This window comes from Ignavibacteriota bacterium (assembly GCA_016713565.1).
Taxonomy (GTDB): Bacteria; Bacteroidota; Ignavibacteria; order Ignavibacteriales; family Melioribacteraceae.
The window spans coordinates 57,672-115,342 of the sequence record JADJOX010000007.1; the positions used below are offsets into that span (position 1 = coordinate 57,672).

A 57,671-nucleotide genomic window follows, 5' to 3' on the forward strand; every position below is an offset into this window, starting at 1 on the left:
CATTACCTCAAAAAAATATACCAATCTAACACCTCTTTTTAAGGTCATTCCAAAATTAATTAAAGGATTTTATTTCCGGGAATGACCTTTTATTCTAGCCAATAATAATGAGGCTGAGAATAAGGTTAATTCCAAGAATCACGATGATGCTAATTGGTAGGTTAATAAAAATATCGATATCAACGTTATTGTTTAACGCGATTGATTTACAGCTTGTAATATTTTTTTTCAAGTAACTCATAATATTAACAGTAATTATATCAGTAAATTTTTTTTTTGTCAAGTATAAAAAACTTTATATATTATTTATTTTTATAATTAGTCAGAATTTTTAAGGTAATATTCGTAGTTTTAAATAATTATTCATTTCTGTATTTGGAGGTTGAGTGACTGATATAAATAAATTAAACGGCTGGAGTTTTCCTAAGGAATTTTGGTTAGCTAATTTTATGGAACTTCTTGAAAGAGCCGCTTACTATGGTTTTTTTATTATTATAACATTATACTTGACAAATATTATTGGATTTACTGACATTGAAACCGGAATAATTGCCGGAATTTTCGGAGCTTTAATTTATTTTTTCCCTCCCTTTACAGGCGCAATTAGCGATAAAATTGGTTTTAAAAATGGATTGATACTGGCTTTTGTATTTTTAACTGTAGGATATTTTTTCTTAGGCATATTTCACTCAAAATTTCTTGTCGTTGTTTTTCTATTGATAGTTGTTGTAGGTGCATCATTTATTAAACCTTTAATAACCGGAACAGTAGCAAAAACCACAAATGCCGAAAACAAGGCAAGAGGTTTTTCTTTATTTTATTGGATTGTGAATATTGGCGCTTTCGGCGGCAAGACCGTTGTTCCTTCCATCAGACAAGGAATTGGCTTGGAATATGTAAACTTCTTTTCCGCGGGAATGTCTTTTATTGCATTATTATTCGCGATTTTTATTTTTAAAATAGATGAAAATAGAATTGAAAAATCTAAATCATTCTCTGAAATTTTAAAGTCGCTGAAGGCAATTTTAATGACTCCAAGATTAATATTATTAATTCTTATCGTTTCCGGTTTTTGGTTAATTCAACATCAGTTGTATGCAACAATGCCAAAATATGTTATCCGACTTTTAGGCGAACAAGCAAAACCCGAATGGCTGGCTAATGTTAATCCTTTAGTTGTTGTACTTTTTGTTGTATTTATAACTCAATTATTTAAAAAATATAAAGCAGTTTCTGTAATGCTAATTGGAATGATAATTATGCCGTTTTCGGCATTGGCAATGGCTTCAAGTCAGACATTGGAATCTATTACCGGAAATTCGATAAATATTCTCGGACTGTTTACAATGCATCCTTTAACTGTTATGATGATCATTGGTATAGGAATTCAAGGTATTGCAGAATGTTTTATATCTCCCAGATTTTTAGAATATTTTGCGCTTCAAGCACCCGAAGGCGAAGAAGGAACTTACATGGGTTTTAGTCATTTGCATTCTTTCTTTTCTTACTTAATTGGGTTTTTTCTTTCAGGATTTTTGTTGGATGCTTATTGTCCGGACCCTTCGACTTTACCAATTGGAATATCTGAAGCAGAAAAAATGGCAATTTATGCCAACGCTCATGTTTTGTGGTATTACTTTGTTGGAATTGCATCAATTGCCGCAATAGCTTTATTTATATTTAGATACGTAACAAATAAAATTGATTCATCTACCGAAAATGCGGCTGTTAATTAATTGGAAACTAATATTATTATTTTGTTTTTCGTAATATCTGCGATTCATATTTTTACAGATTATAAGTTTCCTAATGCTGTTTATTTTACGAAGCCACTGCCATTGCTGTTTATAATTTTTTATTGCCTGCTTTCAAAAGATCTGTTCCAATCAAATAAGTTATTTATTTTTTTAGGATTTATTTTTTCTTTAGCAGGCGATTTACTTTTAATAAATAAAAAGTATTTCTATTTCGGTTTAATATCTTTTTTAATAACACATTTATTTTTTATTACTTACTTGCTGCTACAGTTTCATCCGCATTTTAACATAATTATTTTTTTCATTATTGTTTTTGCCTTTATTATGTTCTACCGACAAATAATAAACAGAGTCCAAACAAAAAAGAATTATTTAATTCTTTATGGGATTATACTTTTTAGCTTACTTTGGCAATCACTTGAGCAAATAAATTTTTATAAAAACAGTTCATCTTTAATCTTTGCAAGTGGAATACTTTTATTTGTAATATCAGACATTCTTATAGCATTTAATAAATTCATAACAAAATTCCAATCAGCTCAATTTTTGATATTATCAACTTATTTTTTGGCCCAATTTTTAATTTTAATTTCAACATTTGAATAAAATTTAATTTATAGTCATAAAGTTTTTATACTAACTTCCGATAATAAGATAGTTTATTCTATTTATTAAGGGGGACAAATGAACTTAGAGGATTTAAATTCTCGAATCTCACAAATTATTAATCTATACAATTGCGCATTAGCCGACGGTAAATTTGCGGACAGTGAAAAAAAACTGCTTATTGAAATTGCAAAAAGATTTGAGATTGATTTAAATTCAATATACCGTATTATATTTTCAGAAAATGAATTTCATCTAGAACTTCCCAAAACACGCGAAGAAAAAATGCAGCATATAATTGATTTAGTTTTTATGATGATGATAGACTGCAAAATTACTAACAACGAAAAAGATTTTTGTAAAAGTATTGTTTTAAAACTTGGTTATTCGGTTAGAACAATTGATTATCTTATTTCAAAAATTCTCAAAGATATAAAAGTTAATGTCGATGGAGAAAATTTTGAATTCGACGAAAAAGTCTATGTATAGTTTAATGAAATAACAACGAATTAAACTAATTGACTATTAATTTTTTCGAGTAATTTAGAAGATTTGTTATAACCAAGCGAAAGTGATGTTTTTAGATCCAATCTTGCACCTTCAAAATCTTCTAATTTCAATTTAATTTCACCGCGTTTATAATACGCAACTGTATATTTATTATTATACTTTAATGCGTTATTTAAATCGTCAAGAGCGCCGGATAAATCATTATAAAGCTCCTTAATTTCAGCGCGCATAAAATAAGCAGTTGAATTTTGCGGATTCGCTTTCAGAACTTTATCATAATCAGAAATCGAGCCCTTATAATCATCGTACTTATTAGAATTAATAATGCTGTTAACATTTACATTTCTTGAGTTAATCAAATAATCTGTTTCAAGATTATTTTGTTCAATTACTTGATAAGCTCTCGTATCGCCGTGACTTGCTGCAATCTTCAAATCTTCAAGCGCTGCTTTTCTATTCTGAGTTTTCAGTTGAGCAATTCCTCGTTCATAATATGCTGAAGCATCATTCGGATTCAAGGCAATTTTTACTGTAAAATGTTTTATTCGTGCTTGGTAATCTCCGTATTTCACTTTTTCGGTTGCTAACGATTTTTTAACAATGTAAAAAATAATTGCAATAAAAGCGAAACCACTAAGAGAATATATCCAAATCTCCCCCATTTGGTAATTCCTTAAATTATAACATGTAATAATCGATTTGGATTTTTTTTTATTTAATTTGATTTAAATTTCAAGGCTTAATATTCAACAGAATTATTTGTCAATTCTTATTTAAAAATTTAATACGAATGAACCTGATTGTCTTATGCTCAACACTGAAACTGAATTTTTGCCGAATATTTTTTCTATTATCTTGATATAATCCTCAACATATTTATTTGGAATAAATACCTGAATTGTACCTGCGAAACCACCTCCATGAATACGACATGCGCCTTCATTTACATCCATTAAAAAATTTTCTGTAATTGCCAAGGCTAAGGAAAGAGGCTGTTCGTTTACATTTTTTGATGAATAAACATTTTGTAAATATTTATATGATGAATTTCCGGAGTTTTTAACAAGGTCAATAAATTTGCGGAAATCTTTTTTAATTAGAGCATTTACTTGTTCTTCAACTCTCAAATTTTCTTGTAAGAAATGAATCACCCTAAGAATTGCTCTATCGGAAAACTTTTGCCTAAGTTCGTAAATTGATTTTAGAACTTCCTCATAATTCAATTCAGCACATTTCACTTTTCCAAAATAATTTGCAATCTGCTTCATTTCAAATGGAATTGCGGCATACTCATCCGTTAAATTTTGGTGAGTTCCACCAGTATCAACAACCAGCAATTTGTAATCAAATTCTTCTAAATCAAATGCAATGTTTACTATTTTTGGATTTTCGTTATCTTTAAAATCAATTGTTACAATTCCGCCGGATGCACAGGCAACTTGATCCATCAATCCGCATGGTTTTCCAAAATATTCGTTTTCGGCAAACTGACCTATTTTTGAAATAACTTCGGGTGATATAGTATTATCATTATATAAAAAATTTATAACCGACCCAATGGCAACTTCAACCGAAGCTGAAGAGCTAAGTCCTGAACCTTGAATAACATCGCTGACCAAATATCCGCTAAATCCGCCAACCTTAAATCCATTTTTTTTAAAACCAGAAAGTATACCCCTTATAATTGATTTTGTGGTTCCTTTTTCTTCTTCTTTAATTTCCAGATCAGAGATATCAACAATAAATGTTTCATTGTATTTATCTGATTTCAGTTTAATATAATTTTCTTCTCCGGAAAACATAATTAACGTATCTAAATTTATACTTGCAGCAATCACTTTTCCGCCGTTGTGGTCTGTATGATTACCGCTTAGTTCTGTTCTGCCGGGTGTACTTAAAATCCAAGTTTTTTCAGAGACATTAAAATTCTCGTAATAATTCCGAATCAATGACGCATATCTTTTTTTCTGATTGTCAATCACATTTTCATCATTCCCGTAAATGGTTTTAAAGTTTTTTTCAATATCAGTAATAGTCAATTTTGTTTTCATATTTATTTGATTTTAATTTCTAATTAGTTTTTTTAAAATTTCGGCAGCCGTTTCCGCTGTGATATCTCTTTGCGGATTTGCGAGCATTTCATATCCAACCATAAATTTTTTTATAGTTGCCGACCTCAATAAAGGCGGAAAAAAATGCATGTGAAAATGCCATTCGGGATGAAGTTTTCCATCAGTGGGAGCTTGATGAATTCCTGCCGAATAGGGAAATGAAACATTGAAAATTTTATCATAAGCAGTTGATAAAATTTTAATCACTTCTGCATAATCTTTTATAGATTTTTGATCAAATTGTAAGATATTATTCAAAGGAAGTTTAGAGATTATCATTGATTCAAAAGGCCAAACCGCCCAAAATGGTATTAGAACAGTAAATCTTTCATTTTCAAAAATGATTCTCTCGTTTTTTTCATTTTCAAGTTTAAGATAATCACTTAAAATAGTTGAATTATGTGCGTCGAAATATTTCTGAAAATTTATTTGCTCTTTAAGCGGTTCCATTGGTATTGAATGCTGTGCCCAAATTTGACCGTGTGGATGTGGATTGCTTGCGCCCATTATTGCGCCTTTATTTTCAAAAATCTGAACATAGTTAATTTCTTTCATACTTCCGATTTTATCATATTCATTCTGCCAGGTTATAATTACGTTTTCAATTTCCTCGAGTGATAATTCAGTAAGGGTTAAATTATGTTTTGGAGAGAAACAAATTACTTTACATATGCCTTCTTCTGATTCAGCTTTTATTAAATTATTCTCATCGATTGAAAATTTTTCAACATTTAATTTTAACGAACTATAATCATTTACAAAAATATATGTGCTTTTATAGTCGGGATTTTTTTCTCCATTTGCTCTAATATTATTTGGACACAAATAACATTGCGGATCGTACTCAGGTTTTACTGTTTTGAATTCAACTTCATTCTGTCCCTGCCATGGTCTTTGTGTTCTGTTTGGTGAAACCAAAATCCATTCATTTGTTAAAGCGTTGAATCTTCTATGAGTATTATTCATATTTTTTATTCTTTTTCATTAATATTTTTATTTGGAGCAAAAAATTTAACAAATTTTTCGCCGTTCCAGAATTCAATTTTATTCATAATAATTTTTCTAAACTCAAAAGTATCAGTCAACGGATATTTTAGTTTTCCATTTTTGACCAGCCTGTCTCTATCAACGCTCGCATTATCTCCAATTAATATGTGTGTCGGGGTTAGATTTTTATTGAATTCTACTCCGTACCAAAATTTATTTTTGTAAATATCATTGCTGCCTTCGTTAATTGTAACTCTTATTTTATTCCCTTCAATAAGCGGTTCATGCGAAACCGCGTTATACTTATCAAAATATAATTTTCCTATATCGGTTAAGGGAAATAAAATGTAATTATTAAAGTCAGCTGTTTTCATATTTAAAAATTTATAATTCTCATTTGTAGGGAATGTACCTTCAAGTTTATTATGATCTATTGAAAACAAAAATGCTCTATGCATTCCGTTTGAAATTCCGCCGGCAATTATTTCTTTTATTCCATCATTATTAAAATCATTTAATACCGCACCAACTAATCCGCCCGGATGCCATAAAATTTTACCATTTGGTTTTCCTGTCAGCATATTTAATTTCATAATGCCGTTTGGATAATAATTGTTGTGTTGGAACCAAATTATAACAGTCCTTGTGCCGCCTTCATTAATTGTATCAATTATTCCGGTAATTCCATAACGTCCTGTAAATTTTTCATTTTTTGTTTCTATACTGTCATAATGAAAATATTCCCAGATTTTTTCACCTTTATAATTATACATGGTCAACGGCGCAAACATTTCTGAATTTGTCAGCAAGACTTCATTTGTCCCATCATCATCAATATCAAAAATGTTTCCAAAGCTTGATAAAAACTTTTCCGATTTGAAATATCTCCTTTCTATAATATATTTTATACTGGGCGATTTTTTTGTCCAAAGAATTTCACCACTAATATTTTTAACAATAAAGTGGTCTTTTTCAACATCAAGTTTGTATGGATTATTATCAATACTTATTAAGAAAAAAAACAATCTTGTTATAAAAATAAATATTATCGTCAGCAAAAGTATTTTACTTTTATATATTTTTTTCCAAATCCAAGTAATAAGGTTTTTTTTGTCAATTTTTATTATATCTCTTCTATTAATAATGTCATTGAGTTTTTTTACCGTTATAATTTCTAAATTTCGATTAGGAAATTGACTCTTGAGTTTAGTCCAAACTACCTCTGTAAATTTATATTCTTCGAACGGAATAATGAATTTTGAGGCTGTGGAGAAGAAAACAATTTGAGTTTTCGACTTTAATATTTCCTCCCCGACATTTAAAATATTTCCTTCATCATCCATAGATCCGGTAACAATAATATCATCATTAAACGATATAATTTCTCGTAAATCATAAAATCTGAATAACTCTTGAATAAAACCAATGGTTAGTGCAATACCTAACGAATTGCCTTCGTAGATTCCAAGTTTATTTACAAATTGAACCGTAATAAGGAAATTTTTATCGAAAACTTTATATTGTTCTTTCACAAAGTTCAACGCAAAAGTCCAAGATTTATCAAGTTGTTCTTTTAATTTTGATTCTATAACAGGTAAACTTGGTGTAATTATAAACTCAGTCTTTTCATTTTTTTTGTTTTGACTAATGGTAATATTTAATTGTTCAATAGTGCCAAACTCAATAGAATTTTCATTTGATTTTTCTACAACAGGAAATAACAATTTTCCCTTAAATTTTTTACCATTCAATGCCAATTTCAGATTTTCGAGATCACATTTTATTCTTTGATATTGATCAGTAAGCTGAAGAAGATAATTTTCTTCCTTAATAAATGGTTTTATTTTTTCAATATTGGAAAGTACGCTTTGGGATTTTTCAGGATGAATGCCAAAAACGCTAAACTGCTTTTATTTTCAAAATAAAAAGAATCCATTAGTGGTATGGTTTTATTTAAAATTTTGTTAAAATCTTTATTTATACTCTTTTATGCTTTATTTCTAATTTGTTTATGATTATTTTTGTTAAATTTTTCTATTTGTAAAATTGTGATAAATGAATTAAATAAGTTTATAAAAAAATATTTTATATTCGAAGTTATTATTTACTTTTTAGTAATTATTTATTTCTGCCACCCGATTATAAAATTTAAAAAATCTGAATTATCCCAGACCAATTCCAATGAGTATGTATATACAAACTCTTTGACTAATATTGCAATTTTATATGAAAAATTGAACAATATTATACAATCAAACGTACATGAAACTAACTTTGAAAATATAAAATATTATCAAATTTATTATATCAAGCAGAGTTTTTCTACAAGAATAAAATTTTTCAAGTATCTAACAGTTTCTGCGGATTCGAGAAAATTAAGTTATTCAACAATAAAAATCATTTCGCGCCCTCCTCCCTATTTTGCTTAATTTATTAATTAAACAAATATTTCTAAAAAATTTAAGTAAAATTTGCGAGGAAAAAATGCCTACTAATAATAATAAAAATGAAGAAAAGATTACGAAAAATGAGTTGGTTGTTGAATTATTAAAGTTAATTGGACCAATTGTTTTAATTGTTATAATTTATTATTTCTTTTTTGCATAAAAAAAAAGGTTATCGCGTTTTCAATTTTAGCATTGAAACGTGATAACCTTTATTGATTCAGATTAATAAATTACACTGAATTATTGTTTTTCTAACCACGCCATTGCGACTTGCGGATCACTAAAAACATTCACTTTTACTCCCATGCCTTGATATCTTTCAATAATTTTTTTCATATTCATTTGTCCAACAACTTTTTCAGGCAAAATAATTGCCCAGAATTTCCATCCGGCTTTGAATATTTTAGGTTCCCAATTTGTGTGCGCCCATTCTAAATCTTCAGGTTTTAAAGCCGAATTTCCTCTATCGTCGGAAAGCCATTTTGTACATTTCTGCTGAACGAAAACATCCGCGGCTTTAAGCATAAAATTTCTAAAATTATCACCAAACAAAAACTTTTTAATTACATGGTGTACAATTTTCTTTTCAGGATAATGTTTTAGAGTCGCAAATTCATTATCTAATATTGTTGTCATCATTCCCCCATTTAATTTTTTTAAGTTTTGCATATAATCGGATAATTAAATATTATGTTGAATTTTGCCAAAGTTTGAGTTATTATTTTAAAATTTTCGCATTCATTTTTACTAAATCTATTTTAGAGAATTCTGCAAATAATGTTATAATTATGTTAGTGATTTAAATTCATAAATCTTTTCGGGGATTAATGGCAACTACTGAAGAATTAAAAATGTTACGAGAAATGGTGATAGATTTTACCGATTCTGAAATTAGACCATTGGCGGCAAAAATTGATCAAAATGAAGAAATACCAAGAGAATTAATAAATAAAATTGCAGAAGTTGGATTGTTAGGAACGGCTTTTCCAGAAAAATACGGAGGCGGCGGTTTTGGTGAATACGGATTTTGTATTGCGCAGGAAGAAGTTACAAAAGCTTGCGGTTCTACCGCAACATTGATCGGCGCACATCAATCAATTGGGACAAACGCAATTTATATTGGCGGCTCAGAAGAATTAAAACAAAAATATATGTTCGATTTGACTTCCGGCAAAAAAATTGCGGCATTTGCACTTACAGAACCGGAAGCAGGTTCAGATGCTTTTAATCTTCAGACCAATGCTAAATTTGACGGAACAAAATGGATATTAAATGGTCAAAAAATATGGATTACAAACGCTGCGCTGGCGGATGTTTTTTCGGTTTTTGCGAGAACAGAAAAAGGTATAACCGGATTTGTAGTTGAAAAAAATTTCCCAGGAATTTCAATTGGACCAAATGAAAAAAAACTTGGAATAAAAGGAAGTGTAACGAATACAGTTACTTTTGAAAATGTGGAAATTCCCCAAGAAAATTTAATAGGTTCTGATGGAAGAGGTTTTGTAATTGCAATGAAAACATTGGACGCGGGAAGAATTGGAATCGGGGCAGCTAGTCTTGGTGCTGCAAAAGAAATGTTGAAGCTTTCGGTGGAATATGCAAACCAAAGAAAGCAATTCAATCAGCCGATTTCAAAGTTTCAAGGAATTCAATTTATGATTTCCGACATTACAACAAAAATATTTGCGATGGAAAGTATTTTATACAGAGTAGCGGAGAAATACGATAAAAAAGAAGACGTAATGCAGGATGCCGCTATAGTTAAATTGTTTTGTTCGGAAGCGGTATCTGAAGTTGCCGATATGGCTTTGCAAATTCACGGCGGAATGGGATTTTCAAGAGAATTGCCAATTGAAAGATTTTACCGAGACGCAAGAATATTAAGAATTTTCGAAGGAACGAGTGAAATTCAAAAGCTAGTTATTAGCAGAAAAACTATAAAAAATAATGGGATTTGGGTAAAATAAAATGAGAAAGATATTAGTGATTCCGTCTATAGATATTAAGGATAGGAAAACAGTACGAATTGTTCAAGGAATTCCCGAATTAGATTGTAAAGCATATGGAAATGATCCTGTTGAAATGGCAATGATTTGGAGATCGGAAAATGCTAAAGTTATACATGTTGTTGATTTCGATCTTTCACGCGAACATTCCCGCAAAAATCTCGATCTAATCGGACAAATTTGCGAATCGGTAATAATTCCAATTGAATTTGGCGGTGGCATTACAAATATTGCCGATGCGGAAGAAATCTTAAATTTAGGCGTTTTTCGATTAGTAATTGGCTCACTTGCATTTTCAAATCCAAAAGAATTTAAAAGAATATTTGAAAAATTTGGTCCTTTAAAAATTTCTGCAGCAATTGATGTTATAAATGAAGAATTAGTTGTCCATGCTAGAAAAGAAAAAGCCGGTATTTCTGCTATAGAATTTTCAAAGCAGTTATCGGAAATTGGTATAAATAGATTTGTTATAACAGATGTGCTTAGAAACGGCATGATGGATGGACCAAATATTGAATTTTGCAGAAAAATTGCCGATGCAACCAATACAAAAGTTACTTTGTCCGGTGGAATTTCCGGCTTCTCCGATTTAATGAAAGTACAAGAAAATTATGCTTGCGGAATTGATTCTGTAATTGTTGGCAGAGCTTTATATGAGAATAAATTCCCATGTCAGAAAATTTGGAGAGTTGCAGAATCCGGTATTTTTGATTAACTTAATTTTGTTAGAAATTTCCTTAGCTAAATAAATTATTTTATACTTAATAAAACCATTATTTAATATAGGAGTTTATATTATGGAAACTATAACAAAAATATTGGTCCCAATTGATTTTTCCAATTATTCAAAAAATGCACTTCGCTACACCGTAAACTTTTCCAAAAAATTTAATTCTAAAATTTTTCTTGTTTATGTGGTTGAACCGGTAATCTACCCCTCTGATTTCAGCATGGGGCAAGTTACTTTTCCCGTTACAGATACTGAATTAAATGAGCGAGCAAAAGAAGAACTTGAATCATTGGCAAAGGAAGAAATAGGTCAGGGAATTCCCGTTGAAACTATTATAAGGACCGGTAAACCTTTCGTAGAAATTAATGAAACCGCAAGAGAATTGGATATCGACTTAATTATTATTGCGACTCACGGACACACCGGAATGGAACATTTACTTTTTGGAAGTACCGCTGAAAAAGTTGTTAGAAAAGCTCCTTGTCCTGTATTAACTTTAAGAGAGCCAATTAAAGGATTTAAATTTAATCCAATTGAAAAGAAAGCTTAAAAATGCAATTAAAATTTTAAATTATTTCGTTGAATATTGAGAAGGATAAATTTTGAATAGATTTTTTTTATTAATATTTTTTTTAATTACAATCTCAATATTCCCGCAAGATAATATTGAATTTTCCGATTGGGAATTGGTTGCCGATAATCAGAAATTTCCGGAAGGAATTACTTACGATAATAATGGGAATTTGTATTCTTCCAATTGTTACGGAAATTGGATAACAAGAATTTCCGGTTCTAAAATTGATACATTTCTTTTGGCATCCGACTCAACTTTTAAGAATACAAATGGAATGATCGCGCGACCCAATGGAACACTTATAGCAGCAGATTTTGGTAATGGCGTAATTTTGAATTTCAGCGGTAATGGAAAAACTGAAATTTTAATTGATGGGTACAATGGTTCTAAATTTAACAAACCCAATGATTTGACTCTTGATGAAAATGGGAACTTATATTTTACCGATCCCAAAACTTGGGGACATGAAATATTTGACGGCAGAGTTTTCTATTATAATTTTTCAACAAAAACTGTTTTGTTAGTTCAAGATAGTATTGCATTCCCAAACGGAATAGGAATTTCACCAAAAACCGAAAGACTATATTTATCGGAATCCGCAAAATCAAGAATATTAAGTTTTAGAATAAATTCCGACGGAAGTTTGGATGATAAAAAAGTATTTGTTGAAATTCCCGGCGGAGATCCGGATGGTTTTAATTTTGATGAAGATGGAAATCTTTATGCAGCTCATTTTGGTGGTGGAAATATTTACGTAATTTCACCTGAAGGAAAAATTTTAAAGAAAATCAAAACTCCTGGTAAGAAACCAAGCAACGTTGAATTTGCTGATGAAGATTTAATGACATTGTACATTACTGAAGATGAAACAAATTCAATATATAAATGCAGAGTTAACAAAAAGGGATTTAATCTTTTTTCAAAATAAAGTTTTGGATTTCTTGCAAAACGCTTTATTAAAATTAAGTTATATAATTAATATTTAGATGCGATTGTTTTTAAAAATCGCATCTTTTTTAATCAATAATTTAGTATTTCAACTTATCAATTTTTCTTGGTTTCAAGTCTTGAAAGAGCAGTTTTAACAGTTCCAATTAATTTATGATTGGGAAATTCATTTATTATCTTTGTCCAATTTTCTTTAGCTTTTAAAAAATCTCCATTCCTAGCCTGCATAACTCCCAAATTATAAATTGCTTCAACATTTTTAGGATTTATATCCAAAATTTTCCTAATATAACTTTCGGCTTCGTTAAAATTATTTTGTTCAAACTCTACTATTGCCAGACTCATTAAAATATCAATTCTTTTTGAGTCTTTTTCTAAAATTGATTCATAAAGTTCGATCGACTTTTTGGGATTGTGTGAACCATATAACAAATCGGCATATTCCCGCACTTTTGCGGTATCATTGGGATTTTTATCCACATATTCTTCTAACGACTTTAATTTACTTTTAAATTCATTTGATACATTTGAACCGCTTGGCGGCTGAGAATTATTAAATTGTGAATGGACATTATCTTTAGGCATTTCATTATTTGCAATGCTCATTTCTGTTGATTTACTTTGTACGGTAAAATAAACAATAACCATCAAAGCTAGTAAAAAGATTCCAAGATAAATATAAATTGATTTAATTTTCATTTTCCTACTTTCATTAATTTTTTGTTGGACAAAAAATAATCAATTTTGACAAATAAGACAGAATAGATTTAAACAATGTATAACAATGCATAAAACGACATAAGTCATTTTTATAAAATCAGTTAGCATTAAAAAAAATCGAATTTAGTTTATAATATTTTATAAATTGGTACCAATTGTAATTTACCGTTTGTAAGAAATTCTAATCAATTAAAAATAAAGTGAGTGAATTATGGCTGATTTCGAAAAACTTGGAGCATTTTATTTAGGGAAAATTTTCGATCCAATATCAAAAACTACAAAAGAAGATTTGGTTTTATATGATTCAAAGGATTTGACTACACACGCGGTTTGTGTGGGAATGACAGGCAGCGGAAAAACTGGCTTATGTATTTCTTTATTGGAAGAAGCTGCGATTGATCATATTCCGGCTTTAGTAGTTGACCCTAAAGGAGATATAACAAATTTACTGTTAACATTCCCGAATTTGGAAGGTAAAGATTTCTTTCCATGGATAAATAAATCTGATGCTGAAAGAAAAGGTGTTTCACCAGAGGAATTTGCAAATTCACAAGCCCAACTTTGGAAAAACGGTTTGCAGCAGTGGGGACAAGATGGAAACAGAATCAAAATGTTGAGAGAAACTTCCGATTTTATAATCTATACACCGGGAAGTACAGCCGGAACGCCGGTTTCTATTTTGGATTCTTTTAAAGCTCCCGCGGATGAAATAATTGATGACGGAGATCTTTTTGGCGATAAAATTTCCGCAACAACGGCAAGTTTATTGGGTTTATTAGGTATTGACGCTGATCCGCTTAAAAGTAAAGAACATATTTTATTGTCAAATATTATACAATTTCACTGGGCAAATAAAAAAGATCTTGATCTTGCCGCAATAATCCAAAATGTACAAAATCCGCCATTTACAAAAATTGGCGTATTTGATATTGAATCGTTTTATCCTGAAAAAGAAAGATTTGAATTGGCAATGCAGTTAAATAATATTTTATCTGCACCGGGATTTCAATCTTGGCTTACCGGTGAAGCTCTAGATATAGATAAACTGCTTTATTCAAATACCGGAAAACCAAAAACATCAATTTTTTATACCGCTCATTTATCAGATTCCGAAAGAATGTTTTTCACTTCATTATTGTTAAATCAACTAATCGGCTGGGTTAGAATGCAGTCAGGAACTACAAGTCTGCGTGCTATGCTTTATGTAGATGAAATTTTTGGTTATTTGCCGCCCGTTTCAAATCCGCCTACAAAAAAACCGTTTTTAACTTTGTTAAAACAAGCAAGAGCTTTTGGAGTAGGACTAGTTTTAGCAACACAAAATCCTGTGGATTTAGATTACAAGAGCTTATCTAATGCGGGCACTTGGTTTATAGGTAGACTGCAAACAGAACGCGACAGAATGCGGGTTTTAGACGGATTGGAAGGCGCTACTTTAGAAGGCGGCGGAAAGTTTGACCGAAATCAAATTGATAAAATTTTATCCGGTTTAGATAACAGAGTATTCTTATTGCATAATGTACACGAACCGCATCCCGTTATTTTTAACACGAGATGGGCAATGTCGTATTTAAGAGGTCCATTAACCAGAAATCAAATTAAGGATTTAAAAAATCCAAATGTTTCTGAAGACAGTACCGATATAAATTCGGTCAATTTAAATTTAAGTAAAATTTCAGTTAACCCGTTGCCGAATGAAATTAAAGCAATTTATCTAAATCGCGAAATAAGCGATTCTGAAATCGCAAATACAATTTATCAACCTTATATTTATGCACATGCGGATATTAATTTTTTAGAGAAAACTAAAGGTATCGACTTTAAAAAATCTTCGAGCTTCATTGTTCCTATTACAAACGACGTAATTTCGGTAAAGTGGAAAGACGGTTACGAAGTTAAGGTCGAGGAAAATTATTTAGTTAAAGATGCAAATCAAAATATTAAATATTCCGAATTACCAAATTCAGCTAAAAATGATAAAAATATTGCGGTTTGGCAGAAATTCTTTGAGGATTATTTGACAAGCGATTATTCATTGGAAATTTATAATAGCCCTAGTCTTAAACAAACTTCAATGCCATTGGAAAGTGACCGCGACTTTAAAATTAGACTTTCTCAAATAACGAGAGAACAGCGCGATAAAGATATGGATATAATTAAAGAAAGATACCAGAGAAAAATTCAAGTAATTGATGATAAAATTAGAAGAGCTCAGGAGAAAATTGAAAGAGAAAAATCTCAGTCTACACAGGTAAAACTGCAAACGGCTATTTCCGTTGGTTCAACAATTTTAGGTGCATTATTTGGTAAAAAAGCTTTAAGTACTTCAACAATAAGTAAAGCCGGCACCGCAATGAAATCTGCCGGAAGAGCCATGAAAGAATCAGGTGACATAAACCGAGCAGAAGATGAGTTAGAAGTTCTGAATCAGCAGATGACCGGAATTCAAGATAAACTTCAGGAAGAACTAAATTTACTTCAAGATAAATATGATCTTTCGATTGAACAGCTTGAAACGTTAAAAATAAGACCCAAAAAGCCAAATATTTCAATAAAATTATTCAGTTTTTTGTGGCTGCCTATTGGCAATGAGTCAATAAAAGAAATTGAGGAAATTCAAATTGTATAAATTCAAAATTTGGAATAATCGTAACTGTTATATATTTTACAGTGATTTAAATCACAAATAAAGGGGGCTTTATTTATCAACATTATAGGAGAAAAAATGCGTAAAATCTTTTTAATAACATTATTATTTGCAGTGACTATTTTTGCCGAAGATGCAAAAAAAGATAGTGTTGCTCAGAAAACATGGCTCCCTCTTGGAGTTGCCGGTTTAAATATTAGCCAAATTGCATTGGATAATTGGACTCAAGGCGGTGAAGATGCTTTGGCATTTACAGTTTACGGTAATTTTGGATTAGACTATTTTGATAAACCATGGTCATTTACAAACAAATTAAAAATGGCTTTCGGCAAAACAAAATTAGGTTCCGAAGATTATAAAACAACCGACAACGAAATATTTTTAGAGGATCTTTTAACTTACAACGCGGGCTGGTTCGCTGAGCCTTATTTTGCAAATACATTTAGAACTGTATTGGCAAATGGTTATGATTATAGCGGAGATTCACCAATTCAAACTGCAGCTTTTTTTGACCCGGGTTATTTAATGCAGTCAATCGGTATGGCTTACAAAATTTCCGATAATTTTACAACCAGATTAGGATTAGGCTTTCAAGAAACTTTTACAAGCAAATTCAATGGATATTCCGACGATATAGAAACTGTTAATGAAATTGAAAAGTTCAAATTTGAAACCGGTATTGAGTCCGTTACATCAGCAAATTTCAAACTTGATGACAATTTATTTTACACGAGCGAATTAAGATTATTTAGTGCCTTTAATGAACTTGATGTTTGGGATGTAAGATTTGACAACACCTTAACTGCGCAAGTTAGTAAATTGGTAAATGTAAACCTTAATGTGTTACTAATTTATGATGAAAACCAAATTAAAAGAACACAAGTTAAAGAAGCATTACAAATTGGTATTGCTTACGCATTATTTTAAACAAAAAAATTAGGAGATCCCCCTATGAGTATGATTAAAGAATTTAAAGAATTTGCCATGCGCGGTAATGTAATTGATATGGCAGTTGGTATTGTAATTGGCGGAGCTTTTGGTAAAATCATCAACTCCTTAGTTCAAGATGTTATTATGCCTCCAATAGGAGTTTTACTTGGCGGCGTAGATTTTTCTAAAATGGGTATTATTGTAAAAGAAGCAACAGAAACAACAGAAGCTGTTGTTATGAAATATGGTAATTTTCTAAATACAGTTATAGAATTTTTAATAATTGCATTTTCAATTTTTATGGTTATAAAAGCAATGAACTCTATGAAGAAAAAAGAAGAAGCAGCACCTGCAGCTCCTCCTGCGCCAAGTAAAGAAGAAATATTATTGACAGAAATTAGAGATTTGCTAAAAAAATAATGTAAGGTAACCAAAATGCATAAAAAAATATCATATTTAATTATGTTAAGTCTTTTGATTCTTAGCTATACAAATAGTCTTGCACAGTTAAATGATTATCCAATTAAAGTTGGGTTGCATGCATCCGGTTTATTGCCAGAAACAGATTTTAAAAATGATGATCTAAAATTATCATATCTTGGAAGAGCATTTCTCCGCTTCAAAGTTATTGATCTTTTTGATATTGAAGCCGGAGCCGGATACGCGAAGTTAGCCGGAGAAGATAATAACTTTAATTATTGGGAAACATCTTTAATTCCAGCGGACTTAAGACTGCTCTTAAGTCCGTTTAATTCCAAGTCTGTTAATCCTTACGCTTATGCTGGAATCGGTTTTACAAAATGGAGGGTTGAAGAAAAACCTGTTGTAACAAGCGGGCAAACCAAAGATAAAGGAACTGATCTTTACGCACCATTTGGACTGGGCATTGAAATGAAATTATCCAACTCCGTTTTGCTCGATTTATCCGGCGGTTATAATTATTTATTTTCTGATTATATAAATTACGTTAAAGGCGGCGATTTTAACGATGGTTTTTGGAATTTGGGAATTGGAATAATATTTACCGGCGAAGGCGGAAGTTCTGATTCCGATAATGACGGACTTACAAAAAGTCAGGAAATTGAGATTGGAACTAATCCGGATAATCCGGATTCCGATGGTGACGGACTAAGCGATGGATTGGAATTTAACCAATATAAAACCGATCCACTAAGTGTGGATAGTGATGGTGATGGTATTTCTGACACTGAAGAAATAAAAACTTATACCACTAATCCAAATATTATTGATACGGATAAAGACGGAATTACAGATGGGGACGAAATTCTTAAATATAATACCGATCCTTTGCGTGAGGATTCTGATATGGACGGTATTAAGGATAAAATTGAAATTGATGAATTCAAAACAAACCCAATTAGTCCCGATACTGATAAAGATGGATTAAAAGATGGTGATGAAATTCACAGATATAAAACTGATCCTTCCAAAAGCGATACTGATGGCGATGGAATATTAGACGGTGATGAAATTTTCAAATTCAATACCAATCCTCTAAAAGCTGATACGGACGGCGGCTCTGTTAATGATAAAATTGAAATAGATAGAAAAACTAATCCGTTAAATCCGGAAGATGATATTGTTCTTGATATTGCTGCGCCAATTGTGCTGGAAGGAGTAACTTTTGAAACAGCAAAATCAGAATTAACGCCGGAAAGTGAAAAGATGCTGCTTCGTGTTCTTAATACATTAAATGCATACCAGGATATTAAAGTTGAGATCAGTGGCTATACCGATAACGTAGGAAACGCATCAAAGAATTTGAAACTATCTCAGCAAAGGGCCGACGCGGTAAGATATTGGCTTATTAATAAAGGCATTGCTCCTGAGCGAATTGTTGCTAAAGGTTATGGTGAAGACAAACCAATTGCCGACAATAATTCTCCAGAAGGCAGAAGGTTAAATAGACGAATAGAATTCGTTAAAATTAACTGACCTAAAACCTTTCTAAAAAACTCCTGTTAAAAAAATAATAGGAGTTTTTTTTAATTAAAACTCTCTTCATTCCGATGATATTTCATGCGAAATATTTTCTTTTTAATATTACTATTTATTGCAAATAATTATACAGCCCAATTATATGATTACCAGGTAAAATATGGGCTTCAAAGCAATTTACTATTTCCAAACACTGAGTTTGAAACTGATTCATATAATTTATCTTTATGGGGACGCGGATTTATTAAACACGAGATTAACTCCGTTTGGGAAGGTGAAATTGGATTCGGAATTGGTAATTTAGCCGGTATTGATTTTGAAAAACAAAAATGGGAAACAAATTTTATTTCATCAGATTTAAAAATTAATTTAAGTCCGTTTAATTCTCAAATATACAGTCCTTATTTTTTTACGGGATTAGGTTTGTTAAGGTGGAATGTAATAAATCTGCCTGCCGGACAATTCAATAAAAAATACGGATGGGATTTGTACTTCCCTTTCGGCGGCGGTGTTGAATTTGCGATAAACAGCAAACTTATTGTTGATTTAACCGTAAGCTATAATTTTACGACAACCGATCAGTTAAACAATTTTAGCAATAAAAAATATAACGACGGATTTTATGCTTTAAGTATTGGATTTACTTTTGTTGAAGGTGGCGATTTAACCGATCCGGACAAAGACGGAATAATAACGAAAATTGAGGAGGAAATTGGGACTGATCCGAATAACAACGATACCGATTCAGACGGACTTAACGACAATGAAGAAATTAATACTTATTCAACTAACCCATTTAAAGTAGATTCTGATAATGATAAATTAACAGATTATGAAGAATCAAAAGTATATCTAACCGATCCTAATTCTAATGATACCGATGGAGATGATATTTTAGACAACGAAGAAATATATCTGTATTCAACTAACCCAAATTTAAAAGATACGGATCAAGATGAAATCAGCGACGGATATGAAGTTTATAAATATAACACAAATCCAACTCTTATAGATACAGATCAAGATGGTTTAAGCGATAAGGATGAAATATTTAAAACAAAAACAAATCCAAACAAAAACGATACCGATGAAGATGGAATTCCGGATGGAGTTGAGGTAAATAATTTAAAGACAAATCCACTTATAAAAGATCTAAATTTAAATTACAATAAAAGTAATTCTAATTATAAATCAGTTAATTTAACTTCAAACCAGCCAGTCGTTTTGCAGGGTATAAAATTTCAATTATCTTCTGCCGAACTTAATTCCGAATCTGAAAATGCATTGCAAAATATTTTTAATTCGTTGAATGAAAATTCAAATTTAAAGATTGAAATAAGAGGTTACACCGACAGTATTGGCGATTCAAATTTTAATTTAACTCTATCAGAAAAACGTGCTGAATCGGTTAAAAATTGGCTAATTGAAAAAGGAATTAGTCCAAATAGAATCTTTACAAAAGGTTTTGGAGAATCTAATCCAATTGGTGAAAATAATACGGCGCAAGGTCAAGAACAAAACAGACGAATTGAAATTATTCAATTGAACTAATCAAATATTTCATTTCAAAATAAAAATTATATCTTCATTATTTTCATCGGAATTTATTGAATGAACATTTAGATTCAATTTTTCCGGATAAGATTTTAATTTTAATTTCTCAAGCTGGGTTTCATCCAAATAAAATTTAAACTTGCCTGAAGATATTCCATATAAATAGAAACTGCCGTCGCTTAGTGTTTTAATTTTTGTAACTTTACTAGTTATTAAATTTTCAGCAAAAACATTTATGCCTTCAAGCGGGATTTTTTCATTTGCGACAATTTTATATACTATTCCATTTACAACCGATGCTTCGTAAAACGGAATGCTAATCTCCTTGAATTGATTTGGATCGGAAATAAAACTAAATTTATCCAATACCGGAACCCAAACCGGATTTTTATTTCTACCTTCATTCAATTTTAAATCAAATTTATAATAGGATTCCAAATCATTCAATAGAATTCTTCCATTATCCAAATACTTTTTATTTGCTATAGCATTAATTGAAACATCAATATCTGTTATTAATTTTTCGTTTGTGTCATAAATATCATTATTATTTTCATCTAAAAAGAATCTAATCGCCGCTGCAGATCTGCCTACCATTCCCCTATTATGAAAATCAAATTCATCAAATATGCTGTTATAATTTACTGAGCCTAGAATTGACTGTGAAAATACTGAATTGGAAATATTAGTATTTGTTCTTAAGAACGGAAGGTCGAGTACAATTCTAAGTTGAGTATCTGAAAATTTTGTAGCGAAATTTATATTATGCGCGATTTGTACCCTTAAATCCCTGAATAAAGTTGATGATAAAGAAATATTAAAATTTTCAAATCTCTTTAAATTGAAATTATAGGTCAATCTGGATTCAATTATATTTCCTCCTAAAAACTCATAAGGAATGTAAAATGAATAGTTCATTCTAAGATTTAAATATGAAGAAATAAAACCGGTATTGGCAATTTTTGCGTAATTGTATTCTACCGATGGACTAAAATTATTAATATCATAAAACGTTCTTAATGAATAATCATATCTATTTATTCCGTTAAAATTTATCTTTCTAGCTCTTGCAAAAATGCTTAAATAATTTTCATCCAATTGAATTGGGATAAAAAAATTCCCATCAATTTCACTCTTAATATTTGTCGGATTTATTTTATCATTTTTTTCATAAAATTTTGCGCCGATATTAAAATTTGCTAAATCGGCGAATATTGAATTTACTTCAAATTCATAAAATGCATTTGGCGCAATATTTAAGTTGGCAATATAACCGTCAAAAACTCTAGCTGAAGTTTTAGAAAATATCGATGAATTTTTAAAATCGTTGACAAACAAATCCGTTCCGAGTTGCGTTGTAATTCTATCATTTATTCCATAAGATGAATTAGCCTGAATCAAATATCCATCTGTTGAAATTAGTTTCCCAAAATTCAAACTATAATCAAATTCCCCAACGGGTATTTGATTTGTTGGTATTTGATATAATTTATGTTCTGTTTTTGTTTCGCCGTTTGTACCGTAATATTTAAATTCTAAGATTGTAGTACCGTAAGAAAATGGATAATTAAAGTTAAAATTCCCATCGGCATCCGCCTGCAATATGTCAATTATTTCGTTGTTATGATAAATTTCTACATTAGCAAATGGAAATGTTTTTTCCGTTAATTTCTGAAAGCCGAAATTTTTTCTTAATTCCAATGGCTGATTTGTAATTGAAATTCCTCTAAAACTATATGACTGCAAACCGTATGCGTATTCATTGCCCAAAGTAATACTGCTTATTTTCCGGTTATTTAAAAAAGCATATCTCCATCGGTATTCCGTCTGATTATTCATAAACTCATTTTTAAAAATTGAGTTACTTGAATTGATTTGAAAATCGCCGCCGAGTATTTCATTGCCCAAACCTAGATTTATTGAATAATACGGACTTACATTTTTAACATAGCTTCCATATAATGAGTAATCGAAAAATCCGCCGCTAAAGTATTTCCGCTCCCTATCAAATTTTAATGGATATTTTTCTTCATTTATAGAACTTTTGTTTTGCAAAATTCGTTGGTTTGTAAACCTTTCAGCCATGGGAAGCTGATTATCCGAGCTGAATTTTATTTCTAAATTTCTAAGATTTATTTCAAACTTTGCAGAAATTAATTGCTCAAATAAATTTGGTTTAACATAATATTCAAGCTCCGTTTGCGTAAAATCTGAATAACTTATTTTAGTTTCCGCTCCTTTTATCATCTTGTTTAGATTAACAAAATCAATACTGTTATTGGATTTTTCATTATCTAAACTTTGAACTGATATTCTTGAATTATTAATATCTTCATTGTGATTTAATTGAAGCAGATTTAGAATTTCGGTTAAAGGCAAGAATATATTTCCTTCATTATATTTTGCAATTATCATTTCATCAATATAATTACCGTATTTGAATCTTAAAATTAAATCGTCGTAAGCTTTGTTAACTGAATCTTTTAGTACTTCTTTTGGGATATTGAAATAATTATATTCCGAAAAATCACTCCAGGTATTTTCTATTTTGCTTCTGTACTTCCATCTGTAATTTTCATAATTCAATAAAGTTTTATCATCAATAGTAAAAAGTGTATCCAATAAATTTTGATTTACAACTTGAACATATTTATTGTTCAAAATATTTGAATTATTAACAGCTTCGATTACAATTTCATACATTTCGGAATTTTTTACCCGCTTCCATTTTATAGAGTATTTTTCGTTTTCAGAATCGGGTTTTTCAACATCATTATTTTTATTATTTATTAAGTTTGTTGTATCAACATTTTTATTTTTAATTGAAAGCGATGTAGCCGAAGTATCTTTGTTAGATAAATTAGTTTTAGAAAGTTCATTCCATTTACTTATTTTCAATGAACTGTTTTTATTGAAACGATTATTTTTAAAGGTTATTATTTCTTCTGAATTTATAAATTCATTCTTCTTGTTAAATGAATTTTCTTCTCTGTTCTCTGAATTATCATATGAATTTTTATTCGCGCTGTTTTTAATGTCAAAATCCATGCAAGACGATTTTGAATTTGCTAAAATAAGCTCATCTCCCCCACTATCCAGTAATTCCATAATGGCAATTTCAGGCGTTTTAATTTTTTTTTGTTCATTATTTTCAAAAATAAATCGTGCGCTTAAATCCAAAAAGTAAAATAAGATAACTATTAAAAATAAAGCGTAAAAGATGCTTTTATAAAATGGTCTCAATATTTTTTTTTTTACTTTTGAAATCAAGGAATTGTAAACTCGAAATTATTTGTAATATCATTCGGCGGGATTAATTTACTATCGGGAATATCTTCCTTTTCATTGAACTTTATAAAATATTTAGCGGTATAATTTCCGGATGTAAATTTTTCTTTGGGCAAAACATAATTTCGCGTTATATTATAATAAACAGAAAGATAATCCTGCTCATCCAGCAATATCTCTCCTTTTGAATTTTTCACTTCTAGTTTAAAGTTACCGAAATAAGGCGAGTTTCCTAACTGGTTCATCTTATATAAAAGCTGATAACTATCAGTTGAGTCTTTAATCAAAGATACATTTTCAATATTTAAATCTGTAGATATAGAATCAGTTCTGTAAATAGCAGTTGTTACTTGATTTAAAACAAATTTTAATTTAGCCGAAACTCCATTTCCGCTATTAACGGTTGTATCTTTGTTTATTGGTGTTGAAGATGTCACAATTCTTGTCCAGTAAGTTCTTTTAGCTATATCTTTTGGCGGTTTGACCATCAGCCTAATTGTTTGTCTTTCTTTAGAATTAAGAATAAATTTTTTGGGGAAAGCAGTAATCCAATTATTTAAAGCAGGATATTCTTCGGTCGGATTTTCTAAATACTGCATTGATCTGTTACCTAAAGAATCTGAAACAGGAAATCCGAATATAAAAGAAATTGATATTTCATAAGGATCAAAAGATTCATTTTGAATTATCATACTTCCGAATTTATTTCCTTCATCCATATAAACAACGTAGGGAGAAATTATCACTTGAGAATAAATAGGCAACGAAAATAAAATAAGAAGAAAAAATTTTTTCATAGAAACTCAATTGTTAATGTAATTACACCGTTATAATTTCCCGGACTAATTCCGGAGTTTGTTGAAATAGTTCCGCCCAGCCATAAGTAAATTGGAATGTAGACAAATGCACGCCTAATCTCTAATGGAGAATTCGGATTAAAATTTGTCCTTCCGGATTGCCTGTTATAAAATGACCAAGCTCCGCTGTCATTTAGAAATTTTATTGAAGCCGAACTATTCCCGTTTGATAAAAATTTCGGCAGCTTAAATGTAACAAGCAGATCGGCTCTTAAAATTTTTGTATGATAAAAATAAAATTGTGCGGCTCTTTCATCAGTATTTTGAACCGTTTCATCATATCCTATAAAAACATCCCCAAATTCCAAATCATTATATTTATAAGTTATAATAGACTGCGCATTAACACTCGTAACTTCCGCTATAAATAATACGAAAATAACCTTAATTATTTGTTTCATAAATCATTTTTTTGATATAATAAATTAGATAATTTCTTATAAATTTCAAAAATAGTTCATTTCATTACAATAAGTTAGAAGCTTTAATTGAAGTAATTTTTAAATAACTTCATTAAATCATAATAAAATAATAAAAAACAAATTTTATCTATAGAAATAATTGGATTGATTGTTAAAATGCAATAGTAATTATTGGGTTTTCTAAAATTTGATGATAGGAAATATTGCCATAATCTTCAGATTTAATAATCTTTTTAGCTGATTGCACAAAGAAATTAGATTCTTTTCGATTTTTGATAATATTTGCATGAATAACATTTACATTGGTGTTAATAAGTATATTTCTTTTCCCTAAATGATGCTGCTTTGAATCTGATTTAAAATTTTCAGTCGAATGAAATAATTTTTCAATATCCATCAATTCAGATTTTATCAGTCTTATTTTAATTTCAGCATTAGCCGATAAACCAGATTGACTTAATCCTCTCACAGAAAATAGAAGTAAAAATGAAAAAACCGCATAATAATATTTCACAAAATCGACTTCCTAAAAGTTCGTTTTCAAATTATCGAATTTAGGAATTGTTTTGTTTATTTTAAATCACAAATATTAATATGTTACGGAAAGAATAAATAGTCCGGTATAATCTCCAACTTCCTGTTTTGGCTTAATATTAATTTCACCGCCTACAAATATTTGAAGCTCACCTTTTTGACCGTTTTTAATAAGAGGTATGTTTGTACCGTCAGAAATTTGCTGAGTGCTTTTCAATTCGACTTTGGGAATAAAGGTCAATCTATCGAGTTTGCCGTTATATTTTGAAGCCCATTCGTAATTTGTTAGTTCAACCGAGTTAAACCTTACCGTAATATTTTTCCCGGGATGACCCGTAACAACAAATAGTTTACCCAATTTTGGTTCTATTTTAGCCGAGTAATTTGATTCAGTTACAATTATATTGCCGAAATCCAGATCTCCCGACTTAGCTTCGATTGAAAGCGGCTGAATTAAATTTGCGGAAGCGTTTCCACTTATGTAGCCGGTTTGCTGTGAATAAACGACAACAAAATTAAATAATGATAATATTACAATGATTATTATTTTCATAATAAAAAAATAAAAATTGGATTGAACTTATGAAAGAATAAAAAAATGGCGTTAGATCTCAATTGTCTTATTATCTAACGCCACTGAGGACCCATGAGGATAAAAACTAATTTCAAATTCATTATCGGTAAAATCAAATAAGAATTTAATTTTTTACTCTATAATTAAGTAAAAAATCAAAACGTATTTAAATTCATCAAATGTTAAAAATCCAAAACTATATAGCATTCTTTTTCTCTCAATATGCAACTGTTAAGGTAAAAGTACCCGAATAATCTCCATAAGGTCGGTTTGTGCTGCCAATAATGTTTCCGCCGATCCAAATGTATAATTTTCCAAGTGGTTTTGTATTTGTCAATTTTACTCTTGAATTATTGCTTAGATTAACGGCGCCGACATAATTTATATTTCCGCCCGTATGAGTTACCTTAGGTGTAAATCTCAAAATTCCAATTGTACCGCCATAAAGATTTACCCATCCGGCATTTGTTAAATTAACACTACTTGAATATGAAATATTTACGTTCCTATTTCTAAAGCCTGTAATTTCATATTCTATGCCTAAGTTAGCTGTTTTAGACAAATTTAAACTTGAACCTGTATATAAAACATTTCCGAAATCTAAATCGCCTTTAATTTTATTTAACGCTATTCCGTTGCTTAAAGTTATTCCAACATTCGTTGATATATTAACATTTGCCTGAGAATAAATATTCAAAGTCGATATCAGTAAAAAAAGAACAAATATATATTTTCTCATTATTTAATTAAATTTTAGGGGAATTAAAAATTCCCCAATGAAATTAATAAGTTACAGTCATTTGAAAAGTACCTGAATAGTCTCCGGCGGGTGCATCAGCCGGAACAGCAATACTGCCACTTAACCATAAATTTAATAGTCCATTTGCACCAAGTGAATTTCCGCTTCCTGCAGATACCAGAGATCCTGCGGCATAAGTTGTGCTTTCACCTGTTTTTTCTACTGTAGGAGTAAAAACAAGATTATCAGTACCGCTTGTTAAAGTTAAAGTTGAGGAAAATCCAACGATTACATTAGAGCTCTTATGTCCAGTTACCAAAAAATTTACAATATTACTTGAAGAAGGATTTTGTGCTGAGCCGGTTACAACGGTTTCCGGAAATGTAAGATCACCTGTCAAATTTTCAATTTTTAATCCTTTTTTTAGACTAATTTTTACAAGTGCATTAGCGCTTCCAGAACTTTGGGCAAAAACGCTTGCTGAAAAGAACAATAAAACTAAAACAATAAAATATTTTTTTAAGTACATTTAATACTCCCTAAGTTATTTGTTGTGATATTTTTTTTCAAAATAAAATTCAAAGTGTGTGCCAGATCACATTATCAAGATTATTGCTGTATTTTAATAATTTATAGGAGCAGATAAATTTGTTTGTATCATAATGTTGAGATAATAAATTTTTGTATTTAATTGGAACATTGTTTTAATCGGTTATTAAGTATTTTTTAACAATTATTTTATTTTTAGGCATTGATAAATTCTTTAACTTAACTTATTTTTTTCCATCATGGAAAGTGAAATTAACTTCATATTAAACGACAAAGATATTCACACCAAAACAAATTCCGCAAAAGTATTATTAGATTATATAAGAAAAGATCAAAAATTAACCGGGACTAAAGAAGTTTGCAAAGAAGGCGACTGCGGAGCTTGTACTATTTTGCTTGGAGAAGTATTAGATGGTAAATTAAGATACAAAACCATTAACTCTTGCCTATTCCCCATTCAAAATGTAAATGGAAAACATGTAGTTACAATTGAAGGTTTAAATCAAGAGATACCAAATTTAATTCAAAGTGAATTCCTAAATCACGGCGCTTCACAATGTGGATTTTGTACACCTGGATTTGTTGTTTCACTTACAGGATATTTTCTTAATTCTAGTAATTTAAATTATGATGAAGCCATTAATTTTATTGCCGGAAATATCTGCAGATGTACAGGATATAATTCTGTTAAAAAATCCATTAATAATATTATTTTGAATTTAAATGGCAATAGTTTTAATTCCAACAATAATATTGAACGTCTTGTTGAAGGAAATATTTTACCTCAATATTTTAATAAAATTGAAGAAAGACTAAAAAAAATATATTTGGATTTTGTTGAACAAAATGAAGTAAAAGATACTACATTTATTGCCGGCGGAACTGATCTGTTCGTTCAAAAACCTGATGAATTATTGACACACAATTTATCTTTTCACTCAAAAGTCCCGAAACTTAAGATTTATGAAACCAACGAAGAAATAGTGATTCATTCTTCCGCTACAATTGAAGAATTAAAAAATTATTTTCTGCAATATTTTCCAATATTAAATTTCGAAAAATTGTTTACACTTTTTGCTTCAAGACAAATAAGAAATAACGCTACCATTGCAGGAAATATTGTAAATGCTTCTCCGATAGCTGATATTACAATTACTTTGCTAGCATTAAATGCCGAACTAATTTTAAAAAGTTCAAATAATAAAAATAGAATATTAAAATTGGATCAGTTTTATAAAGGGTATAAAACATTAGATATAAATTCAAATGAAATCATAGAATTTATTTCCATTAAAATTCCCGATTCAAATTCATCATTTAATTTCGAAAAAGTTTCTAAAAGAAAACACTTGGATATTGCAAGTGTTAACACCGCAATTTTTATTAATTCAGAAAATAATAAAATTTTAAACATACGCATATCAGCCGGCGGCGTATCTCCTATTCCGCTTTTACTTTTAAAAACATCAGAATTTTTAATTGGTCAAAAAATTAGTAATCATGTTGTTAAAGATGCCGTGCAGATTGCTGTTTCCGAAATTTCTCCTATAAGCGACATTAGAGGCAGTAAAGAATATAAAACTCTTTTATTACAACAATTAATAAAAGCTCACTTTATTGAATTATTTCCTCAGATAATAAATCATGAGGTTTTGACTTGAACACCGATGTAATTAAACATATTCAAGGAAAATCACTATTTGTTGATGATTTACCTTTATTTGAAGGAACATTATTCGCAAAAGTTTTTGTCTCATCAATTGCTCACGGAAAAATTAAAAATATTGATCTAAGCAAAGCATATGCGCTTAAAGGAGTTGTTAAGTTAATAACTTCAAAAGACATTCCGGGAGAAAATCAAGTCGGTGGAATAATTAAAGATGAAACCTTATTGGCTGAAGATCATGTTAATTTTATTGGCGAACCGATTGTTTTAATAATCGCTGAAACTCAAGCAATAGCAAATAAAGCTGCAAAACTAATTGAAATTGAATTTGAAGAACTTGAAATAATTGTTGACGCTAAAAAAGCATATGCGGCAAATTCATTAATAATGCCACCAAAAATTTTTGAAAGCGGAAATATTGAAGAAGCGTGGAATAAGTGCGATTTAATTGTTGAAGGAACTGTTGAAAGCGGTGGACAAGAACATTTATATCTTGAAACTCAAGGCGCTGTCGCGTTTCCGCTGGAAGGAAATGGAATTAAAATAATTTCATCTACTCAAAGCCCAACCGCGGTTCAAAGAGCATCAGCGAGAATTCTTAATCTACCCATGAATAAAATAGAAGTCGATGTTTTAAGATTGGGCGGAGCCTTCGGCGGAAAAGAAGATCAAGCAACACACTGGGCAGTTCTTGCTTCTCTTGGAGCATATTGCACAAATACTCCGGTAAAACTTATTTTATCACGACATGATGACCTATTGTTTACAGGGAAAAGACATCCATATTCCTCCGAATTTAAAATCGGTTTAGCAAAAGATTTGAAGATCCTTGCTTACCAAACAACATTTTTTCAAAATGCAGGAGCTGTTGCGGATCTTTCACCGGCAATTTTAGAAAGGACATTGTTTCATGCAACTAATTCTTATTTTATTCCAAACGTAAAAGCAACCGCAGTTAGTTGTAAAACAAATCTTCCGCCATTTACCGCGTTTAGAGGGTTCGGCGGTCCGCAGGGTAAATTTGTAATTGAATGTGCGATTAAAAAAGCGGCTGAAAAATTAAATATTGAAGCAATGGAAATTCAAAAAAGGAATTTAATTACGGGAAATGACCATTTTTATTATGGTCAAAAAGCCCTAGATTCCAAAGCGGTTATTAGTTGGGAAACTGCGGAAAACAAATACGAACTTAACAAACTCATTGATCAAATATCTGAATATAACAGTAAGAATATGTTGTTTAAAAAAGGCATTGCAATTATGCCTATATGCTTTGGTATTTCGTTCACAAATACAATGTTAAATCAGGCAAGCGCATTGGTCCATGTTTATACCGATGGCAGTATTGGCGTAAGTACAGCCGCAGTTGAAATGGGACAAGGCGTTAATGAAAAAATTAAAATTTCAGTGGCAAAAACATTCTCGGTAAATATTGAAAGAATAAAAATCGAATCTACAAATACAACGCGAATTGCGAATACATCAGCCACAGCTGCAAGCAGCGGTTCTGATCTGAACGGCAATGCCGCAATTAAAGCTTCCGAATCAATTTTACAAAGATTATTGGAATTTGCCTCAGCTGAATTGAAAATTAAAGAACCATCAAAGCTTAAAATTGTAAATGAAAAAGTTTTATTCGATAATAAAGAAACGGATTTATTTTGGGATGAACTGATTCAAAAAGCTTATCAAAATAGAATTAATCTTTCATCGCATGAATTTTACGCTACGCCGGATATTTACTTTGATCGAAAATTAAATATAGGAAATCCGTTCGCATATCATGTTTACGGAACTTCCATAACTTGTGCTACTGTTGATTGTGTTAGAGGCAATTACGAAATTGATTATGTAAAAATTGTTCACGATTTTGGGAAAAGTATTGATTATAAAATTGATATTGGTCAAGCCGAAGGCGGCTTGGTACAAGGAATTGGCTGGATGACGCTTGAAGATCTGAAATATTCGGATGCGGGAAAATTACTTTCCAATTCACTTTCCGCATATAAAGTTCCGGATATTTATTCAATTCCAAAAATTATTGAAATAGATTTTCTTAATGATTCTGAAAATAGATTCGGATCGTTAAAAAGTAAGGCAATCGGTGAACCTCCGCTTATGTACGCAATTGGAACTTACTTTGCTATCTATAATGCAGTGAAAAATTTTAATTCTAATAGCAACATTAAATTTTCATCACCGCTAACACCGGAAAAAGTTTTATTGGGCTTATATGGATATTCAGATCATAAGAATAATTAGGCATAAGGATTTTAACAAAATATTATTAAACCGCTTTTATCATCTCTATAGGAAACTAAGATAAGAAAATTGATTCCAGTTTAAGAAGTAGGAATTTGATATTGGAAAATAAATAATGGATTTATTATGAAAGAAGTTGATCTCTGGATTTTCATTTACAACAAACTTAACAGAAATATTAAAGTCAATTTACTTATTGTTGCCGATTCAAGTTTATCTTCACCGGGAAAATCCGGTTTTAAAATGGCAATTTCAGAAGACGTGGAAACTTACGGAACGATTGGCGGTGGCATAATGGAATTTGATATTTTAAATGAAATTAGAGGGACATTAGATCAACCCGAACCAGTAAATTTTATTAGAAAGCTTCATCACAGCAAAACAAAGGAAGGTCATACATCCGGCTTGATTTGCGGAGGCACACAGACATTAATTGTTCAGACAATGACAATTCAAGAAAGAGATTTGGTTAAAAAAATTATCGATAATTTGGAAGATCAAAGCAGCGGAGTTTTACGGTTAAATCCATTTGGACTTGATTACACTCCAAATAAAGAAAACGAAAGGGACATAAATTTATTTTTTGAAGATGAACAAAATTGGCAGTATGAAGAAAATATCGGCTTATTAAATACGGTTTATGTAATCGGCGGCGGACACGTTGGATTGGCGGTTTCTCGGGCAATGTCGAACTTGGATTTTTATGTTGTAACATTTGATCAAAGAGATGATATAATAACAATGAAACAAAATACATTTTCGCATAAAAAAATTATTACAAAATTTGAAGAAGTAAATAAATTTATTCGCGAATCAAAAAAATCTTATGCGGTAATAGTAACTCCAAATCATGACGGCGATAAAGAAGCATTAAAATCAATAATCGGAATGAATTTAAAGTACATTGGTCTAATGGGAAGTTCAAAAAAATCAGATAGTATTTTCAAACATTTAACTGATGAAGGAATAAATCCTGAATTATTTAAAAAAGTTCATACACCGGTTGGAATTGATATAAATGCGGAATCGCCAGAAGAAATTGCAATTAGTATTTCCGCGGAGATCATTAAAATTAAAAATCAAATGTTATTTAATAGCTAAAATTTTTCCCCATTTTTAACTATTTCAAATAAACAGCTTTCCCGGTTTTAGAGCTTAGTTTTGCCGCGTCCAAAATTTCAACAACAATAATATTTGTTTCTAATGAAGACAGATCATAAGGTTGTAATTTAATCTCTCCATTTATCATTGCGGCAAAAAACGAAAATGGATCATTATAAGGTTTAGGTAATTCAGTTAATTTTTTTCGATTTTCAGTTTCTCTCTCATTCAATCTATATCTTAAATCGAATTTATTATCACAAATTATATAGCCGCTTTGCCCGTATATTTCAATATCTTTTCTTGAAATTGGCCAATTCCATGAAGCTTGAATAATTGCTTGCGCTTTAGAATATTTTAGAATTATTGTAGCTTCATCATCAACCTTAGAATAAATTTCAGGCTTTATTGTTTGTGTAACTGCAGTAACAGATATTGGTTTTACACCTTTCATCAGCCAAGTAACCAAATCAGCTCCATAACATCCAAAATCTGTAACAGCGCCTCCTCCATTTAAAACCGGATCCGTTAACCAATCTAGAAATTCTTTATTAACTCCTATTTCTTTTGGACCTTGATGACCATCATGTACGACTAGTTTTCTTAATTCGCCAATTTTCGCCGAATCAACCATCTTATATGCTAATTGGTTTGTAGGATACCAAGTAGTCTCATAATTTGTTATCAAATGAATATTATTCTTATCAGCCAATTTTTTCATTTCTTTTGCGTGCTCAAGACTTACCGCCAAGGGTTTTTCAACCATCACATGTATACCAAGCGGCGCAAAAGTTTTAACCACATTTAAGTGATCATAAATAGAGCCGAAAGCAGCTACCGCATCCGGCATTTTAGATTTCAACATTTCTTCGGATGACGTGAAAAATATTTCATTTGGTAAGTTATAATCTTTTGCCATTCTTTTAGAAAGTTCAATGTCTTTCTCTACAATTGCAATAATTTCAACGTCACCAATATTTGCTCTTCCCAATAACCCATGTACGTGTGAATGCGATAATCCTATAATCGCAATTTTTAACGGCTTGGACCCATAAGTCGGGATCTGTAAAAATGAAATGAATGAAATTATTAATATTAAGAATGATTTAATTTTCATATCGAATACAAATTTTGTTTGTAAATTATTTGTTATATAAAGTTACCATTACTTTTTAAGATCTTAAAGATTCTTGTAATATATTTTTTTATCAAGATAAAGTACTTAATTATAACTTAAAAATAATATGTGATTTTCAAACTTTTTGTTACTGATAGTTATATTTTTTTTTGATAATTTCTTAATCATATTATCATTATTTAATTTTATATTTTACCAAAAACATAATTATTGATGAGCGATAAATTTTATAGAATTCCAATTGAAAGACTTCTGACATGGATTCTTAACGAAGAAAAACATGGAAGAATTTTTGGTCTATACAAAGAAAATCTTTTCATACCTAAATCATCGGATCCATATCGAATGATAAGATATGGACAGTTGTTGGAAACTCCGGTTGGGGTTGCCGCGGGTCCGCATACGCAAATGGCTCATAATATTATATCATCTTGGCTGGTTGGCGCAAGATATTTAGAGTTAAAAACGGTTCAGACACTTGATAAATTAGAAGTAACAAAACCTTGCATCGATATGGAAGATGAAGGCTATAACTGCGAGTGGTCTCAAGAATTAAGAATTAAAGATTCATTTGACGAATATTTGAACGCTTGGATTATTATTCACATACTAAAACATAAATTCGGCTGGGATTTAACTCAAGCAGGATTTATATTTAATATGAGTGTGGGTTATAATTTAGACGGAATTTTAAAACCAAACGTTCAATGGTTTTTTGAGAAAATGAATGACTGTAAATTTGAAAAAGATGATAAATTAAATATACTTTCAAATTTATATCCGGACATTCATAAAATTGAAATCCCCGATCAAATTTCAAATAATGTAACTCTCTCTACAATGCATGGCTGTCCCGCAAATGAAATTGAAAGTATTGGAAAATATCTAATCGAGAATAAAAAACTTCATACTACTATTAAATTAAATCCAACATTATTAGGACCAGACAGATTACGATTTATTTTAAATAATAAATTAGGCTATAATATTACAATACCCGATGATGCTTTTGAACATGACTTAAAATATTCCGACGCACTTAATATGATAGATGTTCTTTCAAAATGTGCCAACGATAATAAAGTTGAATTTGGTTTAAAGCTGACCAATACTTTGGAATCATTGAATTCGACAAGCTGGCTTCCTCATAGCGAAAAGATGGTTTATACGAGCGGACGAGCGCTTCATCCAATAAGCATAAACCTTGCGGAAAAACTTCAAAGCGATTTCAACGGTAAATTAGATATTTCATTTTCAGCCGGCGTTGATGCTCTTAACGTTTCTGATACATTAGCTTGTAATTTAAAACCAATAACCGTTTGCTCTGATCTGCTAAAGCCTGGAGGATATTTACGTTTAACACAATATTTTGAAGAACTTGATAAAAACTTTATTAAACTGAATTCAAATTGCATTGATAATTTTGTTAAAATAGTCTCGGGCACTGATGATATTGCAAAAGCCGGTTTAACAAATCTACGAAAATATTCACTAGCGTTATTAGAGCAAAAACAATATTACAAATCATTTTTCCCATATAAGAATATTAAAACTTCGCGAGATCTTACCAAATATGATTGTATTTACGCGCCTTGTATTGAAGCGTGTGCTGTTTCGCAAAATGTACCTGAATATATTTATCATACAGCCAACGGCAATTTTGATAAAGCCATTAAAGTAATTTTGGAAGATAATCCGCTGCCAAATATTACGGGAAATGTTTGTGATCATTTATGTCAGTCAAAATGCACCAGAATGAATTACGACAATCCACTATTGATCAGAAGTATAAAAAGATTCAACGCGGAAAAATTTGATGAGAATTTAAATTTAATAGTGAAAAATAAAAATGGTATTAAGGTTTCAGTAATTGGCGCAGGACCGGCAGGATTATCGTGTGCTTATTTTTTAGCGTTGGAAGGATTTGACGTTCAAGTTTATGAAAGTAGATCTTTTGCCGGCGGAATGGTTTCCGATACAATTCCTTCATTTAGAATTACGGATCAGCAAATTAAATCAGATATTCAAATTATTGAATCTCTCGGAGTTAAATTTTTGTTTGATCAAAAAGTAACAGCAAAACTTTTCAGTAAAATTAAAGAAGAAAGTAAATTTGTTTTTATTGGAATTGGAGCACAAAAAGCAAAACTCTTAGATATAAAAGGTGAAGATCTCGAGAATGTATTTGACCAATTAAAATTTCTATCAAAAGTCAGACATAATACAGATTTGGATTTAGGGAAGACTGTTGGAATAATTGGTGGAGGTAATTCCGCGGTTGATGCGGCAAGAACATCAAAAAGACTTGTTGGCAATAACGGAAATGTTGCCGTAATTTACCGAAGAACAATAAACGAAATGCCGGCGGATAGAGAAGAAATAAATGCTTTGGTCAATGAGGGAATTTACATATTTGAACTTACTTCTCCTCTATCAATAAATAAACTTGAAAACAAGCTGGAATTAACATGCGTAAAAATGCAGCTTGGCGAACCTGATGAAAGTGGAAGAAGAAAACCAAAACCAATTATTGATTCAGAATTTTCTATGAAATTCGATTCAATAATTACCGCAATTGGCCAGGAAATAAATTTGGATTTTATTGAAAATGATAAATTGATAATTAAAGAAAATAATGAAACTCAATTCGCAAATGTATACGTCGGTGGCGATGTTATTCGCGGAGCGGATTCTTTAATAAATGCCATAGCCGACGGAAAAAATGCGGCTCTTTCAATTATACAAAAAGCAGCTGAAGAAAATATTTTAACTAAACTTGAAATTGAAAATAAACTATCATTATCTGAATTTCAAAAGAAACAAAGTTTACGCAAATACGGTAATAATATACCGGAAATTAGTATTGACGATCGTAATAATTTTAATTTAGTTCATCCCAACTTAAGTGATATTCAAGCAGTTTCAGAAGCACAACGATGCTTATACTGCAATGATATTTGTAATATTTGCGTCGGTGTTTGTCCAAATTTTGCTAATGTTTCATTTGAATCAAATAAAACAATAATTCCAATTTATTCAGTAAGTAAAAATGATTCAATACAAAAAGTTGTTACAGATTATTTAAATATTGAACAAACATATCAAATTTTTAATATTGGAGATTTTTGTAATGAATGCGGCAATTGTAATACTTTTTGTCCTACAAACTCTGCACCATACTTAACTAAACCCAAATTTTATTTAACAAGAGAAAGCTTTGATGAAGAAGATAATTGCTATTTTTTAAGTAAAGATTCAATTGAATATAAAAGCAATGGAGAAATAGAAAAAGTAATTTTGGAAAAAGATTATTTTATTTATTCATTTGATAAAACAAAAATAACATATAATAAAAATTATGATATTGTTAATATTGAAACAAACATCAAATTCAGTAAAAAGTTAGATAAAGCGGCAGAAATGATTTACTTAATTTCTAACTTAAATAATTTTTCAATATTTAATATGATTTAATAACTCTGATTAAAGTCAATTTGATTAAAATTAATTTTTAATCAAAACATTGTGATAATTGAATTGGGTTAATTATGAAACTTAGTTTAATTGGTAATTTTAAGCCGATAAGTTTTTTTAATTAACTGTATTCTTATTTGAGAATTATATGAAATTTACATTAAACGGAAAACAAAAAGAATATTCCGGCGATCCGGAATTATCACTTTTAAAATACCTTCGTAATATTGAAGAAATTATTTCGCTCAAAGATGGATGTTCTCCTCAAGCATCATGCGGCGCGTGTACGGTTGAATTAAACGGAAAGGCGGTACTTGCATGCGCAATTCCAATGAAGAAGATTGAAGCTGGAAATGTATATACAGTAGAAGGCATCGAAAATAAAATACAGGAAATTTTTGCTAATGCTTTTTCAGAAAGAGGAGGATTGCAATGCGGATTTTGCACTCCGGGAATTGTAATGCAGACAAAAGTTTTATTGAAAAATAATTCGGATCCAAGTGATGAAGAAATTAGAAATGCCTTAACTCCAAATTTATGCAGATGCACCGGTTATACGAAAATTATAGATTCAATTAAATATGCTGCCAAAGCAATTAGAGAAAACAAAACAATTCCCAAACCCAAATCAGATGGAAAAGTTGGTTCGCGTCATCCTAAATACGGCTCTACAGAATTAACACTTGGTAAGGCGCTTTTTGTAGATGATATGAAATTCGACGGAATGGTTTTCGGGTCATTGAAATTCAGCGATCACCCAAGGTCTATAATTAAAAATATTAATTACAGTAATGTTTTAAATACTCAAGGAGTCTGCAAGGTATTAACGGCAAAAGATATTCCAGGTTCTAGAAATACTGGCTTAATAATAAATGATTGGCCGATGATGATTGATATTGGCGAAGAGACAAGATATGTTGGAGATGTTTTAGCTATTGTTATAGCGGAAACACAAACGGTTGCACGGAATGCAGTAAAATCAATTGAAGTTGATTATGATATTTTGGAACCGTTGACTGATATGGAAAAAGCGCTTGATAAAGACGCACCATTAATTCATTCAACTGGAAACTTACTATCGGAAACAATTATACAGCGTGGAAACTTAGATGAGGCAAGGATAAACTCAAAATATATTTCGTCCGGCATTTACAATACACAAATGATAGAACATGCGTTTATGGAACCGGAATCTGCTATTGCTCTTAATACTAATGAGGGAATTACAATCTATTCTCAAGGCCAAGGCGTTTACGAAGACAGATCGCAAATAGCTAAAGTGCTGAATTTACCGGAAGATAAAGTAAGAGTAATTCTTGTTCCTAATGGCGGAGGTTTTGGCGGTAAAGAAGATCTATCCGTTCAGCATCACGCTGCATTGTGCTCTTATCTTCTAAAAAGACCAGTTAAGATAACACTCACAAGAGATGAATCTATTTTAATGCATCCTAAACGTCATCCACTTAGAATGAATTATGAAGTTGGATGCAATAAAGACGGAAAATTAACTTTTATAAACGTAGATATACTTGGCGACACAGGAGCTTATGCCTCAGTTAGAATGAAAGTATTGGAAAGAGCTGCGGGACATTCAACCGGAGCCTATACAATTCCCAACGCTAATATTATTAGCAGAGCAGTTTATACTAATAATTTACCATGCGGCGCTATGCGCGGATTTGGAGTAAACCAAGTTACTTTTGCTATTGAAAGCTGCATAGATGAGCTTTGCGAAAAAGGCGGATTTGATAGATGGCAGTTTAGATATGACAATGCAATTAAAAATGGAGATCAAACTTCAACAGGACAAATAATTCGCAATGGGTCCGGAGTAAGAGAAACACTACTTGCTGTTAAAGAAATATTTAAGAATTCTAAATTTGCCGGTATTGCATGCGGTATTAAAAATACCGGAATTGGCAATGGAATGCCGGATGAAGGAATTGTTAAAATCGATATCGTCGCAAAAGATAAAATTATTCTGCATCACGGTTGGACTGAAATGGGTCAAGGTGTGAACACTATGGCGGTTCAATTCTTGGTTGATGAAATAGGAATTGATCCAAATATAATCATAGTAGATGTTGATACTTTTTTTGAAGCAAGATCAGGAATGACAACAGCTTCAAGAGCAACATCAATTATTGGGAATTCAATTAAAGAAGCTTGTAAAGAACTTAAAAATGATTTACAAAGTAATAAAATTGAAAATCTTATCGGTAAAACATATTCCGGTCAGTGGATATGCAATTGGACAACAAAACCTGAAGATAAGACTGGTGAAATAATAACTCATTACTCATATAGTTATGCAACACAAGTTGTAATATTAAATGATAATGGTGAAATTGAAAAAGTTGTTGCCGCACATGATGCAGGTAAAATTATAAATCCTACTTTGTTTGAAGGACAAATTGAAGGTTCGGTTCACATGGGACTTGGATACGCCATATCAGAAGAAATTGAATTGGAAAAAGGAAGACCCAAAAGTACTCATTTGAGAAAAATGGGAGTTCTTAGAGCTAAAAACACACCTCAAATTGAAGTGATTGGAATTGAGGTAAATGATCCAAATGGTCCGCATGGCGCAAAAGGAGTTGGAGAAATTGGATTAGTCCCAACAGCTGCCGCTGTTGCCAATGCTTTTTATCAGTATGACAAGACACGTTATTACAGACTTCCAATAAAGAAAAGAAACAGAAAATAATTTTAAGAGGATACATTTGAGTTCATTCGATTTAAACGAGTTTATCATTAACATGCCTAAGGCAGAATTACATTTACATATAGAAGGTTCCTTTGAACCGGAACTAATGTTTGCGATTGCTGAACGAAACAAATTGAAAATAAAATATAATTCCGTTGATGAATTGAAATCAGCCTATAAGTTCAATAATCTTCAAGAATTTTTAGATATTTATTATGCGGGCGCTAATGTACTTTTAAGTGAAGAAGATTTTTATGATCTCACATTAGCATATTTCGAAAAGATAAATTCCCAAAATGTTATTCATACAGAGATTATGTTTGATCCGCAAACTCATACTGATAGAGGTGTTGAATTTGAAACAGTTATAAATGGAATTAAAAATGCTCAGGATACGGCAAAACAAAAATATGGAATCACGTCAAAATTAATTATGAGCTTTCTTCGTCATTTAGATGAAGATTCTGCATTTAATACATTAGAACAATCACTGCCCTACAAAAATTTAATTACCGCAGTTGGTTTGGATTCTTCCGAAATTGGAAATCCGCCTTCTAAATTTAAAAATGTTTTTAAAGAAGCAAAAATAGCAGGATATAAAGCAGTTGCTCACGCCGGTGAGGAAGGTCCCGCTGAATATGTTTGGGACGCAATAAATAATTTATCTGTTTCACGAATAGACCATGGTAATAGATCTTTAGACGATGATAATTTAGTAAACGATTTAGTCAAAAATAAAATGCCGCTGACAGTTTGTCCGTTATCAAATATAAAATTATGCAATGTAGATAAAATTGAAAATCATCCCATAAAAATAATGCTGAGTAAAGGATTAAACTCGACTGTTAATTCAGATGATCCTGCATATTTCGGCGGTTATATAAATGAGAACTATATTGCAGTTACAAAAGCGCTGGATTTAACTAAAGACGATCTTTATCAGCTTGCACAAAATTCATTTAATTCTTCATTCATATCAAATGAAGAAAAAGAGAATTATATACGGAAACTAAATTTATATTTTGAGAATTCTAAATGAGTAAAATTTTAATTACCGGCGCATCCGGTTTGATCGGAAGAGCAATTTCAAAATTTCTCATAGAAAATAATTACGAATTAGTTAAGCTGTCGCGCTTCAATAAAAATAATCCGAATAATGTTTTTTTCTGGGATATCGAAAAACAGATTATTGAAGATGGCGCTTTGGATAATTTAGATCATATTATTCATTTAGCAGGCGCGGGAATTGGTGACAAAAGATGGACTCAAAAAAGGAAAAACGAGATTATTGAAAGTCGAGTTAAATCCGCAGAATTGCTTTATACAAATATTTCTAAGTTAACTCGCAAACCCAAAACTTTTATTTCTGCATCTGCAATTGGGTATTATGGAGCAAAAACTACAGATAAAATATTAAATGAAGACGATAGCCCCGCTGATGATTTCCAAGGAGAAGTCTGCAAATTGTGGGAATCTTCTTCTAAACAATTTGAAAGATTAGGATTAAGAACAGTTCAATTAAGGTTTGGAGTAGTACTTTCACAAAAAGGCGGCGCGTTAGAAAAAATGTTAATTCCGGTTAAATTAGGAATTGGTTCTCCATTGGGAAGCGGTAGTCAATTTATTCCGTGGATTCATATAAAAGATGTGATTAATATAATTTTATATTGTATTGAAAATGAAAAAATCAATGGAGCTTATAATATTGTATCTCCCTCTTTTATTACTAATAAACAATTTTTACTTATAATTGCAGAGGTTTTAAATCGGCCGTTTATTATGCCTAAAGTTCCTTCAACTTTATTAAAGTTATTACTTGGACAAATGTCTGAACTTGTTCTAGAAGGAAGCAGAATTTCTCCGCAAAAAATTATTGATGCTGGATATAAATTTTCATTTGCAGATACAAAAAAAGCTATTGAAAATCTTCTAAATTCGGATCAATAATTATTTCATCAAAATCATTTTTTTTATTGAAATTAAATCGCCGATTTGCAATTTATAATAGTAAACTCCGCTTGAATAATTTGCCGCATCCCAAGTTAATTTATAATTGCCCGGCTTTTGTTTCTGTTTTATTAGTGTTTCTACTTTACGCCCTAAGATATCATAAATAAATAATTGAACATTTGTTGAATTTGGATTTACTTCATTTGAAGATTCATATTTATTTATAATCGGGACACTATATTCTATTGTTGTAATTGGATTAAACGGATTTGGATAATTTTGCCGCAAAACGAAATTCTCCGGTAAATTTATATTTTCATTTTTAATTTCCGTAATTACGTCATACAAAATATCATCAAAATATATTTCTCCGCTTGTTCCTGCATTTTTAATTTGTTCAATTACAATGCTGTTAAATTTTAAATTCATTTGGTCGGAAATATTTAAAATTTTGTATTTCCAGCCGGTCCAATCTAATATGCCTACATCAAATTTGAGTAAATTGTTGTCCGCGTCGCTGAACCATAATTGAACATTATTAAAACTTAAATCACCAAAAATCCATATGCCTAAATTATTTTTTAAATCAACGTTTAAGTTTGAGCTAATATTTTTTACTTGACATATTCCCAATGAATCAGATATAAATTTGTATTTTAAATTTCCCGAGTTTGATGCAGAAATAAACTTGTTTTTAGTAATTTGAAATTTTGTGTAACTTAAATCTATACCATGAGAATTTTCATTAAGATTAGGCTGCGACCAATTTTCGATTTGTTCAAAATCAGATAGAATATTTCCTTCAATTTGGTTCGAATTTTCAGTCGTAAAAAATATTGTTGAATCTGAAATTAAATTTGAACCTTCTGTATCGCTTAATCCTTTGAATATTTTTATTTGATATTTGGCGTTTGGTTCAAGTGCATTTATTGGTTCAAAAGTAAGCACACCGATTTCATTATTTACTTCGACAACAACTAAATCGATATCATTATTATTTTCATCTTGGAAAAATATATTTCCGCCTAAAGTATTTACATTCAGCTCTCCATCGAATTTCAATATAATTTTTACAGTTCGACTTATATTTTCAGAATTTTGAATAGGGTAAGAATTCACTAATTTCATTCCACTTCTTGTAGTAAACGAAAATTGAAATGGTTCTTGAATTAAAGTTCCGTAATAACTTTTTGCAAAAATGCTTAGGCTAACCGTATATACGATTCCTCCGGCTAAATAATTTGTCGGAGTAAAAATTAATCGCTTATCATTATTTTCCCATGAAAATGTTCCTTGTACACTTGGTGATATTTTAAAAGCAAATTGCGTATTGGCCTTATCCATTTTCACATTAAAATCTAAAATAATTTTTGAATCAAGCCTTACATTTTCTGTTTCCTGCGGTTTTCTGTTTTGTATAACAGGCGCGGAATAATTCGGTGCTTCTATTAAACTTGGATCAAGAAATGTCGTTTTACCATTTTCAACTACCACATTAAACGTATCTTTTTGATAGTTTTCAGCTTCTACAATTAGTTGATAATTTCCTTGATTGACTTTATCGAATAAATAAAATCCATTATTAAAGGAATCACCGTTATAGACAATACTATCAGGCAGAAGAATTGCTTTAACTAAATTTGCAGGTTTATATTTATCTTTTGTGCCATTGATATAAGAATAATCAACCGTTTGAAACGCATCTCTAACGCAGCCCGCAATTTCGCCGTATTGCATTTGTCCAAGATTAAAATATTTTACAAAAGCTTTTGTAATTGCCCAAGCTTCATGCTTTGTATAGGCATCATTTCTTAATCTATAAGATTCTGGAATATAATCATGAAATGAACCTTCCGATAATGTTCCGGGCATTGTCAATCCCTTTAATACGCCTAAATATGGCTGTCCTGTTCCATAAAAATCAGCGTCTCCTCTATTATATTTTGTAGATGTTCTATGCGCTTTATAGATTTCATCGGCAAGATAACTGCCCATCGTTTTGGCTTCTGGATATGTAGGAGAATTATCCAAACCTTGAAATAAAATTAAAGTATAATTTGATGAACCGGTAAAACCCGCATTGCTATGGATGGATTGAAAATAATCCGCGTCAAAATTATTTGCGTCAGCTACTATAACCGAAAGCGGCAGATCATCTGACGTATTATTTGTTGATCTGCTGATCCTGGTTGTCGCGTTTAATGAATCGAGTATTGCTTTTAAATGTAAACCTTTTGCCAAGTTTCCATCGCTCTCCCAAAATCCGGTTGTACTTATATACCTGTCATCGGAATCATGTCCGCCATGACCCGGATTTATATAAATTCTTATATCCGTAAAATCTTGTGCTGCAATAAGAGTGCTTAAAATAAAGTAAAGAAAAACTATGCGCTTATTTAAATTTATTTTCATTGTTCAAAATTAATATTTGCTATAAAAATTTCACCATCATCAGAATTAAACACTATTTTTGTCTGATCTGTTGACCAATTGGGATACATCTCAATTCTATCGTCTGTTTCTGTAAGCTTAAATTCTTTTTTTTCATTCAAAGAGTAAACGTATAAATCAGAGGAAATATATTTATATCCGTCATCTTTATCTTTCATGTATAATATATAGTTTTCATCTGGTGAAAATTTAGGATAATGCGCATCAGGAATATTGAATAATATCTGACCCTCTTTGTCGGAAATGAATGTACCTTTATTGCCAAATGAAAATAATATTTTTTCGCCGTCTTTAGAAATAGATTCCCATACGTAAACACCTTTTCCTAAGGGACTAATATTGATTTTTTGATCATTTTCAATTAAAAATAAATTGTCATTTTTGGAATAAACTGCTCTTGAAATTGTATTGGATTTCGATAGATTCTTAATTGGTATTTCCTTTATCTGAATTTTCGAATCATCCACATATATTAAATTTGAGTTTACAGCCTGACTTGGAATAAACAAATCTCTTTTATCTTTTTGAATAAGTTCAATTTTATCGGAATTAACATCCTTAAAGTAAACTGAATAATTTTTAATTCCGTTTACAATATTAAATTTTCTCAAAATAAATTTATTATCATCCAATACTATTGGTTTATAACCAGCACCATTTTCATTGGAAATCAAAACTGTTTGATTGTTCTTCAAGTCGTATGAAAATAGTCCTTTGTAATTTGATGAAGTATAAATTATTTTATCGTTACTGTTGCTAAACTGCGGATAATATGATTGGACTAATTCTAAATTTTTAATTTCTGTTAATTTTATTTTCTGTGAATAAGTTATTGAACAAACAATAAACATTATAACAATGATCTTCTTTGTCATTATCCTCTACTTTTTCTGAATGTTAAAATGAATAATTTTTAAGTCGCCGCTTTCAGTTGCAAACACGATTTTATTTTCGATAGGTGACCAATCGGGATATAATTTTTGATAATCGGTATCCGCTAAAATTTCAATTTCCTTGTTACTTTCCAAGAATCCAATAAATAATTTAGTACTTATTTTTTGTTCTTCGCCTTTAACTTCTTTTGTAAAAACTATAAGATTGCTTTTATATAGTTTTGAAATATAATTCGCTTCTTTTATGATATTTATCGGATCACCTAATTTACTATAAACAATAATTCCTATTGACTTAGTTAAAACAAAAACATTTTCTAAATCTTTTGAATAGTAACTTTCAACCGGTTCAATATTATTTGGAATTTTAAGAGTATCAATTTTCTCAGTTGCCTTTTGTAATTTATTATTTTCAACAAATAAAAAAGGCGATGAAAAGTTCGTCTGTACTTTTTTACTATTATAATTTATACACACAGGTTTAGCTTCTTCCAAACAATAGATTAAACTATCTCCAAGTATAGGCGGACTTAATCGTTTATCAGAAGCGTAAATAACGTTTATCGCTTTATTTTTTAATGAATAACTTAAAATAGAAAATGATTTTTTACCCTGATTAACTTTATTCCTAAAAAGTACATTCTCACCATCTTCAGATATTTGGAAATTATAACCGCATTGAGGTAATGTTATAATTTTATTTAATGTTTCTTCTTTCAGATTGTACAACCAAATTTCATTAAAATTTTCAGTTGTGAAAAATATTTTGGTTCCATCTGTGCTGAATTTTGGATCTCTGAATTTACCAATTTTATTTTCTACCAAAATTTTATTTTCTAATATTTCAATTTTCATGTTTTCAAAACCGGCATTTGCCTTTTTCCAATCCTCTTTATGCACAGATTCTTTACCAGCTTCATTTTGAATTTCTTTTTCTTGGCCGCAGAATGTAAAAAGTAGAATTATAAAAATTGGAAATATATTTTTCATCTAATTGCTCAATTATTTCAAGATTAACATTTTTTTTGAAATTGATTTATCCGTAAAAAATAATTTGTAAAAATAAACGCCGCTGGATAACCGCGAAGCATTAAAATCAACTTCATAATTTCCGGGTGATTTATTTTCATCAACTAAAGTTTCAATTTGATTTCCTAAAATATCATAAACAATTAGTTTCGTAAAAATAATTTGATTTGATTTATTAGAAGGAATTGAAAATTTAATTTTCGTTACCGGATTAAATGGATTAGGATAATTTTGATATAAGTTAAAATTACTTACTATTTTTTCTTCATTTATCGCAACTGGAATGCTGAATTTTCTTTCAATTAAATTCCAAAGCTCGGGTCTGGAGCCGTCATATCCCAAAGCCCACATTCCAACTCCCTTTAACTTTTTAGCAATTGCCAAATCAAATTTTAACGCAAGACTGGAATCATTATCAAACCAAACTTGATAATTACTTGAACTTTGCGAATAACTATACCATGAATTTTTAAATGCTGTTGACCATTTAATTCCATAATTCTCTGCTAAAGGCTGAGCATTTTTAAATCTTAAAGATTCAATAAATTTTACAACAGATGATCCTTCTTTCAAAGTTGAGGTTTGCCAGCTTGGTCCATAATAAGGAACACCTAAAATAATTTTTTCAGGATAAAATGCAGTAACAGTTGCATATTGAACCGTTAAAGTATTTGTTACATTATAGCTGCCTCCAACTAATGGCGCAGTTGGTCCCGTTGTTGTACTCCAACTTCCATAAAAATCATATCCCATTACAAATAGATAATCACAGCTCTTCGCCAGATTTGTTAAATTCCAGCCTCCCCAATTTACGGCAGGTGCCGCAAATGAAACTTCCAAATCAGGTGAAATTGCATGCACTGTATCTGTTAGTTCCTGCATAAATGCGTTTAACACGTCTCCTCTATCAGCAGTATTTATTGCCTCAAAATCAATATTAACTCCGTCCAAACTATAATTTTTAATTTTCGATTTAACAGCATTCATAAAAATCCATTTTGTAATAGAGCTAGTTAAAACATTGTGCAAATCGGCAGCGCTGATGTTAAAATTAGTTACTGCCATTATCAATTTAATTCCATTTTCATGTGATTTGTTTATAAAATCAGTCCACGGCCAACTTGATGGATCACTAATTGATCCATTTGAAGAAAGTTTAAAATCAAAAATTGCAATATGACTTAAAAGATCATAATTAAAATTTTGCTGTGCGTCTGAGTCATATTCCCAGTCAGGGAAATAACCAAAAACAGCTTTACTTAAATTTTTTGTTTTATTTTTATTAATTGGAATTATGGCTTCGGAAGAATTATTTTTACTTAGACTTTTTGAATTTTCTGGAATATTTTTAGAATATTTTTCTTGATCAAGCTGATGAATGCTTTTATGCGACTGGGAAAAAATAATTGAGGACAATAAAAAGAGTAAAAGTAAAGTTTTAAGTTTCATTTAAATTCATAGATAATGATTATTTAAATAACAATATAATCACTTTAGCAAAAAAATAATAACCATAAAATAATTACGAAAAATTATTTATATAAATAAAAAAGGATGAACTATGTTATCAAAAAAAATTGAAGAAGCGTTAAACGATCAGCTAAATAAGGAGATGTATTCTTCATATTTATATTTATCAATGGCGGCTTATTTTGAAAATAAAAATTTAACAGGAATGTCAAGTTGGATGAAACTTCAATCACAGGAAGAATCAATTCACGCAATGAAATTTTATGATTACATTTTAAAATTAGGCGGCAAGGTAAAACTTGGTAAATTAGACGCGCCGGAAAATGAATGGAAATCGCCGAAAGAAGTTTTCGAAAATTCTCTTAAACACGAGCAGTTCATTTCTGAAAGCATTCATAAATTATTTGATTTAGCAACTCAGGAAAATCATCATCCAACCAAAAGTTTTCTTCAGTGGTTTATTGATGAACAGGTAGAAGAAGAAAATTCAGTTCAGCAGGTTGTTGAAAATTTTAGTTTAATTGGTGATGATAAGGCGGCTTTATTTATGTTGGATAGAGAATTGGGCTCTAGAACCAATTCCCCAAGCGAATCAGCTTAGTAAAAACTGTTAAAAATGGTAAATTTCGATAAATTACTTCAAAAATATTCTAAAAAAATAGTTTTTTTTAATATTTTTTTCTATATTAGAAATCTTAATTTTTAGAATTTGGAGATAATTAAATGTCAAGACGATGTGAATTAACCGGTGTTGAGCCAATTTTTGGAAGCAGTATTTCTCACGCCCATAATAAAACGAAACGCCGATTTCTTCCAAATTTACACAAAAAAAGAATTTGGGTTAAAGAACTAAATAAATTTGTTACAGTTAAAATTAGTTCCAAAGGTTTGAAAACATTGGCAAAAAACGGAACTTCGGAATTGGCAAAATTAGTTCATGAAAAGAAAATTAAAGCTTAATTTCAAATGTATTTTGTATTAAAAAAAAGCCCGTCAATCATGATGGGCTTTTTTTTTTGAATTTTTTAAGAACCGATATGTTTGATTTTTTCTAGAAACCATACCGGCTCTTTTCAGTGGGTTATTTTCTGCTTTTTACAGTTTTTCGTTCAACACTTTTTTCAGCATTTCCGGAAGTATTTCTGTTTGTTTCGGTATTTCTTTTAACTTCCTTTTTTGGTTCACTTTTAATTTCAATTGAACGTTTCGTTCGCTCAGTATTTTTGTTTAATGATTTTTCAGCTTCTTTAACACTGTTGCTTTTATTTATTTCTCTTCTTTCAACGTTCTTGTTTTCGGAATTTTTTATTTCTACATCTTTACTTCTATTCATAACTTTTTCATCATATTTTTTATCCGTACTTCTCGATTTGTCGAAAAATTTGTTCTCTTTAGATTCTACTCTAGTTTCTGTTTTTCTTTCAATTGTTCTTTCTTCAGATTTTTTATCCGCTGAATTCTTAGAAATTACAACTTTGTCGGTTCTTAGATTTTTTAGTTCTCTACCCTTAGTTACATTGGCTCTGTCAAATGAATTTTCTCTGTTCATTTCATTTTCATTTGGTTTGAATTCTCTTATTTCTCTGCTGTTCTTCAATTCTTTTGAATCATAAGTTCTATCGCTTATATTAATTTCTCTCGTTGTAATTTTTTTACCGGATCTTTTTTCAACAAATTCTCGGTTTATTCCACCATTAATAATTTTGTCGTTGTTTGAATAATAATTTGTTCTATATTTTGTTCTTCTATAAATGCGCTCCGCATTATTTCCAAAAATATAGTGATTGTGAATATCATTGGAAACAAAGTAGTTATACTTTACAAAATTCCAGTAAAAATAACCCGAATTCCATTTTATAGAGAAACTAATTCCATGATTTCTATGATATCTTGCATAAGGTGGTAATGGAGCCCAGCCAATATAATTATCATCATATCTCCATTCTACCCAAGATGGTCCCCATTCACTATCAGGCATCCAAACCCAACCGTAATAATCGTCAAAAAACCATCTGCCGTAATGATAAGTTGCCCAGCCGAATGGTTCGTAAGAAACCCAATACCAGCCGTTATTTGTCCACTCCCACCTTCCTTCAGTATATGGACGCCAATCACGATAAGTATTATATGGACGCCAAACATAGTCATCATAACCGATATCTATCCATTCTCCGTAACGCTCAAGAGCTGGGAAAAAATAATCTACACGAACATTTCCGTGATAATCATATGCTTTTAGATTTGAAGAAAAAAATCCAAATAAAATTGCTGTTAATAATATTGTCTTTTTCATGTTACACCTCGTTGATAATTACATTTACAATAAGTCACATTTAATGCCAAAGGTAATTCAAAGATTTTTGTGAGTTTTTGAAACTTTTTTCAATTATTGTATATTTTTTTATACACTAAGTTTTATAAATTTACACATATAATTGAAAAATTAATTATTTTCATTAAAGAAATTTGAAAGGTGAAAAGAGATGGCTAAAAATTTATTATTTATAATAATTATTTCGCTTAGTTTATTAACGTGTAAAGAAAACAATGAAAATAAGGATTTAGAAAACATGGAAGAAAAAATTTCTCAATATTCTGTAACTGAAATTAAATATGATAAGAATTTATTAGATGACAATCAGAAAATAATTGTTGAAAAGTTATACAGAGCTGCAAAAATAATAGACGAAATATTTTTAGATCAAGTTTATTCAAAAAATAATGAAATTAAACAAGATTTGGAAAATTCAGAGCAACCAATAGATAAATTGAAACTTGCCTACTTTAATATAAATTTTGGACCATTCGACAGATTGGACCATAATAAGTCATTCATAGATTCTGTAATAAAACCGCTTGGCGCAAATTTCTATCCCGAAGATATGACAAAAGAGGAATTTGAAAATTGGATTAAAGCGCATCCGGAGGAACAAAAAAGTTTTACCAGTGAATTTTCGGTTATCCGTCGCGACGGAAACAAATTAAGATCAATTCCCTATTTTATAAACTATCGTGATAAACTTTCAAAAATATCTGCCTTGCTCAGAGAAGCTGCGGATTATGCTGAAAATCCAACTTTAAAAAATTATTTGCTTTTAAGAGCAGATGCTTTTAAAACTGATGATTTCTTTAAGAGCGATATTGCATGGATGGATTTAAAAGATCATAAAATTGAAATTGTAATTGGACCTTATGAAGTTTATGAAGACGAATTATTCAACTATAAAGCAAGTTACGAATGTTTTTTAACGATTGTAGATCCCGCGGAGACCAAAAAACTTGAAACATTTGCAAAATACTTGGATGAAATGGAAAATAATTTACCTATAGACAATGAATATAAAAATTTCAAAAGAGGAAGTGATTCACCGATTATTGTCGTTCAACAAATTTATAATGCTGGAGATGCTAAAGCCGGAAGCCAAACTTTAGCTTTTAATTTGCCAAATGATGAAAATGTAAGAAAGATAAAAGGTTCAAAAAAAGTAATGCTTAAAAATATTCATGAAGCAAAATTTGAAAAATTACTTAAGCCAATTGCCAAAAGCGTTTTGGATAATGCTCAACTAAAATATGTCACATTCGACGGGTTCTTTACGCATACTTTAATGCATGAAATGTCTCACGGGATTGGACCCGGGTTTATTAAAGTTAACGGAAAAGAAACCGAAGTTAAAAAAGAGCTTAAAGAGACCTATTCGAAAATTGAAGAATGTAAAGCCGATATTTTAGGAATGTTCAATAATAAGCTTCTTATTGAAAATGGTGTTTTGACAAAGGAATTTGAAAATGAAATGTGGGTTACTTTTTTAGCCGGAATTTTTAGATCTGTAAGATTTGGCATAAGCGAAGCCCATGGAGCAAGCAATGCAATTATCTATAATTTCATTCTTGAAAAAGGCGGATATGAATATGACAGTAAAACAAAAAAAGTAAAAGTAAATTTAGAAAAGATTTATCCCGCGTTAACACAATTGGTTAATAAAGTATTAATGATACAAGCAACCGGTGATTATTACGGCGCAAAGCAATTAATAGCCGATTACGGAAAAGTTACCGAAACTATTAAAATATTGACTGATAAACTTGTTAATCTTCCTGTGGATATTAAGCCGGTATTTCAAATTGAAAAAGAATTAAATTAGTATTAATATATATGTTAAAAAGTAAAAAGTGAACCGACAATAACTACCAAGTAGGCAACTATTGCAAACCACTTAAAAAGTTTGAATTTCAATTTGTTCTTATGATCAACTGAATCATTAGAATAAGAACTTAAATTTGTTTGTGGAAGGTTATTTAAAATATCCATTACTCACTTTCGTATGAATTAGTTATCTTGTAGGTAAATATAAATAATACTTTATATCTACTTTGTGATTTAAATCAAAATAGAATTATAAATGGATATTTTTGAAACAAGACAAATTATGTATTTTTAAGTGCGATAAATTCAATTCCAATTATCTTCACATTCATACAGAAATTCTTGAATTCCCTGAATAATTTTTTTGCAGATATTATCCTTAAATTCGGAATCCATAAGTTTTATTTCGTCATTAGGATTTGACATAAATGCTGTTTCAACTAAAACATTTATTAATTCTGTAGGCGAGTTCAAATAAAAATTAAAATTACCAACATTACCGAATGGTTCCAACCCAAGTTCAAGCATTTTTTCATAAATTTTAACTGATAGCGGTCTAAAGGCAATATATTTGTAATATGTGCTAGTTCCGCTAATTTTTACGGGATCAGAATTATAGCCGATTGAATTTGCGTGAATGCTTATTAGAATATCCGGATCATAATTAAAGACTTTCTTCAGCCTTGCGCTGTTCAATGCGTAAGTATCGTCATCTCTAGTTTTGTTTACTCTTGCACCTTTTGCGATCAGCATTTTTTCAAGTCTGTTTACAATATCCAAAGTTACGTTTTTTTCAAGTAATCCGGTTGCGCCAAGTGCTCCATTATTATCACCGCCATGACCCGCATCCAAAACAAAAGAAAGTTTATCGAACTTTAAAATTTCAGGTTGCTTTTTAATTTCAATTTCGAGCGCAGTATCAGAATATCCGATTTTATATCCCCAAATTTGTTTTCTTTTTGGTTCAATTGTTATTCTAAATAAATTATTTTCCACTTGTTCATAATTTAAATTTTTAATTCCCTCGGTTGTCAATTGCTGAGTAATCCAATTGCTATTTGATGTTGCACCATAAATATCTACAATAATTCTTGTTGGATTGATTTCCTGCCGCGTAGAAAAAGGCAGTTTCTCACTAAGATTTATAATTATTTTGTCAAAATTCTTTCCGCCGTAAGCCACCCATGAATCTGTCAGAGAATTTGGTAAAAATGTGCCTATAGGCTGTAATTCCACTTGATCTGTAGAAATCCATGATGTTAAGTTATCAGCTAATTTTACTCGATATTGGTCTCCGACTTTTCCATCAATAATTAATTTAATTCCCTCTTCCAAAAAGGACAATTTTGATCCGCCTAGCCGATCAGTACCTAATCCATAATTTAATGATGGTCTTTCGCCTTTTGTAACCCCTACTCTTGGAAGCTGCGCAGGTATCATTGAAATTTTTGATTTTGAATTTTTAGTAAATGTTTTTCCGTCCTTTTCCAATTTAAAAGCTATTGGTAAATCGTTATAATCATCATTATCCGTAACCTTATAAATTCCTGTGTAAATACCTTTAATACCGTTTGTCTCAGAAACCGGAAGTTCTATCATTGCAATTCCATTTAAAAATGTTGCTTTGCCGTTCGGCGTACCTTTAATTTTCACTTCCAAAATATCGCCTGAATTAAGCCACAAATCATCTTTTGGCATCATTAGATCATCTTCAATAGTCAATACATCATCTGCTGTAGTTTCAAGATTTTTTTCTTCTCGAATAATCTTAAATTCTTCTTTTACAGATTTACCGTTTAATTCAGATATTATTTCGAATTTATTTTCGCCTTTTTCCAATTTTAACAATGTTACAAATGCGCCCGAACTATATACTTTTATTTTTTCATCATTTATTGTAACATTGCTTCCCGGCAAAGTATTTGCCGCAACGCGATATTTAGAAAGATTTGTTATGGTAATTTTTTCTTCAGGAATAACTACCGAGATGTAATTATCTTTTTGTGCAACGACTTTTGAAATATTTATTAACAAAAAAATTAATATTATCGATTTACCAAAATTTCCTAACAAAATATTCCCTTTTTTAAGAGTTAAATAAAGTGAAAATATACTAAATTGTGAACTTAATTTTTTAAATTATTAACATTAATGGAATTTTATGAACATTGGGATCAAAAATTTTTTTGGAGAAAATAAACATGGCAAAATATATTCTTATTCTGAATATGTGAAATTTTATGAAGAAAAAATTGCTATTACAGATATTGAGAAACTGTCAGAACATGATAAAATTTATTTTGAATATAGTAAATTAAATCTGCAGCGTACTAATAGAATTATAAAAACATTTAAACCAAATCCTCAGCTTCTTGAAATTATTAATAAATTTTCTTCTCCTCAAACTTGGCTGGTAATTACAGAAGACTGGTGCGGCGATTCTGCTCAAAATCTTCCGTATTTTGTTAAACACGCTGAGTATAACAGGAATATTGAAATTTTAATTATTCTTCGCGACAGTAACTTAGATGCAATTGATAAGTATTTTAATTCTCCAACATCGAGAGCAATTCCTAAAATAATATGTTTCGACAGAAATGGAAACGAACTGTTTAATTGGGGACCAAGACCAAAATTTGCCCAGGATTTAGTCAACCAATTAAAATCAGAAGGATTTACTAAAGAAAAATTTAACGAGCAGCTTCACCTTTGGTACGGCAGAAACCGAGGCAAAGAATTAGAGCTTGAAATGATAAATTTATTTACCGGAGTACTTTCAAAAATATTATAATAATTTATTCTAAAATAAACGGAACCATAATTTTCACAGTTGTTTCAACCGGCTTTCCGTTTTGAACCGCCGGTTCGAATTCAGTTTTAATAACAGCTGATTTTGCGGCTTCATCGCATCCATATCCAATCCCTTTAGTTACAGTTACACTAATAACAAATCCTAAATCATTAATTTTTGTTTCAACTTCAACTTCTCCGCTTACATTGTTTCTTTTTGCTTGTGAAGGATATTTTATTTTTTTCAAAAGTTCGTTTATTCCGCCAACGGGTTTTGGACAAACTTCTGTTTCGCAAATTATAAATTGTTTCTGGGATATTTCTTTATTTATTACTTCACTTTTAACAGAATCAGTTTCCGTTTTTGTCAAAAATTTTGTTTCACTATTTTCGGATAATTTAAAATTTATTGAAAATAATATCTCGGTTTCTATTACTTCACCTTTTTTTTCACCGGGAATAAATCGTGTTTTCTTCACCGCTTCAATTGCGGCTTCATCACATCCAAGTCCGAGCCCTTTGTGCACGGTAATCTTTTTTGATTCACCTTTTGTACCAACCAGAACAGCAAGCAGAACTTTGCCTTCCAAATTGAATTTTTTGGCGAGTTCTGGATAAATAATATTTTTTTCTATTTCTTTAATTCCGCCTATCGGCTGAGGACAAATATCGGCGTCGCAAAGAATATCTTCACTATTGAAATTCTTTTTGTTCATTCCCGCTTCATATGCTGAATAAGGCGCAACATAATTTGCATCAAATTCGAGTTCAGATTTTGAAATCAACTTCCCAAAATTATATGTTCTAACTTCTTTTAATCCGCCGTTTTCATAATAAAATTTACTTACACCATTTAAAGTTCCGTCCGTATAATGAACTTCTTCTTTTAATAGACCGGATTCATAATAGCTTCTGTTTGAATTATTTAGTTTTCCGTTTGAATAATTTTTTTGAGTTTTAATATTTCCATTTTCGTAATACCAAAAGGATTCTCCTTCAAGAATATCATTTACAAAAGAAACTCTTGAACTGACTTTACCCTTACCGTAATAAGTTTTAACAATTCCGTCTTGAGCTGCAACGCTGAATACGGCAATTACCGACATTAAAAAAGTTATTTTGAGCATTATAGATTTTATGATAATTATATTAAATTACAATTAGATTTAATTCGCAAAAGGAAAATGAGTTTAAAAACCCGTGTAAATTTAATTATTTTGATTGTATTATTTGGTATAAATATATGTCACGGGCAAAATTTTGTCAAAGTTCAAAATTTGAAAAGTGAATTTATTTTAAAAGAGAATAAAGATCAGTACTATAAGACCATCATTGATGAAATCAACCGAACACTTTCGGAAAATGAAATTAAAAGCAGCAAATGGATTTTTGCTTTAGACAACGCACAATCTATTTTTTACGATAGCAGTATTGTTAAAAATGCTGTAGATCGGATTTTAAAATTACCTGTCGATAAAAACGTTAAACTACAAATTTCCGCACTCGAAACTGCATATACATTATACAAGAATGATTTTAATAATTATATAAGCGAGATTGCTAAAAAAACTAATGATCAGACATCATTTGCAATTGCAGTAAATTATTTATTAAATAATAGCGCTAATAAAATAATTGCCTCAATAGAATTTTTAGATACAATTGAGAGAAAATTTGATAATGCTGAAACAAACAGCATTTTAAGAAATGTAAAGTATCACTTAGAAAATATAATTGATCCTAACCAAGAACAAATCCCTTCACTAACAGAATTATTTAATCATAAATATCAAAATGGTAAAACAATAATTTTCTCCGTACACAGAAAAAACAGACATTTCCCGGGGATTACAATTATAAAAAGACCGGACGGCGAGTTTGTAAAAAACAAAGACGGTTCTGTTTTTAATATTCCTCAATTGGCAATTTCATTCTCAAATTTACCGGCATATATTCCCAATGGAAATACGCCACAGGGAGTTTATTCAATTATTGGAACTTACGTTTCATCTACTCAAACAATAGGGCCTACACCCAATATACTTTTAAGAAGTCCGTTCGAAGTTTCTCCTAATATTTTCTACCATAATGAGAATAAAATACAATCTTGGCAAATTGAAGATTATCGGAATTTATTGCCTCAGTCGTGGAAAAATTATTTCCCAATATATCAATCATTTTATGCTGGAGAAATAGGGAGAAAATTAATTATAATGCACGGCTCAACGGATGATCTGTCTCTTTACAAAGATTTACCATATTTTCCTTACACACCTACTAAAGGCTGCTTAAGTTCAAAGGAAATTTGGGATGATCAAAACGGAAAATGTATTGATAGCGATCAAGTGAAATTATTAAACGCATTTTATTCAACTTATAAGAAAAAAGGATTTCTTGTTGTCGTTGAAATTGACGATAAAGAAATGCCGGTCACCATAGATGAAATCGAACAATATATAAATAAAGGTCTCCAAAGATGAAGGATATCTACTGGAGACCTTGGTCAGGGGGTATTACGTATATTATATAGTCCAAAATTGTTGCTTTTTGAATTTTTTTAATACAAAATTTTCAGAAATTTATTTTTGAGTCAATAACCGCAAAAAAAACTTAAATTCTAATTTTTTATTAGTTAAAAATTCAAAAAGAGCAAAATTTGGATTATATATTGAACAACAATGTTGAAAGGAAAAAATGATTATATCTGAAAAAGAAATTTTTACGTATGTTTTCTTTTCGGAGAAATTACCAAAACATAAAATTGATTATATTAAAACCCATGCAAAATTATTTGAAGATGAAATAAGATTCCTCTCAAATATTTTATCAGAAGCTCAATCTAAGATAAACCCCCAAATTTTAGATACAATTAAAGATAAAATCAAGAATTATTCGATTAAGAAAATTTTTCGACTTCAAAAAAAAAACAATAATCAAAAATATGTAAATGGAAGTTTGATTTTAGCCGCCGACAGCGTAAGAAATGAAAATATTCTTTCTACAGAAACTTTAATCGACAAAGATTCAAATTTTATCGCAAAGGTGATTAAAAACTCCGAAGGAAATAAAGTTTACGTTTTCCCAAAGGAAAACTTAGAATTTAATTTCATTGAATTATTTATTTTGCCTTCTGGAGAATCTCAT

Annotated in this window: 48 protein-coding genes (2 of these 48 cut by a window edge); 25 read left to right on the plus strand and 23 right to left on the minus strand. The window is 30.3% G+C overall.

From position 1 onward, the window contains the following. Position 1: a 1-nt sliver of a dihydroxy-acid dehydratase gene (ilvD, locus tag IPK06_07320; GenBank protein ID MBK7979803.1), read on the minus strand. Its footprint begins 1,676 nt before the window's first position; only 1 of the gene's 1,677 nt is visible here; the start codon is cut by the window's left edge — 1 of its three bases falls inside, at position 1; the stop codon falls past the left edge of the window. A 448-nt stretch (positions 2 to 449) separates the two neighbouring features. On the opposite strand from ilvD, the gene IPK06_07325 reads away from it, so the two are divergent. From IPK06_07325 to IPK06_07335, 3 genes are all read left to right on the plus strand, one after another. Continuing rightward, positions 450 to 1,736 (plus strand): MFS transporter, encoded by a 1,287-nt coding sequence (locus IPK06_07325; GenBank protein MBK7979804.1) that lies wholly within the window; start codon positions 450 to 452, stop codon positions 1,734 to 1,736. Continuing rightward, positions 1,737 to 2,363 carry a lysoplasmalogenase gene (locus IPK06_07330; GenBank protein ID MBK7979805.1) on the plus strand — a complete coding sequence of 209 codons (627 nt, stop codon included), beginning with the start codon at positions 1,737 to 1,739 and terminating at the stop codon, positions 2,361 to 2,363. Positions 2,364 to 2,441: 78 nt separating this feature from the next. Next, on the plus strand, positions 2,442 to 2,852 hold the full coding sequence (locus IPK06_07335; GenBank protein MBK7979806.1) for a hypothetical protein: 411 nt from the start codon (positions 2,442 to 2,444) through the stop codon (positions 2,850 to 2,852). Between the two features lie 20 nt (positions 2,853 to 2,872). Here IPK06_07335 and IPK06_07340 read toward each other — a convergent pair whose 3' ends face one another. The 5 genes from IPK06_07340 to IPK06_07360 form a co-directional block, all read right to left on the minus strand. Continuing rightward, the gene (locus IPK06_07340; GenBank protein MBK7979807.1) at positions 2,873 to 3,535 is read right to left on the minus strand and encodes a hypothetical protein; all 663 of its coding nucleotides are present in this window, start codon (positions 3,533 to 3,535) and stop codon (positions 2,873 to 2,875) included. A gap of 111 nt (positions 3,536 to 3,646) precedes the next feature. Beyond that, positions 3,647 to 4,924 carry a galactokinase gene (locus tag IPK06_07345; protein ID MBK7979808.1) on the minus strand — a complete coding sequence of 426 codons (1,278 nt, stop codon included), beginning with the start codon at positions 4,922 to 4,924 and terminating at the stop codon, positions 3,647 to 3,649. A 12-nt stretch (positions 4,925 to 4,936) separates the two neighbouring features. After that, positions 4,937 to 5,950 (minus strand): UDP-glucose--hexose-1-phosphate uridylyltransferase, encoded by a 1,014-nt coding sequence (locus IPK06_07350; GenBank protein ID MBK7979809.1) that lies wholly within the window; start codon positions 5,948 to 5,950, stop codon positions 4,937 to 4,939. A gap of 5 nt (positions 5,951 to 5,955) precedes the next feature. Beyond that, positions 5,956 to 7,695, minus strand: coding sequence for a hypothetical protein (locus IPK06_07355; protein MBK7979810.1), 1,740 nt, complete (start codon positions 7,693 to 7,695; stop codon positions 5,956 to 5,958). 963 nt (positions 7,696 to 8,658) lie between these two features. Further along, positions 8,659 to 9,054, minus strand: a complete 396-nt coding sequence (locus IPK06_07360) for a hypothetical protein (protein ID MBK7979811.1) — start codon at positions 9,052 to 9,054, stop codon at positions 8,659 to 8,661. 191 nt (positions 9,055 to 9,245) lie between these two features. Between IPK06_07360 and IPK06_07365 the strand changes: the two genes are divergently transcribed. The 4 genes from IPK06_07365 (at position 9,246) to IPK06_07380 (ending at position 12,656) form a co-directional block, all read left to right on the plus strand. After that, entirely contained in the window at positions 9,246 to 10,385 is a 1,140-nt protein-coding gene (locus IPK06_07365) for an acyl-CoA dehydrogenase family protein (GenBank protein MBK7979812.1), read from the plus strand. A gap of 1 nt (position 10,386) precedes the next feature. Beyond that, on the plus strand, positions 10,387 to 11,139 hold the full coding sequence (locus IPK06_07370; GenBank protein MBK7979813.1) for a 1-(5-phosphoribosyl)-5-[(5-phosphoribosylamino)methylideneamino] imidazole-4-carboxamide isomerase: 753 nt from the start codon (positions 10,387 to 10,389) through the stop codon (positions 11,137 to 11,139). 82 nt (positions 11,140 to 11,221) lie between these two features. Continuing rightward, complete coding sequence (locus tag IPK06_07375) at positions 11,222 to 11,704, plus strand: universal stress protein (GenBank protein MBK7979814.1); 483 nt, start codon at positions 11,222 to 11,224, stop codon at positions 11,702 to 11,704. Between the two features lie 52 nt (positions 11,705 to 11,756). Beyond that, complete coding sequence (locus IPK06_07380) at positions 11,757 to 12,656, plus strand: SMP-30/gluconolactonase/LRE family protein (GenBank protein ID MBK7979815.1); 900 nt, start codon at positions 11,757 to 11,759, stop codon at positions 12,654 to 12,656. Positions 12,657 to 12,772: 116 nt separating this feature from the next. On the opposite strand, the gene IPK06_07385 is transcribed toward IPK06_07380, so the two are convergent. Further along, positions 12,773 to 13,375, minus strand: a complete 603-nt coding sequence (locus tag IPK06_07385) for a tetratricopeptide repeat protein (protein ID MBK7979816.1) — start codon at positions 13,373 to 13,375, stop codon at positions 12,773 to 12,775. 232 nt (positions 13,376 to 13,607) lie between these two features. Here IPK06_07385 and IPK06_07390 point away from each other — a divergent pair, with 232 nt between their 5' ends. The 5 genes from IPK06_07390 to IPK06_07410 all read left to right on the plus strand — a co-directional run bounded on the left by IPK06_07390 (position 13,608) and on the right by IPK06_07410 (position 20,483). Further along, positions 13,608 to 16,025: an ATP-binding protein gene (locus IPK06_07390; GenBank protein MBK7979817.1), complete on the plus strand. Its 2,418-nt coding sequence runs from the start codon at positions 13,608 to 13,610 to the stop codon at positions 16,023 to 16,025. A gap of 96 nt (positions 16,026 to 16,121) precedes the next feature. Then, positions 16,122 to 16,970 (plus strand): DUF3078 domain-containing protein, encoded by an 849-nt coding sequence (locus IPK06_07395; GenBank protein ID MBK7979818.1) that lies wholly within the window; start codon positions 16,122 to 16,124, stop codon positions 16,968 to 16,970. Between the two features lie 30 nt (positions 16,971 to 17,000). Beyond that, positions 17,001 to 17,393, plus strand: coding sequence for a large-conductance mechanosensitive channel protein MscL (gene mscL, locus IPK06_07400; protein MBK7979819.1), 393 nt, complete (start codon positions 17,001 to 17,003; stop codon positions 17,391 to 17,393). Positions 17,394 to 17,408: 15 nt separating this feature from the next. After that, positions 17,409 to 18,929 (plus strand): OmpA family protein, encoded by a 1,521-nt coding sequence (locus IPK06_07405; GenBank protein MBK7979820.1) that lies wholly within the window; start codon positions 17,409 to 17,411, stop codon positions 18,927 to 18,929. Between the two features lie 84 nt (positions 18,930 to 19,013). After that, a complete protein-coding gene (locus IPK06_07410) occupies positions 19,014 to 20,483 on the plus strand; it encodes an OmpA family protein (protein ID MBK7979821.1) in 1,470 nt (489 codons plus the stop codon). Positions 20,484 to 20,492: 9 nt separating this feature from the next. Here the strand turns inward: IPK06_07410 and IPK06_07415 are convergent, their stop codons facing one another. From IPK06_07415 to IPK06_07445, 7 genes are all read right to left on the minus strand, one after another. Beyond that, positions 20,493 to 23,594 carry a hypothetical protein gene (locus IPK06_07415; GenBank protein MBK7979822.1) on the minus strand — a complete coding sequence of 1,034 codons (3,102 nt, stop codon included), beginning with the start codon at positions 23,592 to 23,594 and terminating at the stop codon, positions 20,493 to 20,495. A gap of 158 nt (positions 23,595 to 23,752) precedes the next feature. Next, entirely contained in the window at positions 23,753 to 24,571 is an 819-nt protein-coding gene (locus IPK06_07420; protein MBK7979823.1) for a hypothetical protein, read from the minus strand. Further along, positions 24,568 to 25,032 (minus strand): hypothetical protein, encoded by a 465-nt coding sequence (locus tag IPK06_07425; GenBank protein ID MBK7979824.1) that lies wholly within the window; start codon positions 25,030 to 25,032, stop codon positions 24,568 to 24,570. The genes IPK06_07420 and IPK06_07425 overlap by 4 nt, the downstream gene beginning before the upstream one ends. Before the next feature lie 172 nt (positions 25,033 to 25,204). Then, entirely contained in the window at positions 25,205 to 25,567 is a 363-nt protein-coding gene (locus tag IPK06_07430; protein ID MBK7979825.1) for a hypothetical protein, read from the minus strand. A gap of 75 nt (positions 25,568 to 25,642) precedes the next feature. After that, on the minus strand, positions 25,643 to 26,140 hold the full coding sequence (locus IPK06_07435; protein ID MBK7979826.1) for a DUF4402 domain-containing protein: 498 nt from the start codon (positions 26,138 to 26,140) through the stop codon (positions 25,643 to 25,645). A gap of 238 nt (positions 26,141 to 26,378) precedes the next feature. Then, positions 26,379 to 26,900, minus strand: a complete 522-nt coding sequence (locus IPK06_07440; protein MBK7979827.1) for a DUF4402 domain-containing protein — start codon at positions 26,898 to 26,900, stop codon at positions 26,379 to 26,381. A 43-nt stretch (positions 26,901 to 26,943) separates the two neighbouring features. Then, positions 26,944 to 27,429, minus strand: coding sequence for a DUF4402 domain-containing protein (locus tag IPK06_07445; GenBank protein ID MBK7979828.1), 486 nt, complete (start codon positions 27,427 to 27,429; stop codon positions 26,944 to 26,946). Between the two features lie 259 nt (positions 27,430 to 27,688). On the opposite strand from IPK06_07445, the gene IPK06_07450 reads away from it, so the two are divergent. The 3 genes from IPK06_07450 (at position 27,689) to IPK06_07460 (ending at position 32,478) form a co-directional block, all read left to right on the plus strand. Further along, a complete protein-coding gene (locus IPK06_07450) occupies positions 27,689 to 29,110 on the plus strand; it encodes an FAD binding domain-containing protein (protein MBK7979829.1) in 1,422 nt (473 codons plus the stop codon). Next, positions 29,107 to 31,377, plus strand: coding sequence for a molybdopterin-dependent oxidoreductase (locus IPK06_07455; GenBank protein ID MBK7979830.1), 2,271 nt, complete (start codon positions 29,107 to 29,109; stop codon positions 31,375 to 31,377). The genes IPK06_07450 and IPK06_07455 overlap by 4 nt, the downstream gene beginning before the upstream one ends. A gap of 126 nt (positions 31,378 to 31,503) precedes the next feature. After that, positions 31,504 to 32,478 (plus strand): XdhC family protein, encoded by a 975-nt coding sequence (locus IPK06_07460; GenBank protein ID MBK7979831.1) that lies wholly within the window; start codon positions 31,504 to 31,506, stop codon positions 32,476 to 32,478. A gap of 19 nt (positions 32,479 to 32,497) precedes the next feature. Here the strand turns inward: IPK06_07460 and IPK06_07465 are convergent, their stop codons facing one another. Beyond that, positions 32,498 to 33,595, minus strand: a complete 1,098-nt coding sequence (locus tag IPK06_07465) for a Gfo/Idh/MocA family oxidoreductase (protein MBK7979832.1) — start codon at positions 33,593 to 33,595, stop codon at positions 32,498 to 32,500. A 234-nt stretch (positions 33,596 to 33,829) separates the two neighbouring features. On the opposite strand from IPK06_07465, the gene ygfK reads away from it, so the two are divergent. The 4 genes from ygfK to IPK06_07485 all read left to right on the plus strand — a co-directional run bounded on the left by ygfK (position 33,830) and on the right by IPK06_07485 (position 41,744). Next, positions 33,830 to 37,090: a putative selenate reductase subunit YgfK gene (ygfK, locus tag IPK06_07470; protein ID MBK7979833.1), complete on the plus strand. Its 3,261-nt coding sequence runs from the start codon at positions 33,830 to 33,832 to the stop codon at positions 37,088 to 37,090. 148 nt (positions 37,091 to 37,238) lie between these two features. Further along, positions 37,239 to 39,797 (plus strand): selenium-dependent xanthine dehydrogenase, encoded by a 2,559-nt coding sequence (gene xdh / locus IPK06_07475; GenBank protein ID MBK7979834.1) that lies wholly within the window; start codon positions 37,239 to 37,241, stop codon positions 39,795 to 39,797. Positions 39,798 to 39,813: 16 nt separating this feature from the next. Further along, a complete protein-coding gene (locus IPK06_07480; protein ID MBK7979835.1) occupies positions 39,814 to 40,836 on the plus strand; it encodes an adenosine deaminase in 1,023 nt (340 codons plus the stop codon). Beyond that, positions 40,833 to 41,744 (plus strand): TIGR01777 family protein, encoded by a 912-nt coding sequence (locus IPK06_07485; GenBank protein MBK7979836.1) that lies wholly within the window; start codon positions 40,833 to 40,835, stop codon positions 41,742 to 41,744. The genes IPK06_07480 and IPK06_07485 overlap by 4 nt, the downstream gene beginning before the upstream one ends. On the opposite strand, the gene IPK06_07490 is transcribed toward IPK06_07485, so the two are convergent. From IPK06_07490 to IPK06_07505, 4 genes are read right to left on the minus strand one after another with little or no spacing between them, the layout of a single operon-like run. Beyond that, the gene (locus IPK06_07490) at positions 41,745 to 44,159 is read right to left on the minus strand and encodes an Ig-like domain-containing protein (GenBank protein MBK7979837.1); all 2,415 of its coding nucleotides are present in this window, start codon (positions 44,157 to 44,159) and stop codon (positions 41,745 to 41,747) included. Further along, the gene (locus tag IPK06_07495) at positions 44,156 to 45,073 is read right to left on the minus strand and encodes a hypothetical protein (protein ID MBK7979838.1); all 918 of its coding nucleotides are present in this window, start codon (positions 45,071 to 45,073) and stop codon (positions 44,156 to 44,158) included. The genes IPK06_07490 and IPK06_07495 overlap by 4 nt, the downstream gene beginning before the upstream one ends. 6 nt (positions 45,074 to 45,079) lie before the next feature. Further along, entirely contained in the window at positions 45,080 to 46,081 is a 1,002-nt protein-coding gene (locus IPK06_07500; GenBank protein MBK7979839.1) for a hypothetical protein, read from the minus strand. 12 nt (positions 46,082 to 46,093) lie between these two features. Further along, positions 46,094 to 47,569, minus strand: a complete 1,476-nt coding sequence (locus IPK06_07505; protein ID MBK7979840.1) for a T9SS type A sorting domain-containing protein — start codon at positions 47,567 to 47,569, stop codon at positions 46,094 to 46,096. Positions 47,570 to 47,681: 112 nt separating this feature from the next. Between IPK06_07505 and IPK06_07510 the strand changes: the two genes are divergently transcribed. Both IPK06_07510 and rpmB read left to right on the plus strand, forming a co-directional pair. Further along, a complete protein-coding gene (locus IPK06_07510; GenBank protein ID MBK7979841.1) occupies positions 47,682 to 48,191 on the plus strand; it encodes a ferritin in 510 nt (169 codons plus the stop codon). A 122-nt stretch (positions 48,192 to 48,313) separates the two neighbouring features. After that, positions 48,314 to 48,550, plus strand: a complete 237-nt coding sequence (rpmB, locus tag IPK06_07515) for a 50S ribosomal protein L28 (protein MBK7979842.1) — start codon at positions 48,314 to 48,316, stop codon at positions 48,548 to 48,550. Positions 48,551 to 48,671: 121 nt separating this feature from the next. On the opposite strand, the gene IPK06_07520 is transcribed toward rpmB, so the two are convergent. Beyond that, positions 48,672 to 49,883, minus strand: coding sequence for a hypothetical protein (locus IPK06_07520; protein MBK7979843.1), 1,212 nt, complete (start codon positions 49,881 to 49,883; stop codon positions 48,672 to 48,674). Between the two features lie 190 nt (positions 49,884 to 50,073). Between IPK06_07520 and IPK06_07525 the strand changes: the two genes are divergently transcribed. After that, the gene (locus tag IPK06_07525) at positions 50,074 to 51,735 is read left to right on the plus strand and encodes a peptidase (GenBank protein MBK7979844.1); all 1,662 of its coding nucleotides are present in this window, start codon (positions 50,074 to 50,076) and stop codon (positions 51,733 to 51,735) included. 14 nt (positions 51,736 to 51,749) lie between these two features. Here the strand turns inward: IPK06_07525 and IPK06_07530 are convergent, their stop codons facing one another. Continuing rightward, a complete protein-coding gene (locus IPK06_07530; GenBank protein MBK7979845.1) occupies positions 51,750 to 51,902 on the minus strand; it encodes a hypothetical protein in 153 nt (50 codons plus the stop codon). 141 nt (positions 51,903 to 52,043) lie between these two features. Further along, positions 52,044 to 53,810, minus strand: coding sequence for an N-acetylmuramoyl-L-alanine amidase (locus tag IPK06_07535; protein ID MBK7979846.1), 1,767 nt, complete (start codon positions 53,808 to 53,810; stop codon positions 52,044 to 52,046). A gap of 88 nt (positions 53,811 to 53,898) precedes the next feature. On the opposite strand from IPK06_07535, the gene IPK06_07540 reads away from it, so the two are divergent. Continuing rightward, positions 53,899 to 54,528, plus strand: a complete 630-nt coding sequence (locus tag IPK06_07540; GenBank protein ID MBK7979847.1) for a thioredoxin family protein — start codon at positions 53,899 to 53,901, stop codon at positions 54,526 to 54,528. Between the two features lie 4 nt (positions 54,529 to 54,532). On the opposite strand, the gene IPK06_07545 is transcribed toward IPK06_07540, so the two are convergent. Next, the gene (locus IPK06_07545) at positions 54,533 to 55,654 is read right to left on the minus strand and encodes a TonB family protein (protein ID MBK7979848.1); all 1,122 of its coding nucleotides are present in this window, start codon (positions 55,652 to 55,654) and stop codon (positions 54,533 to 54,535) included. Between the two features lie 150 nt (positions 55,655 to 55,804). Here IPK06_07545 and IPK06_07550 point away from each other — a divergent pair, with 150 nt between their 5' ends. After that, positions 55,805 to 57,007, plus strand: coding sequence for a hypothetical protein (locus IPK06_07550; protein MBK7979849.1), 1,203 nt, complete (start codon positions 55,805 to 55,807; stop codon positions 57,005 to 57,007). Between the two features lie 214 nt (positions 57,008 to 57,221). Further along, positions 57,222 to 57,671: the 5' portion of a hypothetical protein gene (locus tag IPK06_07555; GenBank protein MBK7979850.1), read on the plus strand. Its footprint extends 117 nt past the window's final position; 450 of the gene's 567 nt are visible here — the first part of the coding sequence; the start codon lies at positions 57,222 to 57,224; the stop codon falls past the right edge of the window.

Coding starts and splice junctions, on each gene's coding strand:
- IPK06_07490 (MBK7979837.1), bottom strand. CDS start 44,159: ATGAAAATAAATTTAAATAAGCGCATAGTTTTTCTTTACTTTATTTTA.
- IPK06_07350 (MBK7979809.1), bottom strand. CDS start 5,950: ATGAATAATACTCATAGAAGATTCAACGCTTTAACAAATGAATGGATT.
- IPK06_07505 (MBK7979840.1), bottom strand. CDS start 47,569: ATGAAACTTAAAACTTTACTTTTACTCTTTTTATTGTCCTCAATTATT.
- IPK06_07395 (MBK7979818.1), top strand. CDS start 16,122: ATGCGTAAAATCTTTTTAATAACATTATTATTTGCAGTGACTATTTTT.
- IPK06_07375 (MBK7979814.1), top strand. CDS start 11,222: ATGGAAACTATAACAAAAATATTGGTCCCAATTGATTTTTCCAATTAT.
- IPK06_07545 (MBK7979848.1), bottom strand. CDS start 55,654: ATGCTCAAAATAACTTTTTTAATGTCGGTAATTGCCGTATTCAGCGTT.
- IPK06_07415 (MBK7979822.1), bottom strand. CDS start 23,594: ATGGAATTACTGGATAGTGGGGGAGATGAGCTTATTTTAGCAAATTCA.
- IPK06_07460 (MBK7979831.1), top strand. CDS start 31,504: ATGAAAGAAGTTGATCTCTGGATTTTCATTTACAACAAACTTAACAGA.
- IPK06_07390 (MBK7979817.1), top strand. CDS start 13,608: ATGGCTGATTTCGAAAAACTTGGAGCATTTTATTTAGGGAAAATTTTC.
- rpmB (MBK7979842.1), top strand. CDS start 48,314: ATGTCAAGACGATGTGAATTAACCGGTGTTGAGCCAATTTTTGGAAGC.
- IPK06_07370 (MBK7979813.1), top strand. CDS start 10,387: ATGAGAAAGATATTAGTGATTCCGTCTATAGATATTAAGGATAGGAAA.
- IPK06_07485 (MBK7979836.1), top strand. CDS start 40,833: ATGAGTAAAATTTTAATTACCGGCGCATCCGGTTTGATCGGAAGAGCA.
- IPK06_07405 (MBK7979820.1), top strand. CDS start 17,409: ATGCATAAAAAAATATCATATTTAATTATGTTAAGTCTTTTGATTCTT.
- ygfK (MBK7979833.1), top strand. CDS start 33,830: ATGAGCGATAAATTTTATAGAATTCCAATTGAAAGACTTCTGACATGG.
- IPK06_07335 (MBK7979806.1), top strand. CDS start 2,442: ATGAACTTAGAGGATTTAAATTCTCGAATCTCACAAATTATTAATCTA.
- IPK06_07540 (MBK7979847.1), top strand. CDS start 53,899: ATGAACATTGGGATCAAAAATTTTTTTGGAGAAAATAAACATGGCAAA.
- mscL (MBK7979819.1), top strand. CDS start 17,001: ATGATTAAAGAATTTAAAGAATTTGCCATGCGCGGTAATGTAATTGAT.
- IPK06_07440 (MBK7979827.1), bottom strand. CDS start 26,900: ATGAGAAAATATATATTTGTTCTTTTTTTACTGATATCGACTTTGAAT.
- IPK06_07365 (MBK7979812.1), top strand. CDS start 9,246: ATGGCAACTACTGAAGAATTAAAAATGTTACGAGAAATGGTGATAGAT.
- IPK06_07385 (MBK7979816.1), bottom strand. CDS start 13,375: ATGAAAATTAAATCAATTTATATTTATCTTGGAATCTTTTTACTAGCT.
- IPK06_07525 (MBK7979844.1), top strand. CDS start 50,074: ATGGCTAAAAATTTATTATTTATAATAATTATTTCGCTTAGTTTATTA.
- IPK06_07325 (MBK7979804.1), top strand. CDS start 450: ATGGAACTTCTTGAAAGAGCCGCTTACTATGGTTTTTTTATTATTATA.
- IPK06_07435 (MBK7979826.1), bottom strand. CDS start 26,140: ATGAAAATAATAATCATTGTAATATTATCATTATTTAATTTTGTTGTC.
- IPK06_07345 (MBK7979808.1), bottom strand. CDS start 4,924: ATGAAAACAAAATTGACTATTACTGATATTGAAAAAAACTTTAAAACC.
- IPK06_07450 (MBK7979829.1), top strand. CDS start 27,689: ATGGAAAGTGAAATTAACTTCATATTAAACGACAAAGATATTCACACC.
- IPK06_07500 (MBK7979839.1), bottom strand. CDS start 46,081: ATGAAAAATATATTTCCAATTTTTATAATTCTACTTTTTACATTCTGC.
- IPK06_07340 (MBK7979807.1), bottom strand. CDS start 3,535: ATGGGGGAGATTTGGATATATTCTCTTAGTGGTTTCGCTTTTATTGCA.
- IPK06_07420 (MBK7979823.1), bottom strand. CDS start 24,571: ATGAAAAAATTTTTTCTTCTTATTTTATTTTCGTTGCCTATTTATTCT.
- IPK06_07495 (MBK7979838.1), bottom strand. CDS start 45,073: ATGACAAAGAAGATCATTGTTATAATGTTTATTGTTTGTTCAATAACT.
- IPK06_07530 (MBK7979845.1), bottom strand. CDS start 51,902: ATGGATATTTTAAATAACCTTCCACAAACAAATTTAAGTTCTTATTCT.
- IPK06_07360 (MBK7979811.1), bottom strand. CDS start 9,054: ATGACAACAATATTAGATAATGAATTTGCGACTCTAAAACATTATCCT.
- IPK06_07520 (MBK7979843.1), bottom strand. CDS start 49,883: ATGAAAAAGACAATATTATTAACAGCAATTTTATTTGGATTTTTTTCT.
- IPK06_07410 (MBK7979821.1), top strand. CDS start 19,014: ATGCGAAATATTTTCTTTTTAATATTACTATTTATTGCAAATAATTAT.
- IPK06_07465 (MBK7979832.1), bottom strand. CDS start 33,595: ATGAAAATTAAATCATTCTTAATATTAATAATTTCATTCATTTCATTT.
- IPK06_07425 (MBK7979824.1), bottom strand. CDS start 25,032: ATGAAACAAATAATTAAGGTTATTTTCGTATTATTTATAGCGGAAGTT.
- IPK06_07445 (MBK7979828.1), bottom strand. CDS start 27,429: ATGTACTTAAAAAAATATTTTATTGTTTTAGTTTTATTGTTCTTTTCA.
- IPK06_07510 (MBK7979841.1), top strand. CDS start 47,682: ATGTTATCAAAAAAAATTGAAGAAGCGTTAAACGATCAGCTAAATAAG.
- xdh (MBK7979834.1), top strand. CDS start 37,239: ATGAAATTTACATTAAACGGAAAACAAAAAGAATATTCCGGCGATCCG.